Consider the following 57,671-nt stretch of genomic DNA (forward strand, 5'->3'; position numbering starts at 1 on the left):
GAGGTGCTTATGTTGGTCTTCAGATTTTAGAAAGAGAAAAACAAATTTTCCTGGAAAATCCTAATATTCAGCCTGATCTGGAAGGAAAAGATTATATTATTGAAAGACAGTTAAAACCTGAAGGAAGAAGGGATATTGTTGATTTGCTTGCGCAGATGAAGATTGTTCCGACTGCAATGATTGATATCTCTGATGGTTTAGCTTCTGATATTATGCATATCTGCAAGCAATCTGAAAAGGGATGTACACTGTATGAAGATAAGTTTCCAATTGATCCGATGACTTATGAAACTGCAAGGGAACTTGGGCTTGATCCAACTGTTTGCGCGTTAAATGGCGGAGAAGATTATGAATTGTTATTTACCATTAAACAGGAAGATTATACAAAATTAAAACATGATGTGGATATCACTGTGATCGGGCATATCACGGATAAACCATCAGGTTGCAAAATGATCTCTAAATCGAATGTGGTTCATGAGCTTAAAGCTCAGGGATGGAACGCATTTAAATTATAAGATTTCGTCGTCTATTAAAGCTGGGTCTAAAAATTTACGATCAATCTGTTTCGTTGTTTTTGCACCCAGTTTTTTTATTTTGTCTGCGGTAACAGCCAGGTTTCCAGTTCCGGAAGATAGCTTTCCAAGCGCTTTATCATAAGCGTCCTGGCTTTGACGGATGTTTCGTCCAATACTTTCCATATCAGTCACAAAACCTACAAATTTATCGTACATACTACCACTTAAACGGGCTATTTCCAATACATTTCTGTTTTGTCTTTCTTGTTTCCAGATGCTGGAAATGGTTCGCAGGGTGGCCAGTAATGTGGAAGGGCTTACGATGACTACTTTTCTTTCCCATGCATAATTAAAAAGTTCCGCATCTTTTTGAACAGCAATTCCGAAAGAAGATTCTATAGGAATGAAAAGTAATACAAAATCAGGTGAGTTAATTTGATAAAGGGCCTGGTAATTCTTTCCTGATAAATCCTGAATATGATTTTTTAAAGAAAGCAGATGCTGTTTAACGAATATTTCTCTTTCTTCTTCTGTTTCGGCAGTAACGTATTTTTCATAGGCTATCAGTGATACTTTAGAATCGACTACGATGTGTTTATCGTCCGGCAGATCGATAATTACATCTGGTTGGACCCTGTTGCCTGTCGAAGTACTGAAACTCGATTGTATGCGATATTCCTGGTCTTTAACCAGCCCTGAGCGTTCCAGTACACGCTCTAAAATAACCTCGCCCCAATTCCCCTGTTTTTTATTATCCCCTTTCAGTGCTTTGGTCAGATTGTTTGCATCTTCCTGTATTTGTCTGCTCTGATCCATGAGCTGTGAAATGACGCCTTTGAGTATATTCCGCTCGTCTGACTCTGCTTTGTATACACGGTCGACCTTTTCTTCAAATGCTTTTATATTTTCCTTTAGAGGGCTTAAAATGAGATCCATGTTAGCCTTGTTATTTGCAGTAAATTTTGATGTTTTTTCTTCCAGAATCTTATTGGCTATATGTTCAAATTCCATTTTGAATTTTTGCTGCAATTCTGCAATATATTTTTCCTGCTCTGATTGTTTGTCTAACTGGGCTTTAAGCATTTCTTCTGCTTTGACTGCACGACTTCTTTCGTCCATAAAACCAGTACGTAAATCAATGATTTCGTCTTCCAGATTTTGTTTTTCCTGTTTGTAATAGGATAAAATCTTTTCATGTTCAGCTTCTTTGAGACTTAAAAGATCAGTTTGGTTGCTGGCTGCGGCTGGTTTTTTTAAGAGTATAAAAAAAAGGGCAATCAGGACAACAACAAGCAATATTATAATCAGGATATTCATTTGCTAATATTTTTATCAAAAATCTATATTATAAACCATTTTAACAAGTATTTTAGTATTATTCAGTTTAATAACTTCATAATTTATGAAGTTTTTAGAAGACATAATTGTTTTTGTAAAAAATAAATTGATTATTTTTTGAGCTAAATGTGATAATTAATTTACTTATTGATAATAAATTAATTATTATGACTGTGTTTTAATTAAAAAAGCATGTTTAAATTTATAATAGAGATTTAATTGAAGAATAGTCCGGATTGAAGAATTATAGGAACAATTTTTGATTTAACAATTGTGTAAAATGAGAAATTAAGAGATGGGAACCTATTTATTTTTTATAATTCCGATGCTGATTCTGAGCATGTTCGTACAATGGAAGTTCAGAAATAAATTTTCCAGATACGCTGAAATGCAGTTGAATTCGGGATTTTCAGGACATGAAGTTGCCGAAAAAATGCTGCATGATAATGGTATATACGATGTGAGGGTAATGAACGCAGACGGTCAATTAACAGATCATTATAATCCAGCCGATAAAACGGTTAATCTAAGCACGGATGTTTATTATGGCAGAAGTGTTGCCGCAGCAGCTGTCGCCGCACATGAGTGCGGGCATGCGGTGCAGCATGCTAAATCTTATCACTGGCTGCAATTCAGAACGAATATGGTCCCTGTAGTCAGTATATCGTCTAATCTTTTACAATGGGTGCTGATTATAGGTATTCTGCTGATTGGTTTTACAGGAAACCCTTTTGTATTGGGGATTGGTGTTGCAGGACTTTTATTAATAACTATTTTTAGTTTTATCACGCTCCCTGTTGAATTGGATGCCAGTAAAAGGGCTTTAATATGGCTTAAAAACAATCAGGTTGTGATGCACAGCAAAGAAGAGAATGCTCAGGCTAAGGATGCTTTATGGTGGGCAGCAATGACCTATGTAGTAGCTGCCCTTGGTGCATTGGCTAATTTGTTATATTATGCATCCATGTTATTCGGAAGAAACAAAAACTAATTTAAACGGTAAGGTACAATCAGTTGAAATTCAGGGATATCTACTGTAAAATCGCTGTCGTCAACTATACGGTGCATCAGGTAATTTCCTGACATTGATCCCATATCTGTAGTCAGGTTACAACCAGAAACATAAGAATAACTTTCCCCTGGTTCTATAACAGGCTGGATACCTACAACTCCTTCTCCTTCTACTTCACGTTGTGTGCCATTGGAATCAAAGATGAACCATTGACGACGCATTAATTGTATAGCGTAATCTGACAGATTTTCTACAGAAATCTGGTATGCAAACATAAAATGTTCTTTTTCAGGATTAGAATATTCTTCCTGATACACCGTATCTACCGAAATCTTAACGCCTTGTGTAATCGCTGTGACCATTATAATCTAAATTCTAATTATGTAGTGGTTTTCAAAAATCAAGCCATTTCTCCTTCCAGGAGCATGTGATGATATTTATCTGCCACTTCGTCTAAAATAGCATGAATTATTTCAATATTATCTTCTTTTACCAATAACATTCTATAATTCTTGAAATCAGGTAATCCTTTGAAATAATTTGCATAATGACGTCTCATCTCAAATATACCCACTTTTGGACCTTTCCAGGCAATGGATTTGTCTAAATGTACCCTGCAAACAGCAACTCTTTCAGCAACTGTAGGCCCGGCAAGTTTTTCCCCGGTTTTAAAGAAATGGGCAATTTCTCTGAAAATCCATGGGTAACCAATAGCAGCTCTGCCGATCATAATTCCATCAACTTCAAATTCTCTGCGCCAGTCTAATGCTTTTTGCGGACTGTCTACATCTCCATTACCAAAAACAGGTATCTTGATCCTTGGATTTCTTTTAATATCCCGGATCATCCGCCAGTCGGCTTCTCCTTTATACATTTGTGATCTTGTCCTGCCGTGAATGGTCAGTGCCTGAATACCTATATCCTGTAACCTTTCAGCAACTTCGTCCACGTTTTTAGTATTGTCATCCCAGCCTAAGCGGGTTTTAACAGTAACGGGTAAATGAGTTGCTTTTACAACTGCTTCAGTCATTTTGACCATTTTATCTATATCCTGCAAGAGGGCAGAACCAGCACCTTTACAAGCTACCTGTTTAACAGGGCAGCCATAATTGATATCAATCAGGTCTGGTTTGGCAAGTGTAGCAATTTCTGTAGCTTCGTGCATGGTAGAAATTTCACTTCCAAAAATCTGTATACCAATTGGTCTTTCATATTCGAAAATGTCCAGTTTCTGCCTGCTTTTTGCCGCATCACGTATCAGTCCTTCGGAAGAAATGAACTCTGTGTACATCATATCCACTCCACTTTGTTTACATACAAAACGAAAAGGCGGATCGCTTACATCTTCCATTGGTGCAAGCAATAAAGGGAACTCTCCCAAGTCAATATTTCCTATCTTTACAGACATTTTTCTATCTTCAATCCAAAATTAAAAGACAAAGGTACAAACTATTCCCAATAATGAATTCCATTTACAACGAGGCAGAAGAAAAGGATGCTTATATACAGCTACTTATGATTCTCTGTTATACTATACTAGGTTTAGTTATTGGCTCTGTTCTGAGTATAGGTGCGATTGTGGGCGTTTATGGAACAGATGGTCTTGGAAATGCTGCTGTTTTGAGCAGTGGTGACCCGGTTTCTGCGGCTGTACTTAAAATTTCGCAAGTACTTACAACGGGCTGTATGTTCATTTTACCGCCTTTAATGCTTGCCTGGACAGAAAAAATTAAAATTGGTAATTTTTATGGCTTTATTAAACCAAAAGCTTCACTTCTTTTGCTGGTCTTTCTGATTATGGTCTGTTCGATGCCTTTAATGGAATCGATTGGTTTGGCGAATCAGAAAATGACACTGCCTGAGTTTTTAAAACCAGTAGAAAACTGGATGCGAAATAAAGAGGATGAAGCCATGAAAATGACAATTTTATTATTAAAAACCAGGAATGGTTTTGATTTTTTCATCAATATTCTGGTTATTGCATTGCTGCCGGCGATTGGAGAAGAACTCATGTTCAGAGGCGGGGTACAAAGATCTTTTACCAGGATGTTTAAGAATCCGCATGTTGCGATCTGGATTTCTGCATTTATTTTCAGTGCTATACACCTCCAGTTTTTTGGTTTTTTTCCAAGACTCTTTTTAGGTGCGGCATTTGGTTATATTTATCTGTGGACAGGAAGTTTATGGTATGCCATGCTGGCCCATTTTATGAACAATGCTTATGCGGTTAGTGTAGCCTGGTATTTGCAAAAACATAATATTCCATTAGCCGAAGCAGATAATTCTTCAAATTTTCCATGGTATGGATATGTTATTAGTTTAATTTTGAGCATCTTTTTATTTAAGTATTTAAAAAACAAAACCACGGCGAACCATGGAGAACAATTGGGTTAAGGTTTATACCACAGAAAATCCTGTTACAGCAGAGATTATTAAACAGGGATTAATTGAAAATGATATTGCAGCGGTAATTATGAATAAAAAAGATTCGTCTTACCAGACTTTCGGTATCATTGAAGTATTAGTCAATCAAAAAGATTTCGACGCTGCGGATGCTTATATAAAATCTACAGAAACGGAATGAAAACCAGAGCAATAACAGCATTCTTTTTTACAATTGTAATGTTAGGTTCTATCTTTCTCGGAGCTTATACTTTTACTTTTTTTTACCTGCTTTTAAGTGTTTTTTCACTGGCAGAATTTTATAAACTTATTCAGACCTCAGGGATCAGGCCTCATCGTAATATTGGTTTGGTTGTGAGTGCAATGATATTTTTAATGACAGCAGGCTATCATATGTATCAATTTGAAACTAAATATTTACTGTTACTCATTCCAATGGTATCAGCAGTATTTCTGGGTGAATTATACAAGAAAGACAAGATTCCTTTTGGTAATATTGCCTATACTTTTGTTGGTTTTGTCTATGTAACTGTTCCTTTCTGTTTTTTCTATTCTTTAGCTTTTATACAAGACTGGACTACGCATAATTATCATTTACCCCTGGCTTTTTTGTTGTTGCTGTGGGGCAGTGATACCGGCGCTTATCTGTTTGGCAGAAAACTGGGGAGTCATAAATTATTTGAACGTCATTCCCCTAAAAAAACATGGGAAGGGTTCTTTGGGGGAATGTTTACCAGTCTTTTGGTTTCATTTATCATCTCTTTGTTTTTCAAAGAAATATCTATGCTGGTCTGGGCTGGTATGGCAGTTTTAATTGTGAGTTTCGGAACATTGGGTGATTTGGTAGAATCTATGCTGAAAAGAAGTCTGGACGCGAAAGATTCCGGCACACTTTTACCAGGCCATGGTGGTTTGCTTGACAGATTTGATGGCTTATTAATAGCTGCCCCAGTTGTTTTTGCTTATTTATACCTGGTTTTAAACTAATATCTGATGAATAAATCAGTTTATTTTATTTTACTGTTTGTAGCATTTTTTGTTTCCTGCAGCCCGGACTCCGGATCGGGCAAAAATAGTGCTGATTCTGCTATGGATCAGACACAGCGGGATCAGCATGATGATGCGGGTAAAAAGAAATTAATCATTGCTGAGCTAAAACAAATGCAGCAGGCATTTGCCGATAAAGATGTCAGCAGGATTGAGAAATATTTCAGTTTTCCACTTGCAGATACCACCTTATCCCTGTATGAAATTAATGAGGATTTTGATCTGGCAAGAAAAGCTAATGATGGTCATATCAGCAAAGAACTCTTTGTCAAAAACTTTAATGACATCTATGATTATTTTCAGATGGGTGGTTTCAGCGATTTGTTTAAAGCTGTTGATCTGTCTGAATTAAAAGGCAAACAGGAACTTGCAAGTGAACATCATATAAAGGATGAAGGCTGCTATACTTTTTACCGGATCAGTATTGAAGGAGATACTGTAAACTTACAATACGGTACAAATTCAGATCAGACTTATAGAGAAGCACATCCTGATGAGGAGGAAGTTTGCGGAGAGTCTGCATTCAACTGGGTGTTCAGGCTGGAAGGTAATAAACTGCGTTTTGTCAGAGAAATGACTGCCGGATAGCATCCTGACAGTCATTCCGTTTATCTTGTTTTCAGTGGTTTTAACAAATATTCCAGGCCATTTAACCTGATTTCGTACATCGTACCGATCAGTTCCCCCAGTTTGCCGGGAGGAAGGCCCTGGTTATTAAACCAGATCAGGTATGATTCTGGCAGATCACAGATCTTTTTGTCTTTGTATTTACCAAAAGGCATTTTAAAGGTAACCAGGTCGTTTAATAATTGCGGATTCATGTGGTTTTGATTTATTGTGGAACCATTTCCAGCATCTGAATTGCTTCATCCACGGTTTTCAGGTCTTCAAAAGCGATACGTAAAGTGTTTTTTACTTCTTTCAGGTTACACATCCGGGGATGCTGCTGGGCGAAGTTTAATATTTTATGAAACATTGGGGAATCAAAGAAATTGGATTGTTTATCGGCAATAAAATAACCTCTTAATACGCCCTTTTTAAAGCTTAATTTTTCAAATCCAAGCTTTTTAGCCGCCCATTGTAACCTCAATACATTTAACATCGTCTTTACAGGCTTCGGGACAGTACCAAAGCGGTCTTTTAAAGACGTTTCAAACGTGGTTAGCTGTAATTCGTCATCCAGCTTAGAAAGTTCGGTATAGAGGTTGTAACGCTCTGTAATATTCGTTACATAATCATCTGGTATATATAATTCCAGATCGGTATCTATTTGTGTAAAGGTAACAAAAGGACGTTCTTTATCATCCTTGAACAATTCTTTGAATTCATCAGATTTTAATTCCTGTATCGCCTCGTCCAGTATTTTATGATACATTTCAAAACCTATTTCAGCAATAAACCCGCTTTGTTCAGCACCTAAAAGGTTTCCACTACCGCGTATATCTAAATCGCGCATGGCTATGTTAAAGCCGCTGCCCAGATCAGAAAACTCTTCAATGGCACTCAGACGTTTTCTTGCTTCGGAGGTCAGTGTGGATAATGGCGGGCTCAACAGATAACAGAAGGCTTTTTTGTTAGATCTTCCTACACGTCCGCGCATTTGGTGCAAATCACTCAGACCAAACATATGTGCATGGTTAATGATGATTGTATTGGCATTAGGAATATCCAGGCCGGCTTCGATAATCGTGGTTGCTACTAAAACATCTTTTTCTCCATTGATAAAATCAAGCATGACATCTTCCAGTGCATCACCGTCTAATTGTCCGTGTGCAATACCAATACGTGCTTTTGGAACCAGTGTTTGTATCAGTCCGCCGAGCTGCGGCAAATCATTTACCCTGTTATGGATAAAGAATACCTGTCCGCCACGATCCAGTTCAAATTGTACGGCTTCCTGTATCAATTTATCATTAAATACATGAAGTTCTGTATTTACAGATTGCCTGTTTGGCGGTGGGGTGCTCATAATGGATAAATCCCTTGCGCCCATCAGTGAAAAATGAAGTGTTCTTGGTATCGGGGTTGCAGTAAGCGTAAGAGTGTCTACATTGACTCTGAGTGCTCTGAGTTTTTCTTTAGCGGAAACACCGAATTTCTGTTCTTCATCGATAATCATAATACCGAGAGATTTAAACTTCACGTCTTTACTTAACAGACGGTGGGTCCCGATAATGATATCAACTTTACCTTCTTCTACTTTAGCCAGGGTTTCCTTGATCTGTTTATTCGTTTTAAAACGATTGATATAATCTACTTTGCAGGGAAAATCTTTTAGCCTTCCTGAAAATGTTTTGAAATGCTGCAGGGCAAGAATAGTTGTAGGGACTAATACCGCAGCCTGTTTTCCGTTTGCTACGGCTTTAAATGCAGCTCTGATAGCTATTTCTGTTTTTCCGAAACCTACATCACCACAAACTAGCCTGTCCATTGGATGCGGGGCTTCCATATCTTTTTTAACATCATTGGTAGCTTTCATCTGATCTGGGGTGTCTTCATAAATAAATGAAGCTTCCAGTTCAGTTTCCAGATAACCATCAGGATCGAAAGCAGTTCCTACCTGCGATTTTCTCAGGGCATAGAGCTTGATCAGGTCCCGGGCGATGTCTTTAACTTTTTTTTTTGTGGTCTTTTTGAGTTTATCCCAGGCTTCTGTACCCAGTTTATTCATTTTTGGCGGTGTACCGTCTTTTCCACTGTATTTTGCGATACGGTTCAGCGAGTTGATATTGACATATAACAGGTCATTATCAGCATAAACCAACCGGATCATTTCTTGCGTTTTGCCGTTTACTTCTACTTTTTCCAGACCTGCATATTTTCCAATTCCGTGATCGATATGGGTAACGAAATCTCCTGGTTTCAGATCTCTCAGGTCTTTCATGGTTATCGCCTGACTGCGCTGATAACCGCGTTTGAGTTTGTATTTATAAAACCTGTCAAAGATCTGGTGATCGGTATAAAAAGCAATGGATTGCTGCGGATCAATAAATCCTTCTCTTAACTGAATATTGACAGGGACGAATTTCGCTGTTTTATCAATATCATCCAGTATCGCATACAAACGCTCAGTTTGTTTAGGAGAAGAGCTGGAGATAAAGTTGTGAATGCCGTTTTTCTCGTTTTCTTTCAGATTGTGGATCAGCAGATTGAAATCTTTGTTGAAAGAAGGCTGTGGTTTGGTGTCAAACAGAAATACATGGTCTGTTTTATAGAAAAATTGCTTTCCAAATTCTATCAGAGAGAAATCATGGAGAATATCGCCGATCATTCTTTCGTCTGAGAAAGCAAACTTAGGATCTATCCAGTCCAGGTTTTCCTGTTTTTCTTTTGCAGGAAGTGCTTTCCATAATTCTACTGCTTTTTTATAGCCTGTTTTGATGATATCGAGGGTGAACTCTACGTCTTTAAACCAGAGCTGAGTATCATTTTCGATGTAATCGAGTAGATTTATATTACTTTCTGTAAGGTATTTGGACTGTACGTTAGGGATAATAGTAAAGGTCTTCACGTCCTCGACAGAAAGCTGGCTTTCAATTTCGAATGTTCTGATGCTCTCTACTTCATCGCCAAAAAACTCAATTCTGTAAGGTAAATCATGGGAGAAAGAGAATATATCTACAATCCCACCGCGAATAGAGAACTGACCTGGTTCATAAACAAATTCTGTCCGGTTAAAATCATAATCAACCAGGAATTCATTAATGAAGTCTATGCATAATTTTACGCCCAGACTAATCTCAAGTGTGTTTTTCTCCAGAATATCTCTGTTGATTACCTTTTCGGCCAGTGCTTCAGGATAGGTAACTACTATTTTTCCAAAAGAGGAATTATGGTTTAGTTCATTGAGTACTTCTGCTCTTGCAAGCACATTGGCGGTATCTACCTGGGTAAAGTCAAAGGCTTTACGGAAAGATGAAGGGAAAAGTAATACTTCTTTTTCAATTATACTTTCCAGATCGGCCATAAAATAAGCGGCCTCTTCTCTGTCCGGAAGGATAAATAATTGTGGTTTATGCAACAGGAAATAGGTAGTTACTGCAATTACGGCATCAGCAGAGCCAACTAAACCTTTTAATTGAAGTTTATTACCTTTACCCGAGTTGAGGGTCTTTGCAAGCGCTTCGATGCGCTCATCAGTTTTATATCTATTGATCAGGTCACGGATGTTCACTTCACAAAGATAATATTTATGATTTGCTAATATGTAACAATGCAGCCATTTATGACTCTAAAATTCAAAAGTGTGATGCTTAGCCGGTTAGGCCGTATACCATGGGAGCTGATTTTCTGGGTTATGGGTTTATTCCTGCTGGCCATAGCTGAACCACAGGGACATGGCCAGGTGCAGCATTTTACTTTTTGCCCTCTGGCAAACCTTGGTCTGGACTGGTGCCCGGGCTGCGGATTGGGAAGAGCTGTTACGCAGCTGTTTCATGGTCATCTGAAAGAGAGCTTTCATCAGCACTGGCTTGGTTTGCCTGCGGTAGTGATTATAGGACTGAGAATAATAAAACTTGGTCAAGATGAGTGGAAAAAGAATAGAATAAATTAAATATAAGGAGAAAGATTATGTACAACTCACCATTTATGATGCTTCCGGGCATCACGCCTCAAGAGTTTTCTTACTTGCAGTCTATGACAGCGGGTTTTAATGAGCAGCAATTGAATGGGTTTCTAATGATTTATAATAGTAAAAGAAGAAACCCTGATGATATGGTACTGTATTGTGTGCTGGGATTTTTTGTACCTGGATTATCCAGGTTTTTAGTGAACCAGATCGGGATGGGAATCCTTTATTTTTTCACTTATGGGTTATGTATGATTGGTACAATTATAGACCTGGTGAATTATAAAAACCTTGCTTTTGAATACAATCAGAAAGTAGCTTTTGAGAGTCTGCAAATGGCAAAAATGGGAGCAATATCTCAATAAAATTCTAAAGGGCTCTAAACCTTATTGTATCTTTACGCATTATGAGATTAGCTGTAATTACGAAACATCTGGAGGCTTATGCACCATTGAACTATCAGGAAGACTATGATAATTCTGGTTTGCTGACGGGTGATATAAATCAGGAAATTACTGGAGCTTTAGTCGCTCTTGATTGTACTGAAGATGTTGTTGATGAGGCGATTGCGAATAACTGTAATTTGATCATTACGCATCACCCTATTGTTTTTAAGGGATTGAAAAAGTTTACGGGAAAGAATTATGTAGAACGTGTTATTGTTAAAGCAATTCAGAATAATATCGCTTTGTATGCGATCCATACCAATCTTGACAGTGTGCATAATGGTGTAAATGGAGTAATTTGCAGACGTTTGGGTTTAAAACAAGCGAAGATCCTTGCGCCAAAAGATGGTGTTCTGAAAAAACTGGTTACTTTTTGCCCTACAGCACAGGTGGGCAGATTAAGAGAAGCTCTTTTTGCTGCTGGTGCAGGTAATATTGCCAATTATAGTGAGTGCAGTTTTAATGCAGAGGGGGTGGGTACGTTTAAAGCTTCGGCTGGTACACAACCTTTTGTTGGACAGCATGGGATACAACATCAGGAACCGGAAACGAGGATTGAAACGGTATTTTTAATTCAGGATGAAAGAAAAGTATTGCTTGCTTTGTTAGAAAATCATCCCTATGAAGAGGTGGCCTATGATATTTATCCGCTTGAAAATAAGTTAAATACTGTGGGGGCTGGTATGGTTGGCTGGCTGGAAGAGGAGATGGATACGGCAGACTTTTTGAGATTTGTAAAATCAAGAATGAATGTTACCCTGATCAGGCATACTAAAGATACTGGAAGGAAAATTAAAAAAGTAGCGGTTTGCGGCGGTTCAGGTAGTTTTCTGCTGGGTAATGCAATTGCAGCTGGCGCGGATGCTTTTATTACAGCAGATTTTAAGTATCATGAGTTTTTTGATGCGGACGGAAAACTGATTATCGCTGATATCGGGCATTTTGAGAGTGAACAGTTCACTTCGAACTTACTGGCGGATATTCTGGAGCAGAAATTTCCTGAAATGAGGGTCCGTTTAACGGAAGTGAACACGAATCCTATAAATTATTTTTATTAATACTTATTGCCCTCAGACGGGCTAACTATATTTTAATTGAAAAGGGGGCAATTATACATTGCCCCCTTTTTTTATTTTTTGGTTTCTTCGGTCTGCGCATCGTAGTCAGCGATTGCTACCTCAACTCCTTCTGTTTTCCAATGGGCTTCAATCAACTTCATGGTATTCTTGAAATAGGTATAGTCTTTACGGGATAAATCAGTCCATCCTACTTCTGCATAAGCTGCCAGACGTGGATATATTTTACGCTGCATATCTGCTACTTCAGGAATAAATTCACTCCACATCTGACAACCCAGGCCTAATACATGTTTATCATATTTAGGATCAAGTCCTTCTGGTATAGGATTAAAATCGTATGCTTTTCTGATCGGTATTTCTTTATAATCGTAATCCAGATAAGTGTAAATATGATAAGAATTAACCAGGTCATATCCTTTTGAGGCTGCACTGGTGATCATATCTGTGGTGCCTCTCCAAAAATGAACTATAGTTCCCTGATCCAGCTTTTCTTTAACGATCGTCTCTTTTTCATCTGTAAATTCATGTACTTTACCACCCATAATTTCATTCCATCCCATCATACGGCGGCCTTTTGAGGCAATGAATTTAGAAATCTTATTGGTAAACCAGATTTGTACATCCGCAGGTGATTTTAAGTTTTCTCTGACCATTAAAGCCTGTATCTGAGGAGAACTTTTCCACTGGTCATATAAAACCTCGTCTCCGCCAATATGAATTACTTTTGAAGGGAATAAAGCCATAACTTCAGTCAGGACATCTTCTAAGAAAGTATAGACTTTAGGATCTGCCACGTTGTAGGTGTCTTTGAACTTTCCAAAAGTCACCGGAACTTCTACTTTTTCTCCTGTAGTACCTAACCAGGGGTAAGCTGCAATTGCCGCGGTGGCATGACCCGGCATTTCGATTTCAGGTACAACGGTAATATGTCTTTCGGCCGCATAACGCACCACTTCTTTGATTTGTTCTTGTGTATAGAAGCCTTCATGTGGTTTCCCGGAGCGTTTATCGCTTCTCCAGGCTAATTGTGAATCTTTACGTTTAGAGCCGATTCTGGTTAGTTCAGGATATTTTTTGATCTCTATCCTCCATCCCTGATCGTCTGTTAAATGCCAGTGAAATACATTCATTTTCAGCATAGCCATATCGTCCAGGAGTTGTTTTACTACTTTTTCTCCTTTGAAATGACGGCCTTCATCAAGCATCATGGCCCGCCAGCTAAAACGTGGTTTATCTTTAATGGTTACAAAGGGAACTGTCGCCAGCCGGCCTTTCTTCTCTACACTGATTAATTGAATCAATGTTTGAATACCATAAAACAAACCTGCTTTATCGGTTGCAGCTATTTTTATTCCTTTCGCATTGACAACCAGTTCGTAGCCTTCTTTGCCAAAATCGGTTGATTTACTTTCATCCAGTTGCAGCAGAATATTGTTTTGACTGGCTTTTGGTGTAATGGTTACAGGAATATTCAACCCTGTGGAAACAGAGAGCTTGTCTTTTAAATAAAGGGCTTCTGTGGGTAAACCACGAACAATAATTTTTGTTGCTGCACTAAGTTTCAGGTTTCCTTTTGCAGTTTCCAGGGTTAAAGGGCGCGGAGAAATAAGAGGCTCTGTTTGTGCAGAGACTTTTTGGTTACTCACCAGTAAGCAGAGTACTGCAAACGGGACTAAAAGCTTTTTCATAATGGTTTTGGTTAAGTTGGGGAATTCTTAATATATTAATTTTTAATGAAATAGCTTATTTATAGGTTTGCCATCAATGGGTCCGTAAAACTTTCTCTGGAATGTTCTACATGGCCGGCAAAAGTTTGGCTAAACGCAGAATTACCCTGTACTTTAATGGTAAAATCATACCAGGAATGACTGTTTTTAAGATCAATGGGCACAAGTTTTTCGGTTTCTTTTGCACCAATTAAGATATCAGTTATTTGGGTATGGTAAGCATTATCTGTCAGTGTTAATTGAAGAGGGATGCCTTTTTTAAGACGTTTAATTTGTAGCAGTACATTGCCGTTTAATTTATCAATTTTCCCTTTTTCATTTTGATAAAGCAGGGAGATCATAATTTCCGGGTCATTAGCATTGCCTGTAAAATGTCTGAAAAAGCCATTTACACTGTATACTTTCAAATCGTAATGCTGGTTCTCAAAAGTATCTAAAGGCCAGGTATAATTGAGTGTATCTCCCGCAGCTGCTGTAAATGACCAGTTTTTAGCTTTGGCGTAGATATTAAACCCTGCTCCGCTTGCCTGTTTGCCAAAATATTTATTACCTGCTGTAAGTGCTATTTGAAATTGATTTTTAGCTGGATTTAATGCGCCCTGTGTATAGATTTCATAAGGAATGGCATTAGCAGGTTTAATTCCTTTTTCCTGCTCAGGAAGATGTGCAGAACCTTTACTTTGTTTAACTACCGCAGCAATTTCATGTGCTGCTAATTTTTTAAAGTTATCAGGAAGTTTGGCGAACTGAGCTTTATGGATTCCTTCTATAAAGGGCTTTCTTTCTATAGTTTCGGGCATTGGTATTTTCTCGCCATTGTAAGGCCTGAAAACAGATGTGAGGTCTCCGCAAAGACTTCTGCGCCACGAAGTAAGGTTTTCTTCGTGTATCTTCTGCCCTGTTTTATGACTTAAAAAGTGTTCGAGAAACTGAATGGATGAGGTATGGTCGAAAACCTGTGAATTCACATAACCTCCCCTTGACCAGGGAGAAACAATAACCATTGGGACTCTAAAGCCTAAACCTACGGGGCTCTCTCTTTTACTCTGGCCTTTTTGTACAAACTCGGCATCTGTATCGAGGCTTTTGGAGACAATACCTGTGGAAGGATCTTTAGGATTTGGCGCTGTAAATGGAGGGACGTGATCAAAATACCCATCATTTTCATCATAGGTAAGAACAAAAATTGTCTTTTTCCAGACCTCTGGGTTTTTTGTTAAAATATCTATGGCTTCTGATAAATACCAGGCGCCATACCATGGGGCGCCTGGATGATCAGAAAAATTGCAGGGGGCAACCAACCAGGAAACGGCTGGTAATTTTCCACTGTCAACATCAGACCGAAACTGATGTAGTACGTCTCCCTTTGGAATTTCTGTAGTCCGTTCTTTCCCCTGATCATTGTAACTGATGGTTTCCAGCTTATGAAAGTCAGGATCGTTTCTGTTTGTTGTAAAGGCTCTTTTATGCAATTCCTGTTGTTCGGGGCTTAAAGATTCAAGCGGATTCTTTTCCAGAAAATCCAAATCTTTCTGATACCGTTCCAATGTTTTCTGAAGTTTAGGATCTGGCTTTTCTTTCAGTTTGGCGGCCAGATCTGCTGTCGCTTTTTTTAGCCATATGATATGTTCAGGATGTCTTTTAACGTGATATTGCTTGAAAAATTCAATTGGATTGTCTGTAAAGTTACCGAGCCAGTCATCCTGTTCTCCTTCAAAACCTACACCTGCACTGAGTTCATTCTGATATATTTTCCAGTCCACGCCATGTGCAGATAACCGCTCTGGAAATGTTCCCCACGAAAGACGTTCTGATCCGTCAATATCTCCATTATCCAGGTGGGCTTTAGCTGTTCCGTTTTGTTCTTCTCTGATTTTCCCTGTCCAGAAGAAGGTACGGTTCGGGCTTGTACCAGTCAGTGAAGAACAGAAACTATGGTCACAAACGGTGAATGCATCGGCCAGCGCATAATAAAAAGGGATATCTTCTCTGTTATAATAACCCATGGTCAGGGGCATATCAGCATAAGCTTTATTACCGGATCTTTTAGCTTCCAGCCAACCGTTGAAGTCTCCATGATTTCGGGCGTCAACCTGATTTTCCCACGAATGTGGTAAGGAATTCATCCAGGTTGCCCGGGTATCTTTAAGGTCTAATCTGAAAGGGGCATAGGTTTCTCCTTTTTTGTTGCTCTGCAACCAGACAGGATAATTATTAGGTAAACGGATAGCTCTGGGATCATTAAATCCGCGGACTCCTTTGAGTGAACCGAAAGCATGATCAAAAGATCTGTTTTCCTGCATCAGGAATACAATATGCTCTGCATCTAAAAATGTGGTTCCTAAATCAGGATCTATGGCCAATGCCCTTTGTATTGATCCTGGTAAAATTGTTGAAAGACTTAAAGCTCCGGTTAATAAGGAAGCTTTCTTTATAAAATCTCTTCTGTTTTCCATGTACTATAAAAATCTAAAAATTATTTTAACTGACAAGCTTATAAGTGATTTAATATTGTTTTAAATCATATCGTTACCCGGACCTCAGTTTTGAATCGTTCTAAATTATCTTACCTTTGGCGATTAAATCGTAAGGATCGTGTCTGAACAGTCTACTGATAAATTAACAAGTCAGCTTAAAATTGATGAAGTATCTTTCTTTCATCTTTATGAACGCTATTGGAAAAAGCTATATCAGCTGGGATATAAATATCTTGGTGATGTTTACCGCGCTGAAGGTGTAGTACAGGAAGTTTTTACCTCTATATGGCAACGCAAAGATACTTTATTGCTGAGTGAAGATACGATTGAAAATTATCTGGTCCGTGCAGTGCGTTTCCGCATCAGCCGTATTTACAGTGATGAAGTCCGTAAAACAAAAAAGATGGATGAATTGCTGCAAAGGCAAACAATTGGGGATAATAACCATACGGAACAGGAAGTTCTTTACCGTTTTTTAAGAGAAGATATTGATAAATTGGTGGATTGTCTGCCTGAACGCTGCAAGGCTGTATATGTGTTAAGCAGGGAAAAGGGATTAAACAATCAGGAAATCGCAGGGAATCTGCTGATCTCTGAAAAAACGGTTGAAAATCAATTGACAAAAGCACTGAAATTTATCCGTAAAGGACTTGAAAAATATCCTTTATCTTAAAAAAAACAGTCTTTATCTGCTCAGGCATAGGGGATAAAGGTGGGTTGTGATAATTATAATCAGCAGGCCAATATATGAATCCGGAATTATTAAAAAAATGTTTATCGGGCAATGCTTCTGCCGAAGAACTGGAAATCTATGAAAAATGGATGGAGGGGGAAGCTGATGATTTTGATGCTGAAGAATTGACTGCCGGGGATATTCCTTCACAAGCTGAAGCCTGGTCTAAGATCAGTGCCCTGAATTTGAAACATGATTATTCACAGCTTTATAAGAACCGGATACTTAAAATGACTGTTGCGGCAAGTTTGGTGGCTATATTTTGCTTTTTCGCTTTTCAGAACAAGGGTAATACTAATCAATTGATGGTTTTCCGTTATGATCATTCTAAACCGGCAATGGAAAGAGAATTTGGCGGTTTGCGGATCAGACTGGGGCATAATGGGATGGTAAAACTGGCGCAGCAGTCAAATGATACGCTTGATCTCAGCTTTTCTGGAAATATGATGTTAAGCAATACTACTTCTGCTGATAAGGAAATCATTGTGTTATCTAAAAATAATGAGGGGCAGGTATTGTCTAAGAAGCTTTTTTTGCGCAAAGGCCGTTCTTATCTCCTTGCACATTATCTTTTTAAAGCAGATGAACTGGTTATGGTCGAAAACCGCAATCTCATGGATATGCCGCCCGTCCTGGCGATCAATATGAAGAGAGATTTTGGCCTCTAAAAGATTTAAATGAACCGATATTTATCTACTGATTTCCGGCTTCTGAATCGTATCAGATTTTTATTTATTTTTCTTCTTTTTGCTTCCTGTGAGGGAAATAAGAAAAAAGAGGATTTTAAATATGGACTGATAGTCTATGATCAGGTGAAAGATGCAAATCGCTTTGTGCCTGTTTATGCTATGGATAAAGGAATAGCTGAATATAAAGGGGTAAATGTGCCGGGTACGACTATCGCAATTTATGATAAATGCTATTTTTTAATGGATGGTTCCGATCATAGCTTCCTTAAATATCGTGCAACGGCTGAGGGGCTGGTACTGGAACAAACTATTGATATGAAAGCGATTCCCTGGGAACCTTATTCAAGTTGGGTGAACCGGATAGATGCACATACTATTTTAATGGGAAGTGTTGTAGAGGAGCAGTTCAGATTTACAGTCATAGATCTGAAAGAGATGAAAATATTAAGGCATGGTTTATTGGCTGTTCCACCAGCACCAAAGGGCGTAAATTATACGGGAATGTCTGCGCAGTTTGTTAAAGACAGGCTTTTTGTGTTTTATACTTTTCAAAAGGGATTGATGAGGGAGCATGTCACCCCACCCGATGATGCTGTGTATACGGCTATATTTAAATACCCTTCACTGGAACTGGAAAAAACTTTTTCTGATCAGCGGACTACCTGGCCGGGAAGTTATAATATCTGGAGTTCAAATTCGCTGGTCTTAAATGATACGGTTTATGTATTGGGACAGCCTGGTGGAAGGACTGGTAACCATCCTACTGCCCCTTCAGCCATTTTAAGGCTGAATAAGGGCGATAAAAGCTTTGATCCGGGCTATATGTTCAAATTGGGGAATCATGGCGGACAAGAAGCATATACGCTTTATAATCTTGGGCATGGACTGGCCATTACAAAAGTCGTGGAGTCTGCAGAGATTATTCAGTTTGATGATTATATGATGAAAAGAATTTCGCATTATGAGTTAGTTGATCTGCGCAGACAGAAAAAAATTAAACTGGTTATGCCCCCGGTTCTTCTTGATTTTCTGATGAATGTAACTGCTGATGAAAATTATGCTTACCTGTCTGTATATCAGGAAAATGATAAAAGTCAAATCTGGATTTACAATCTCCGCTCGGGGATACTTAAGCGTGGTGCAACTGTAAATGGACAAATAATCCGTATAGATAAGCTAGCGGATTAAAATCTTTATCCCATTTTATTTAAAATTATTCTAAATAGCCGTAGGGGTAATACCCGACTTATGATAATAGTATAAGTAGAAGCAGGGAAACCGGCGGTTAATTATGTAGAAAAGAATAAAAAAGAGCCATACAGTTCGTACCTGTATGACTCATCCCCAAATGGGGTTTACCTCTAAATCGTTATCATTTAAAAGCAATGCAAATTAAGAAAATTTTTCTGACGGGTATTTTGTGCGCCCTGATATTTTTTGTTCAGGCCCAGAGCGGCAAGAACGGCACGATTAAAGGAACTGTATTTAATGACCAGTCGGAAGCCATTCCAGGCGCTCATATTCAGCTATTACCCCTCAATAAAACAACTGTTAGTGATGGAAAAGGTGAATTCAGTTTTACTGGTTTGGCCGCGGGAACTTATAAAGTTAAAATTCATGCGCTTGGTCATGTTAAAACTGAAAGAGACCTGGTGGTCACTGATCAAAAAGTGCTGACAGTTAGTTTTAAGATTAAACAGGAAGCAAGAGAGATTGATGAGGTTGCTATTCTTGGTTTCAGCAAGAATCAGAAGACGAACAGACAGGCTTATAATGTGATCTCCATTGATGCAAAAATGCTTCATAATACCACAATGGATCTTGGACAGGTGATGAACAGGGTTTCTGGTGCCCGTGTACGTGAATCTGGTGGTGTGGGATCGGATATGACATTTAGTTTGAATGGATTTTCTGGTAACCAGGTGAAATTCTTTCTGGACGGCATACCAATGGAGAATTTTGGATCTTCTTTTCAGCTGAATAATATCCCGGTAAATTTTGCTGACCGGATAGAAGTTTATAAAGGCGTTGTTCCTGTATGGCTTGGCGGAGATGCATTGGGGGGCGCTGTAAATATTGTGACCAATACAGATCCAAGGACTTATGTCGATGCATCTTATTCATATGGTTCTTTCAACACGCATAAAAGCTCTGTTAATGCTGGTTATACAGCCAAATCTGGTTTTACAGTACAATTAAATGCTTTCCAGAACTACTCCGACAATAATTATTGGGTAACCGGAAATGTAACAGACAGTATAACCGGAGTAAATACGCTAAAAAGAGTACGCAGATTTCATGATCAGTATCATAATGAAACCGTAATTGCTAATGTTGGCGTGTCTGGAAAAAAATATGCTGACCAGTTTTTGATTGGTATTACTCTGGGACAAAATAAGGCAGATATACAAGTCGGAAACAGGATGGAAGATGTATTTGGCGCAAGATGGAAGTCTGGAAATACAATACAGCCTACCCTGAAATATGTGAAGAAAGATTTGTTTGTCAAAGGATTGGATTTAAGGGTAAACGGAAATTTTAACTTTGGAGAAGGACGTAATGTAGACACTGTTCCAAGAACATTTACCTGGGATGGAACTTCACAACCCCGATACCGTGGTAAACCTGACGCTGTTGACGGAGAAGTTAAACTGGCCGATTTTAAATTTAAAGATCATAGTGGTTTAGCTAATGCAGGACTGAATTACAACTTGAATGAACAGCATTCTTTTTCTCTTAATGAACAATTTTCCACCTTCAGCAGAAAAGGACTGAATCGTTTTGACCCGGAAAATCTCCAGGATAAACAGCCTCAAATTTCCCGGAAGAACATTTTGGGATTGGGTTATCGCTTCAACCTGAATGAAAAATTGAATTTTACAGCATTTACCAAAAAATATGATCAGTACATCGCCAGTAATGACGTGGTTAGCGGCCTTGACAAAGAGACTAAAGAAAAGGTATATACTATACTTTCAAGAAACAGTGATTTATCTAAACTAGGGTATGGGTTTGCCGGATCTTATTTCTTAACAGAAAGCATTCAGCTTAAAGCTTCGTATGAAAAATCTTATCGTTTGCCAAATAATGAAGAGGTTTTTGGAAATGTGTATACCACTGTTGCAAATCTTGAACTCATGCCTGAGCGTAGTGATAATGTTAACATTGGAGCCACTTATACTGCGGAAATAGATAAAATACATTTCTTTCAGATACAGGCTAATTATATTTTCCGTAATGCGAATGATTATATCCGGGCCAGGGTGTTGCCCGGAGGGAGTAACGGAACCTATCTGAGCGTATTTGAGAATATAGGGAAAGTAACTAATCGTGGGATTGACGCAGAAATTCGCTATGCTTATAAACAGTTATTTACGTTGAATACCAATTTCACTTATCAGAATTTAAGGAATGATAATGAATTCGAAAAATTGAAGAATGGCGAATTTTCAAAAATAAGAAGTGTCCTTTACAGAGATAGAATTCCTAATACCCCCTATCTTTTTGGGAATGCAAACGCCAGCCTTTATTTCAGTAATGTACTGGAAAAGGGTAATCAGCTTACTTTAGGTTATAACCTGTTGTATGTCAATAAGTTCTATCTGTACTGGCCAGGCCAGGGAGAGAAAGGTGGTAAAATGGATGTGCCAACGCAATGGTCCCATGATGTCAATATGATTTATTCAATGAGCGGGGGAAAATATAATATCGCAGTAGAATGTCTGAATTTAACGGATTCTAATGTGTTTGATAATTATGCTCTACAAAAGCCCAGCCGGTCTTTTAACATTAAACTCCGCTATTATTTTTCTAAAAAAAGAGGCTCCTGATCAGGTATGTCCTTTTGAATCAGATTTTTTAACCAGCTTTTAATAATTAAACAAATAAAACAATGAAGAAAACTACTAATTTTTTAATAACAGGCATGTTAGGAATGGCTGTATTATTAGGTGCTTGCAGCAAGAATAATACTTCAGATACGCCGGGAACTGTAGGTCCTGTAGACCCGGAGAAACCAGTTCGTTCAAAATATGTATTTGTTTATACCGGAAAGGGCGATGCTGCAGCAACATATATTGTAAGTGCAGATGATATTACCAAAGGAGGAGTTTCGTCCACTAATAATGGTGTCGAAGTAGACGCCTGGTCTTTTATCGTTCAAAATAATACAGTGTTTGCTCAGGCTTATAATGAACAGGGACTTGTAAGGCCATTCCGTATTAATGACCAGGGTAAAATAATTGAGGCCGGAAGGTCAGTAACTACTTTCCGTACAGGTGTATCTGGTAAAGTGGGTAATGATTTCTGGGTAGGCGGTGGTGACCCGCGTTCAAGTGGTATAGGTGAGTTATATCGTTTTGACGCTGTTAATCTTCAGCTTGCCGGAAGAAGTACAACCGATTTGAAAAAAATAACCGGAACGGGCTTTAATGCTGTATGGACTGGTTTATTTGAAGTAGATAATAAAATGTATCTTCCTTACTATAAGTTTAAACATACGCCGGGTGGCAGAGTTTACGAAGGTGAATATGGTAGTTTAGACAGTACATGGGTGGCTGTTTTCAGTTATCCTGAGATGAAATACGAAAAAACAATCGGGGATGACCGTACCGGTTTTATCGGAGACTGGAGCAGTCAGCAAGGACTTAAGCAAATCGAGAACGGAGACACTTATGCATGGTCCGGCGCATCGGGTGACGGAGATAAAAGAATGTCAACAAAACCATCAGGTATTGTCCGTATCAAAAAAGGAGCAGGACAATTCGATAAATCATATTTCTTTAATATTGAGGCTGCTGCAGGATCAAAAATCTGCAGGGGTGAATATATTGGTAAAGGTAAATTCCTGATGGCGGTTTACACCAGCGCCGGGGTAACCGGAGGAAAAATCAAGATGATTATTGCCGATGTATTTAATAATACGGTTACACCTGTTACAGGAGTTCCTGCACATGAATTTGGTGGTTTTAAATTGATTGTTTATCCTGAAACTGACGGTAAAACAATCAATTATGTAATGGAAGACGATGCAGGTGAATACTATGCCTACATTATTAATGCAGAGAATGGAACGGCAAAAAGAGGAATTCATATTGAAGGCGCAGCCAGCGTAACCGCTTTTTCGAAATTAACATATTAAAATATAGTGTTTTGTTGGGCCGCATTACCAGGTGTAAGCGGCCCTTTTTTTTTAAACTGTTCTTTAGATGTTCAAAAAAATCAATGCCTGGCTCCATTTGTGGCTGGGGCTTGCTTCAGGTATTATTGTCGTTATTGTCAGCCTTACCGGCTGTATATTAGTATTTGAACAGGAAATAAATAATTTGCTTTTCCCCTATCTGACTGTAAAACCAGAAGCGGAAAGTAAATATCTCCCTCCTTCTGAGATTTATAACAGTATAGCGAAATCACTGCCGGGTAAAAAAGCAGTGAGTATCTGGTATCATGGACTGGATAAATCTGCTCATGTGACCATTAATTCTGATTCTACAGCTTATGTAAACCCTTTTACCGGCGAAGTGCTTGCTGTTGCTGACCATGATGCTTTTTTTCATTTCATAGATGAAGGTCACCGCAACCTGTGGATGGGCAGAAAAATTGGTAAAGCTGTTGTTGGCTGGGGAACTTTTATTTTCTTCTTACTGCTGATCAGCGGGCTCATTTTATGGTATCCGAAAAAATGGAGTAAAACGAATATCAACAGAAGTTTTAAAATCAAATGGGATGCTAAGTTCAAAAGACTCAATTATGATCTTCATAATGTACTGGGATTTTATTCTCTTTTAATTGCCGTTATACTGGCTTGTACGGGGCTAATTATGAGCTTTTCCTGGTTTTCAAAAAGTATTTACTGGTTAAGTGGTGGTGACAGTATGCCTAAAAGGCAGAAACAGACGGAAGTTAAATTAATGCCGGCACCAAATCCTATTGTCTACAGTTCAGATAAGGTCTGGTATAAAGTGAGAAAGGAAATGGCAGTGCATGAAAAGAATGCCATTATTGTTTCTATTCCTGATCATGATGATGAGGCTATTTATGCCTGTACAGATATGCATAATGGCAGCTGGAGAGATCTTTATTTTAATCCAACTACAATTGAGCCTATGCCCTATTCAGGCAAACGTCTCTCGGATCTTGCTTTTGCAGACTGGCTCCGGAAATCAAATTATGCTATACATGTTGGGGCTATTGGAGGCCTTTTTACAAAAATCATTGCTTTTATCACTAGCCTGATCTGTGCCAGTTTACCGGTTACAGGGTTTTACGTCTGGTGGGGTAAAAGAAAAAAAACGAATAAAAAACAAAAATTAACGGTATGAAAGTTATCCTGACCTTATTAAGTTTCTTCCTATGTGCTCAAATAAATGCCCAGACACACCAGGTAAGAGGTCGTTTGACTGATGAGCAGCAGAAACCTGTTGGGTATGCTGGCATATTTTTACTCAGGGCTTCGGACTCTACGAAAGTAAAGGCTGTAGTGAGTGATTCGACAGGCTACTTTAATCTTTCTGATGTTCCAAAAGGTAAATATTTTGTCAGGATCAGCTATATCGGGTATCAGCATTATAATAGCGAACCTCTTGAATTGAATGGTTCAAGTCTGATTTCTAATCTTGGAAGTATCAGTATGCTTTCAGATCAGATGGCATTGAATACAGTAGAGATTAAAGCAAATAAAGCAGCTATTGTACAACAACTCGACCGGATGGTCATGAATGTTGAGAATAGCATCATGGCCGAAGGAGGGACTGCACTGGAATTGTTAAATAAGGCACCAGGCGTGACCGTAAGTGAAAGCGGCGAGCTGAGTTTAAAGGGCAGACCGGGCACGATGGTGATGATTAATGGTAAGCCTACTTATTTATCCGGAAACCAATTGGCAAATCTGTTAAGGGGGACAGCCTCAAATACGATTTCCAGAATTGAAATTATGGCAAACCCGTCTTCAAAATTTGATGCTGCGGGTAATGGAGGTATTGTTAATATTATTTTGAAAAAGAGTGTTAAAACAGGTTTGAATGGGACTGTTTCTGCGAATGGCGGCGCCGGAAGGGCTGCTCGTTTTGGAGGAGGAACGAGTCTTAATTATAGAGCAGAAAAGGTAAGTCTTTTTGGAAATTACAACTATTTCTATCAGGATTTAGAAGGCTCAAATGAAGTGAAACGGGATTTTTACCGTGATGGAATGGCTGCGGGAAAAAGTCCGTATAACAGCTCGTTTCAGCAGATGGATGAAAAAGCAAAGTTGCGCTCTCAAAATTTTCAGGTTGGAATGGACCTGTTTCTGAATGAAAAAAATACTCTGGGATTTCTTGTGAATGGCGGGGTTGGTAAATATCCGACAATTCAATCTACGGGCAATCGTTTGTCTGATCGGGAAACCGGCGGATTGTTATGGGATGCACATACTAGTACAACGGGAAAAGAGCGCTGGACGGATATGCTTTATAATATGAATTATAAGCATCTTTTTAATGATAAGGGTCATGAACTGAGTGTAGATCTGGACTATGTTTCCCATTTTTCTAAAATGGATCAGCAGTTGGATACGAGGTTTAGTGTGTATCCCGGAGGAGTTTTGCCCGCTAAAAAATCACGCATAGGTGATCTTCCTTCTGACAATGATATTTATGTAGCGAAGATAGATTATACTTTACCCGTTGAAAATCTTGGCAAACTGGAAGCTGGCTGGAAAGGAAGTATGGTTCGTATGGTTAACAATTTAAAATATGATACCTTACAAAACGGTGTTTATGTGCCTGATTATTCTACAAGTAATGATTTTATTTACCGGGAGCAAATTCAGGCAGGTTATATCAATCTGAAAAAAGATTTTGGGAAGTTGAGTATACAGGCAGGTCTGCGGGGAGAATATACCTATACAAAAGGGCATCAGCTCACGACGGATTCTTTAGTGAAGAGAAGTTATTTTAAATTATTTCCAAGTGTATTTCTGACGCAGGAGATCAATGATCAAAACAGATTGCAATTAAGCTATAGCAGGCGTATTGAGCGGCCTGGTTATTGGGATATGAACCCCTTCAGGGTCTATACAGACCCTTTTTCTTACGAAGAGGGAAATCCTTATTTACGTCCTTCGATTGTGAATGCATTTGAATTTGGTTATGGCTTCCGTTCCCGTTATTATACGACGCTGACTTATAATTCAAGTACAGATGTAATCAGCAGCCTTTTAGGGGGAAATAGTGAGCTGGCATTTCAGCGTCCTGAAAATCTGGCTACTTTCAAAAATTATGGGATTAGTTTTACTGCTACAGTAGATTTTACGAAGTGGTGGACAGGCACACAGTTTGTCAATCTTTTCAGGAATAACTTCTCAATTGCAGGTCAAAAAGAGGAAGAAAGTATTAAAGGGACAAGTTTTACATTTGATTCGCAGCATACTTTTAAACTGGGAAATGGCTGGAAAGCGGAGCTTAGCGGATTGTATAAGACTAAAGTAATTTCGGGCGTGTTTACTACGCAATCCTATTACATGGTTTCGGCAGGTGGACAAAAGGATATATTGAAGGATAAAGCAAGTTTAAAGCTTTTGGTGAATGATATTTTCCAGAGCAGACAGATTAAACAGTCTGCGGCTTATGGAAATATTGCTACCTATAGCCATAGCAGGCCCGACAGCCGTGCGATAGTTTTATCTTTCAGTTATCGCTTTGGTGGAGACGGAGCTGGTGGTAAACAACGCAGTACAGCGAGTGAAGACTTAAAAGGGAGGTTAAAATAAGGCAGATCAGCTCAAATACAGGGGATAAAATATTTAATTAAAAGCCAATCAGCAGATTAATAGCAAATTGTATGGCTGAAAGAAAATATAATACTTATCTTTGCAAGCTTTAGCAATAGACTATATGATAATTAATTCCAATAATTTAGGATATTAAGTGTCATTTTGAATCTGTGCAAAAGCTAAGAAACAGTTAAATAACTGACATTTAGTCAAATATAATTATACCCATACCCATAAATTATTTCATTTAATGGAACAAACTGTAGAGCAAAAGCTGAAAGCTTTATACGAATTACAAACCCTTCATACAAAAATTGATAAAATACGTCAGATTCGTGGTGAATTGCCAATGGAAGTGGCTGATTTAGAAGATGAGGTAGCGGGATTGGAAACGCGTATACAAAAATTCAAAGCTGAATTGGATGAAACCGAAGATGCTATTGTAACACGTAAAAATATGATCAAAGAAGCTCAGGCTTTGATTAAAAAATATGATACTCAGTTAAAAGAAGTAAAAAATAATCGTGAGTATGATGCTTTAACAAAAGAAGTAGAGATCCAATCTCTTGAAATTCAGGTTTGTGAAAAGAAAATCAGAGAATACGGATTTGATATCTCTACAAAAACTGAAGTTTATGAGAAAGCTTTATCTGATCTTGAATCAAGAAAAAATGATTTAGAGATTAAAAGAGGTGAACTTCAAACAATTACTTCTGAAACTGAGAAAGACGAACAAGGTTTAAATAAAAAAGCTGAGAAAGCTGAAGGTGTAATTGAAGAAAGATTATTAATTGCTTACAGAAGATTAAGAGGAAACGCGAACAACGGTCTTGCTGTTGTAACTATTGACCGTGATTCTTGCTCAGGATGTTTCAATCAGATCCCGCCTCAGCGTCAGTTGGATATTCGTCAGCGTAAAAAAATCATCGTATGTGAGCATTGCGGAAGGATTTTAGTTGATGAAGCATTAACATTAGAAAATGTACCTGCATAATTAGATAAAATTATTGCGAAGCATAAAAAAAACGGTCAGATTGTAATCTGACCGTTTTTTTTATGCAGAAAATTCCTGAATTTAAAACAATAACATACCATTTGTCGTTTTTATGGATTCACCATATAGAAATATTTAATATGCCTGCCAAAAGGAAACTGACCCTCCTGTTTAGATATTGCCTCTTCCCTTTGTTTTTAGTCCTTCCCGGTACGGTACACGCAAATTTCGATTTTAATGCAAATTGTTTAAAAGCTTATCAATTGATTTTTGAGCTTAAGATCAATGCGGCCAAACAATTGATCGCTGCAGAAAAGAATGTACACCCTAAAAACGCTATAGTGCCTCTGCTGGAAAACTATGCGGATTATTTTTATCTGATCACCGTAGAAAGCAAGCAGGAATTTGACAGATTGAAAGATGAAAAATCCAGGAGATTAAGTCAGCTGGAGGATGATGACGAAAAGTCTCCATATTACTTATATGCACAGGCAGAGATTAATTTGCAATGGGCTTTATTGAGAAGCCGCTATGGCGAGTATTTTACTGCTGCTAGGGAAATCAAGAAGGCTAACAGTCTGTTGCAGGAGAATAGTAAGAAATTTCCGGGATTCCATTTGAACGGTAAAGGCCTTGGGCTGATTAACGTTTTTTTAGGAAACCTGCCGGATGGCATGCTGAAAAGTACACTTTCGACTTTTGGGGTAAAAGGAGATGTACAAAAGGGACTGGTTATGCTGGATAAGCTTGCACAAAACCTGCCCCGCTCTGCATTTGAGCCATTTTATGAAGAAGTCGTATTTTATTATTCTTATGTTTTATCGGATGTAATCCATTCACCTGATGCATATGCTAAAACTATGAAATATACAGCCAGGATAACTGACAACAGCTTGTTAAAGGCCTATTTACAAGCTTATGTTTGTGCCCGCAATGGTCACAATGAGGAAGCGATTGCTATTTTAGCGAAAAGACCTGCAGGAGAAGGTTATCAGCCATTCCCTTATCTGGAGCTTTTAATGGGTACGGCAAAGCTGAATAAACTTGATTATTCAGCCTCAAATAATTTCAAGAGATTCCTGGCTTTGAATAAAGGCGTCAATTACATTAAAGATGCGAACCTGCACTTGTCATGGGTAGCGCTGTTAAATGGCGATACAGGGGCTTATAGAGGTTATATTGCTAAAGTTAAGAGTAGTGGCTATACGTATGCCGAGAAAGATAAACAGGCTGTAAATGAAGCAGGCGCTCCGGCCCCTGAGGCGGGCCTGTTAAAAGCGAGGTTATTATTTGATGGTGGATATTATGCTAAAGCTTTAGAGGTGTTAGCAGGTGAGAGTGCTTCAGGTTATCAGTCTGTAAAAGATAAAGTGGAATATTACTATCGTATGGGGCGGATCTATGACGCGCTCGATAAAGATGAAAATGCCTTGCAGTATTATCAGAATGCAATAAATTTCGGGAAGAATTTAAAGTATTATTATGCGGCTACTTCGGCCCTGAATATGGGGAAGATATATGCAAAGAAAAATAATGATGCCAGGGCTAAAGCTTGCTTTAACCAGGCAATCAATATGAAAAATCATGAATATGAGAACAGTATTGAAACCCAGGCCAAAGATGGCCTGAGAAAACTGGGCAATTAAAATCTATATACGAAGGCGTTAATATGCATTCCTGCACCTACAGAAGCAAAGACTGCGTATTCGCCGGTTTTTATTTTATAACCTGCAACCTTCTCTTTTAAAACAAGATCCAGTAAGGTAGGGATAGTTGCAACAGAGCTATTACCTAACCAGGAAATGGTCATTGGAACAAGGTTTTCAGGAACAGAATCTTTATGGTATAATTTGAACAGTCTTTTCATAATGGCATTATCCATTTTGCCGTTTGCCTGGTGTATGAAGACAGTTTTAATATCTTCAATACTCAATCCTGCTTTATCTATAGCCATTTTTACGACATGAGGAACATTGACAACAGCAAACTCATAAAGCTTGCGCCCGTTCATTTTCATATAAGTATTGCCATCTGTTGCTGTTGGATTACAACTTTTAGCCATGTATAACAGAGAAGCGAAATTTCCAGCAAATGTTTGCGTTTTATGCGCAATAATACCAATCGGCTGATCATCTTCAACGGCTTCGAAAACCACTGCTCCCGCTCCATCCGAAAATATCATGCTATCACGGTCATGCGGATCTATAATTCTGGATAATGTTTCTGAGCCGATAACCAGAACACGTTTGGCATCGCCGCTCTGGATCAGGTAATTGGCCTGTATTGCACCTTGTACCCATCCCGGACATCCAAATATAATATCGTAGGAAACGCAATCAGGATTGACGATCTCCAGCTGCTGTTTAACTTTAGCAGCAAGTGAAGGTAAAATATCCATACGGTTACTTCCATGATGAATATCGCCGAAATTATGACAGACTATAATATGATCTAATGTTTCTTTATCAATTTTAGCATCATCCAAAGCCCTTTGTGCGGCAATTGCAGCGATGTTGCTGTTTAGCAGGTTATCATCGATATAACGACGCTCTATGATCTCAGTAATTTCAGAGAATTTACTGATAATATCTGCGTTGTCTTTTTCAAGAATGAGCCCGTTTTCGTAAAAAGTTGAGTTCAGGAATGAATCGCCTGAAACTATTTTCTCCGGAATGTAACTTCCTGTGCCTGCAATTACTGAAGATATATGCTTTCTATTACCCATTCTGAACCGTATACTGTTTTAGTATTTAGTATAAAACTAGGATTAATTTATTGAAAACAAAAATTTAAGAGAAATCATCAATTAAAAAAACAAATAATTCTTTTGGGCCATGTGCACCAAGGACAAGTGTCTTTTCAATATCAGCTGTTCTGCTGGGACCTGTAATTGTACTGATCATAGATGGAAGCTGTGATCCATATTTGTTTTTGATGAGCTGAAAGCCATCTTTAAGATCCATTACCATCTGCCCGGTTCTGGCAATGACGATATGGTGATGCGGAAAAATGCTTAGCCTTCTCCCTGCTTCATTTTGATTGCTGAGTAATATAGAGCCGTTTCTGGCAATTAAAGCCTCGCACATGGTAATACCTACTTCGGCCATTTCAAAGTCCTTGTCGGTCTTATAAAAAGGAAATTCGTAAGTAGAAAGTAAATTCTGAAGCTCAGTTTCCCAGCAATAGATTTTTCTCCATTTAAACTTATCAGCCAGTTCCAGGATGTTTTCAATAAATTCAACACCATCTTCGCAATAAATAAAATTGCCGGATACAGCAGTGAGCTGTTCGGCAAATAAAATTTCCGGAATCTCTGTATTAGCTTTATAAAGCGGGGTTTCTTCTAAATTAGGATAAGGGTTATCTCTTTTTTCAAGCAGAGCTTTCCTTATCTTTTTTAGCATCAACTCCTTTGAGGAAATATTCTCTTGCATAAAAAAAATGGATTTGCTGTCACCAGTATACCTGGTGACAGCTCCATAAAGTTAATTATTAAGATTCAGAATTTAAAGGCGATATTAAAGGAGCAGACGGATCTGTTGTTTCTCCAACACCTTCGTGAAGTAAACCTTCAGCAGCAGGCTTTTGATCGCCGGTGCCATTCACGAATTCATCATATGTAGTACGGTTGTCAAAAGGACGTTTACCTAAGATTTCTTCCAGATCTGCCTGGAAAAGAATTTCTTTTTCCAATAGCTTTTCTGCCAGTTTCTCTAATCCATCTCTTTTGTCAACTAATAACTGCATTGTTCTGACATAAACCTCATTGATCAGTTTACGTACTTCAATATCGATCAGTTCAGAAGTTTTCTCTGAATATGGTTTATTGAAGTTGTATTCATTTTGAGGGTCATGGAAAGAAACGTTACCAATGGTGCTGTTCATTCCATAAATAGTTACCATTGCATAAGACAATTTAGTAATTCTCTCCAGGTCATTCTGTGCACCAGTAGATATTTTACCAAAAACAAGATCTTCTGCAACACGGCCTCCCATAGTCATACACATACCGTCAGTCAGCTGTTCTGTAGTATACAGGAACTGTTCTTTTGGTAAATATTGTGCATAGCCTAAAGCAGCAACACCGCGCGGTACAATAGATACTTTAACCAATGGATCTGCGTGTTCAAGGAACCAGCCAGCGATAGCGTGTCCGGCTTCATGGTAAGCAACTATGCGCTTCTCTTCAGGAGAAATGATTTTGTTTTTCTTTTCTAAACCACCAATAACGCGGTCAATTGCATCCTGGAAATCCTGCATATCAACAGATTCTTTGTTTCTTCTGGCAGCAATTAATGCAGCTTCATTACAAACGTTTGCAATTTCAGCACCAGCGAAACCAGGTGTTTGTGCAGAAAGTTTTTTAGCATCTACAACGACATCAGTTTTGATAGGTTTCAAGTGAACTTTAAAGATCTGCTCTCTGCCTACTAAATCTGGTTTGTCAATAGAAATCTGTCTGTCAAACCTTCCCGGACGAAGTAAAGCGCTATCTAATACATCAGGACGGTTAGTTGCAGCAAGAATAATAATTCCTGAATCTGTACCAAATCCATCCATTTCTACTAATAACTGGTTCAAAGTGTTTTCACGCTCATCGTTACCACCCATCATGCTGTTTTTACCACGGGCACGGCCAATCGCATCCACCTCATCAATAAAGATGATACATGGCGCTTTATCTTTAGCCTGTTTAAACAAGTCGCGGACACGTGATGCACCAACTCCAACAAACATCTCTACGAAGTCAGAACCTGACAGGGAGAAAAATGGGACCTGAGCTTCACCTGCAACTGCTTTAGCCAATAAGGTTTTACCTGTACCAGGAGAACCGACAAGCAATGCTCCTTTTGGTATCTTACCACCAAGGTTGGTATATTTCTTAGGGTTTTTAAGGAAATCTACAATTTCCATAACCTCTTGTTTGGCTTCTTCAAGACCTGCAACATCATTAAAAGTTACGTTTACCTGGCTTTCTTTGTCAAAAAGAGTTGCTTTAGATTTTCCAATATTGAAAATCTGTCCGCCGCCACCGCCGGCACCACCACCCATTTTACGCATAATAAAGATCCAGAATCCGATGAATAACAACACAGGAATAATTACTGTGAAGAACCATGAATTGAATGTACTTTGTCTGGTTTCTTTATCAGCCTGAATCTGAGCATCAGGCGGAAGAGTTTTTTGGGATTCTGATAATTGCTTATCTAATGCATCCATTGATCCGGCAGTAAAAGATACTGTAGGGCCTCCGGTTGATCCGAAATTGTTTTTAGTCTGGTATTTTTTGTATTTCTCCTGATTCAGACGGTCTGGTTTGATAAATACATCAGCCCTGACCAGGTCTTCATATTTGTAGGCAACAATCTTCTGAACATCTCCCGGAGCAAGCATGTCCTTTTCAAATTCCTTGTACGTTATTGTTTTATTGGTATCATTGGTAAATAAAACGGAAACCAGGACAAGGCCTAAAATGATAGCAGCGTAAACCCAGAATATGTTAAAACTAGAACCTTTTTGAGGCTTTTTGGGAATGTTCGGTATTCTCTTTATTAATTTGGGCTTAGTATTTTCTTTCTCTTTCATCGTTGATTCAAAAAAATGTATAAGGTTGTAACTGGTTATGCGCTTTGATAAGAAGTGGTCTGAGCATCGCCCCATAAATCTTCGATCCCGTAAAAATCTCTTTTTTCAGTTCTGAAGATATGAACAACAACGTCAAAATAATCCAGGATTATCCATTCTGCGTTCTCTAATCCTTCTTTTCTCCACGGCGTGGCTTCTGTGTTTTTGTAAATTTCGTCTTCTACACTATCAGCGATAGCTTTAACCTGTGTAGATGAGTCTGCGTTGCAAACTATAAAATAATCTGATACGGAGCTGTTTAATTCTCTTAAGTCCAGACGGACTATATCGTGGCCCTTTTTTTCCTGCATGCCTTGAACGGCTATTTCTGAAAGGTAGGTAGAAAGGTTTACTAATTTCTTTTTTACCATTAAAATGTTTTATTTTTGATAAATAACAACTATAAAATCAACTATTGCAAAATAACACTTTTTCAACACTATTTGTTGGTCAAAATCTTATCAAATTATTAGCAGTTGATTCTACCAATAATTTTTTGAAAAGGATGGTGTCAAATTCCGAGCCATTACCCGAAGGAACTGTTATTATGGCAGAGAATCAATATGAGGGCAGAGGGCAGGTAGGAAACAAATGGCATGCAGAACCGGGCAAAAACCTGACTTTTAGCATTCTTCTGCATCCTTCTTTTCTTTCGCTTAGCGAGCAATTTAACCTGAATATGACTATCAGTATAGCAATTCAGAAAGCCCTTTCAGGTATTACGGGTACTGGTTTAACTGTCAAATGGCCAAATGATATCTACTTTGGCGATAAAAAGATAGGAGGAATGCTATTAGAGAATATCGTGTCTGGAAGCCGTATTAAGGCCTGTATAGTCGGAATTGGGATTAATGTTAATCAAGAGGTTTTTGAAGCTGAGTTACAATGGCGTGCAGGATCTATCTTTCAAATTTTACAAAGGCATGTTGATTTAACAGCGCTTTTAGCAGAAATTTGTAGTCATATAGAAGAGGAATATTTGAAACTGAAAGCCGGAAGCTGCACAAATCTGCGTAATGAATACCTTAATTCTCTGTATCGGTTTAATGTAAAGGCCAATTACAGACAAAATGGCGAGATAATTGAGGGAATAATCACAGATGTAAGCGAGAGCGGGCTGTTAAGTTTAGAGACTAGTAATGGGGTAAAGACCTATAATTTTAAAGAAATTGAATTTATTCAATCATAAACACCAATTATCATTTCATAAACACCAATATAATTTATAAACATGAAAAGAATAACCTTAGTATTTGCATTGTTATTGTTTACCGTTCTTGGGGCATCAGCTCAAATTGAAACTCCGGTAACCTGGTCTTATGCACAAAAGAAGATCAGTAATACAGAAGCAATTGTTTATCTTAAAGCAACCATTCAGGACGGATGGCATATCTATTCTCAAACGGTAAAACCGGGTGGGCCAGTTAAAACAACGATCAAGTTTAACCCATCAAAGGATTTTACTAAAGTAGGAACTACAATTGAACCTAAAGCCCTTTCTAAATTTGAAAAGGTTTTTGATATGAATGTAGGCTATTTTGAAAATCAGGTTGTATTTCAACAGAAAATTAAATTGAATAAACCAGCTACTGTTGTCACAGGGACAATAGAATTTATGGTTTGTGATGCTACAAAATGTCTTCCTCCGGATGAGGTGAAGTTTTCTGTACAAGTCAAATAGATTAATCATAACTAGTAAAGAGTGTCAGAAATCCTGACGCTCTTTTTTTTTGCCATTCCCTTCCGAATATCGAAGTACAGTAAAATATTGGCGATCCGTCAACTCTATACTTTTTAAACAAGAAATTATAAGTAATTTCACAGCCTTATAGAATAGGGTAATACCCGATCAGGTTAAATAAACACAAGAATGAAAAAGTTAATTTTAATGCTTGGCTTGGTACTTTCGATGCTTATTCTGCAATCCAGTCAGAGTTTTGCAGGGATACAAAGCAAGGATTCTACAGCGGTAAGTGACGATATTCAGTTTACCGAGATTGGTTCTGCAGCGGATAGTGCTGCTAATGCTGTTGTTAAAGACAGCATTAAAAAAGACACTGTTAAAGCGGTGGCGGCAGCTGTTAAGCCTGCACCGGTCATACAACAGACAGAGCAGGAAAAAACATTATGGCAAACCTTTATACAGGGGTTAATCGGAGGGTTTATCGCTTTCCTAATGCCTTGTATTTTCCCAATGGTGCCTCTTACTGTAAGTTATTTTACTAAAAAAGCAGGGAGCAGAAAAAAAGGAATTGGCCAGGCTATAATCTATGGTATATCTATTATCATTATTTATGTGGCTTTTGGCTTATTGATTACACTGCTTTTTGGTTCTGCAAAATTAAATGAGCTGAGTAGCAGCGGATGGTTTAATTTTACATTTTTTATCCTGCTGATTGTTTTCGCCATCTCATTTTTTGGTGCTTTTGAAATTACGCTGCCTAGTTCTTTCGTGAATAAGATTGATCAGAAAGCGGATGATACCAAAGGTTTAGGTGGTATATTTTTTATGGCGGCTTCACTGGCGCTTGTTTCCTTTTCCTGCACCGGCCCTATTATTGGAACTCTTTTGGTGCAAGCGAGCTCTAAAGGTGAAATTCTTGCCCCTGCAATAGGAATGTTTGGTTTTGCGCTTGCTTTAGCGCTCCCTTTTACTTTATCAGCAATATTTCCGGGTTTCCTGAGCAGTATGCCTAAATCGGGTGGCTGGTTAAACAGTGTAAAGGTTTGTCTGGGATTTTTAGAGCTTGCTTTAGCGCTTAAATTCTTATCGGCTGCTGACCTGGTATGGCATTGGGAATGGTTTGACAGAGAGATATTCCTTGTCCTCTGGATTGTAATTTTCTTCCTGATGGGAATCTATATTCTTGGTAAAATTAAGTTCTCACATGATAGTGATGTGCCTTATGTTTCTGTTCCAAGACTGTTTTTTGCTATACTCTCTTTCTCATTTGCAATGTACCTTGTTCCCGGACTTTGGGGGGCTCCTGTAAATATTTTAAGTGGTATTGCACCTCCTTTAAATACGCAGGACTTTATTTTGGGTGGAAGCAGTAGTGGAAACTCACAGGGATCATCAGATTTTCCTGCAACAGTTAAATATAATGACGTATTACATCCTCCTCACGGTTTCAATGCTTTTTTTGACCTCGACGAAGGATTGGCTTATGCAAAAAAAGTGAATAAACCTGTTCTCATAGATTTTACAGGTCATGCTTGTGTGAATTGCCGGAAAATGGAAGATAAAGTATGGATAGATCCACAGGTAGGGCACTTGATTAAAGATGAATATGTGCTGATACAATTATATGTAGATGAGCGCTCGGTAAAGATGCCACCGGAAAAAGTTCATTACTCTAAAATTTTAAGGACTACAACAGACGACCTTGGCCGTTGGAACGGAGATTTCCAGGCTACGACTTATAATTCTAACTCACAACCGTTTTATGTTCTGGGAGGACATGATCTGGTCCCTTTAGTTGCACCTCAGGGAGCAATTTTTGACGCCAAAGAATACGCTGCTTATTTGCAAAGCGGTCTTGATAAATTTAAAGCATCCAAGAAATAATGACTAAAATTAAAAACATAGCTGTATTAACATCAGGGGGAGACGCACCCGGAATGAATGCTGCCATAAGGGCAGTAGTCAGAGCGGGTATATATTATGATTTAAATGTTTCAGGAGTACTTAGAGGATATGAAGGATTAATAAATGGTGATTTTATTCCCATGGACCGGAAATCCGTAGCAAATATTATCCAGCGTGGAGGAACTATCCTTAAAACTGCGCGGAGCGATGATTTCAGAACTAAAGAAGGAAGACAAAAAGCATATGATCAATTAAAGAAGCATGAGATTGATGCGATGGTTGTGATTGGCGGAGATGGTACTTTTACGGGAGCGGACTTATTTACCCGTGAATTTGATTTTCCGGTAATCGGACTTCCCGGGACTATCGATAATGATCTGGCAGGAACTGATTTTACTATAGGTTATGATACGGCAATCAATACCGTAGTTAATGCTATTGATAAGATCAGAGACACAGCGGAGTCACATGACAGACTTTTCATTGTAGAAGTTATGGGCAGAGACTCTGGCTTAATCGCTTTAAGAAGCGGAATTGGTGTCGGTGCAGAAGCTATTATGATTCCTGAAGCCAATATGGGTGTAGAAGGTTTGATTAAAAGATTGGAATACGGCAGAAAAGATAAAGCCTCAAAAATTATTATAGTTGCTGAAGGTGATGAAGTAGGTGGTGCCTTTAACGTCGGAGAAGTACTGAAAGAGAATTTCCCTAATTATGATATCCGGGTGTCTGTTTTAGGACATATTCAGCGCGGTGGCAAGCCTAGTTGCATGGATAGGGTATTGGCCAGCCGTTTTGGTGTTGCTGCTGTGGAAGGGCTTCTGGAAGGAAGATCTGGTGGTATGGTTGGGCAAATCAATAAAGAGATTTTATTTACTCCATTTGATCATGCTATCAAGCATATTGATGCAGAAGAAGTAAGTCCTGTCTGGTTAAAACTGGTTGAGATCCTCTCTTTATAGAAATTAATCGGTGCTGCCAGTTGGCAAAACATATTAATTTTATGGCATCTTGCTTATCATTAGTATTTTACTTACTTTTGCATCCCCGCTAGCATGAAGCTCCGGGAACTATGTTGAATACATAAACTTATAAAGAAATGGCAACTAAAATCAGATTGCAAAGATTCGGTAAAAAGAGCAAACCTTTTTTCCACGTAGTGGTAGCGGATTCACGCGCACCGAGAGATGGTAAATTCATTGAGCGTTTAGGTTCATATAACCCAAACACCAATCCTGCAACCATCGAAATTAACTTCGAAAAAGCATTAGACTGGGTAAACAAAGGTGCTGAGCCTACGGATACCTGCCGTACTATTTTATCTCACAAAGGTATCCTGTACAAAAAACACTTACAGGGTGGTGTTAAAAAAGGCGCTTTAACTACAGAACAGGCAGATGCTAAATTTGCAGAATGGTTAGTAGCTAAAGACAGTAAAATCGAAGGCAAAAAAGACAGTCTGACTAAATCTAAAGATGAAGTTAAGAAAGCTGCTCTTGCTGCTGAAGCTAAGAAAAATGCAGACCGTGGTGCTGCTATCGCATTGAAAAATGCACCAGTAGTAGAAGAAGTTGTAGCTGAAGAAGCAGCAGAGGAAACTCCTGTAGCTGAAACTGCAACTGAAGAAGCTCCTGCAACAGAAGAAAGCAAAGAAGAAGAAGCATAGTATTTTGTAATTCTTGATTATAGCGAAGAATCCTTCATCAGAAGGTTTTCTTCGCTATTTTTATTTAATATATAATTGATTTAGATTTTAATGACGCACGAAGAGGCATTTTATATAGGGTATTTTACCAAAACCAAAGGATTGAAAGGCGAAATTCAGCTATACTTCGAATATGATGAACCAGGTCTGCTGGATCTGGATGTTATATTCGCGGACATCAATGGCAAAATGGTCCCTTTTTTCGTATCTGTTTGTAAAATGCAGCCTAACAGCACGGGAAATATCTATCTGGATGATATCGATCATATCGATAAAGCTCAGCCTTTACTGAAGAAAAAAGTTTATTTGCCACTCAGCAAAATGCCTGACCGTGATGATGAGGATTTTCACTATACTGATCTAAAGGGATTTATTGTTTCTGATGAAACTCACGGAGAGCTTGGTGAGATTCTGGAAGTCAATGAATATCCTCAGCAATTTGTGGCTACAGTTTCCTATAAGGAGAAAGAAATTCTGTTTCCTTTGAATGATGATATGATTGTTGAGATTGATGAGGATGAAGGTACGCTTCTTGTTAATCTGCCAGAAGGTCTGCTTGATATTTATCTGTCTAACTAAAATTTGTTCCTATGCGTTTTGATATCATAACAGTTTTACCTGATCTGCTTCAAAGTCCTTTTGCTCACTCTATCCTGCAGCGGGCACAAAGTAAAGGAATTGCTGAAATAGTAGTACACAGTCTGAGAGATTACTCCACTAATAAACAGCGCAGTGTTGATGACTATCCATATGGCGGTGGCAGTGGTATGATTATGTCAATAGAACCTTTTGCACGTTGTATTGACGCGTTAAAAGAGCAAAGAACCTATGATGAGATTATTTTCATGACCCCCGATGGCGCGACATTGAATCAATCCATGGCCAATGAGCTCTCGGGAAAAGGAAATGTAATTATTTTATGCGGGCATTATAAAGGAATTGATCAGCGGATCAGGGATATTTATGTAACACGTGAAATCTCGATTGGTGATTATGTTTTATCTGGCGGGGAATTACCTGCAGCTGTTCTTGTTGATGCTATAGTCAGGTTAATACCCGGTGTGCTTAATGATGAAACATCGGCTTTAAGCGATAGTTTCCAGGGGGGATTGCTGGATGCTCCATTATATACCCGTCCTGCCGATTATAAGGGGCACCACGTACCTGAAATCCTGTTGAGCGGACATGAGCTGAAGATTAACAATTGGAGGCATGAGCAGGCTTTAGCGCGTACACAGCGTTTGCGCCCGGATTTGCTGGAAGATTAGTCGTTTTGTTAACTTATTATTCTCTGGAAACTGTTCATATTCTTTAATAAATAATTTATTTGCCATATTATTTATTTGCAAATGAAATTGTTTATATATTTACGAAATAATATTTGTAGCCTGTTCAGAAGGTGCTTGTAAAATTTGTAAATAAATCCAATAAGAATGAGCGAAAGAATAGATAAATATAAGATCAATTATTTTTTAGACAAGCTTACAGTTAAAGAATATAAGTTTGCAATGAAGACGATTCCGAAGATGTTGAATATTTCTATGAACACATTTCATAATTATCGCAGGATAAAAATTGGGGAGTCCCAGGATATTCCGTATGAAAAAGTTAAACTTATGGAAATTTTATTTGACACGGAAAGCGGGGCGTTGGAAAACGCAAAAATGAATGGAAAAAGCCTTATACAACTACTTAAAGGCCAATGACAAGGGGATTATAATTTCCATTCGCAAATAAAATAAAAGAGAATTATTGTGGATTTCGTAAAGAATGTTGAAAAAAAACAAGAATCACTTTTTTTTATTAAATAAAATTCCTAATATTGCAGTCCGATTTTAAACAACAAAAAGTCGGCTTAATAGCTTAAAATCATGGATTTAGTAAAATTTGTTGAAGAGCAGGTAATCGCAAAGAACGAGTTTCCTGCATTCAAATCAGGAGATACAGTGAGTGTTCACTATAAAATTCGCGAAGGTAATAAAGAACGTGTTCAAATTTACCAAGGTGTAGTCTTACAACGTAACAGCGTAGGTGCTAATGAGACGTTTACTGTTCGTAAAATGTCTAATGGTGTTGGTGTAGAGCGTATCTTCCCAATCAATTCGCCAAACATCGCTAAAATTGAAGTTAACAGTCACGGTAAAGTGCGTAGAGCTAAGTTGTTCTATCTTCGTGAATTGACTGGTAAAGCAGCTCGTATCAAGTCTAAGAGAGTTTAATTTCTCTACAAAATATATAGGCCTTCCCGATAATATCGGGGAGGTTTTTTTGTTTGTACCTACCCTATTGCATTTGCTAGGGATCAAGTCATAAACTTGTGGAGCAGGCTCTTTTTTAAGTATAAATTTTGGCACGCTAAACAGAAAGTCTTTGATGTCACGGATGCTCTTATGGCTCTGGAAGTTGCGCAGAAAGCTTTCAATTTGCATGGGAATGACTCAAAGCCGAAACAAGGCCGTGCTGTTAGTAAATAGATTCAAAATAGCTAAATAATCAATCTATACCGGCCGGGTACTGCCTGAGTACTGTCCGGGTACTCGTTAGGGTAAGAGCAGTGTTAAAGTAACGTAAGAGCATGGCAAGTCCAAGTAAAAACAACTAGTTGAAATGACTTAGAGTTCCTATGCTTAAAGGCTGTTTACAACGTGGTGTCACCCCGATCTCTATTCAGGCACAACCAAATCATAACCGGATGAAGATTAATGAAATTATAATTTTCCCTTTGACTAACGCACGGACAAAGCGGACATTTTTTACTCATCAGGATAATCTATAACGCGAATAGCTTACATTAGTGGAAAGGTATAAAGCTATGGAAGAGATGATTGAATCGGGTAAAAATAAAAGCGGGTTAATCACATGTATTTGCACATGCGATTAACCCGCTTTTATTTTTTATGAAGTGGCTGGTATTTAAGCTAATTCGCCTAGAACAGTGATACCACCTTTAACCACCTGGTTTAGTTCCAGGTTAACTTTTGTACCAACAGGAAGGAATATATCTACTCTGGATCCGAATTTAATAAAGCCAAACTCTTTACTCTGCTCTACAACATCACCTTCTTTAACATACCATACAATCCTTCTGGCAAGCGCTCCGGCAATTTGCCTGAATAGTACAGGTGTTCCATTTGCGTGCTCTACAACAACTGTAGTACGCTCATTCTCTGTAGAAGATTTAGGGTTCCAGGCAGCAAGATATTTTCCAGGGTGATATTTGAAAAATTTAACCACACCAGCAATTGGATTTCTGTTTATATGTACGTTTACAGGAGACATAAATATAGATACCTGTAATCTTTTGTCTTTGAAATATTCATTTTCCTGTGTCTCTTCAATTACTACGACTTTACCATCAGCAGGACAGATAATCAGGTTATTACCAGTGACGAAAGGTCTCGATGGATTTCTGAAAAACTGGAGAACAGTAACAAATAAGGCGAATGAAGCAATATATACGGCCCATCTTAACCAGGTGACATCCGCAAATCTATAGTCAATGATAGCATTCAGGACGAAGATAAAAAGGAGTGAGAGTGCGATGGTTGTATAACCTTCTTTATGTATTGTCATTTAAATATAGATATGTTTAATGCAAAATTGTGAAAAATTTACGGGAATCAAGCTAAAGAATCACAATCAGGAAACTGTGCGGTAAATATGTTTAAGATTTCTGCCCAGTTCATCATAATCAAGGCCGTAGCCTACAACAAATTCATTTGGGATCTCAAAGCCTATATATTCTAATTCTTTAATAGGAGAAAGAATCGCTTCTGGTTTAAAAAGAAGACTGCAAACACGAACAGATGCGGGTTCCTGTAAATAAACTTTTTCTAATATATACTTTAATGTAAAGCCAGTATCCACGATATCTTCCACTAAAACCAGGTGGCGGTCTTTAAGATTATCCGGCAGACCAAATATCTCTTTCATTTCTCCAGTACTGGTTAAGCCACCTTTATAGCTGGAAACCTTCATAAAAGCTACTTCGCATGGAATTTCTGTTTCCTTAAGCAAATCTGCCATAAATAAAAAGCTGCCATTCAATACCCCAATAAAAATCGGGCGTTTATCTTTATAATCAGCGTTAATCTGTGCTGCAATTAATTTTGTGCGCTCATTAATGCGTTCGTTCGTGATTGATATCTCGAACTTTCTATCTCCAACTTCTATCGTATTCATCATTTCTCTATAGCGAAGTTAATTTGTTTCTTTTTCAAGACGGCGTTTTTCCCGTCTCTCTCTTCGCAATTCTTTTCTTGTTTTTTTTACGGTGTCCTGTACTGTTAATTGTTTTGTTGTGGTATCCTTTTTAGACCTTCCAAATAGCCTGTCAAAAAGGTTTTTTGATTCGTCCTGCATTTTAACAGGCGCATCAGTATCTGTGTCAAAGGCAGCAGTATCAACTTTTGCCGAATCAGGCAGCAGATAACGGCGTAAACCTTCTCTTAGTCTTACATTATAAAAGCCATACCCACTCGTATCAGCAGGCGTTAAACCCCGCTTGGCCATAATTCTGCCCATATACCTGAAATAGGGCAGCATATAGTCTTTCAGTCCACCGTCACCACGGAACTTGAACATCGCGATTTTAGGACGCGGAACAATATTCGCTAAAAATATACCTTCTCCTATGCTCAGGTCTGCCGGGCTTTTTCCAAAATACTGTCTGGATGCTTCACCAATTCCATAAATATTTTTACCCATTTCAATGATATTGAAATAGACCTCAAGCATCCTTTGTTTGCTGATGAGGCGATTGTTTTCAATTAACCAGACAATCAGAATTTCCTCTGCTTTACGGGCAAGTGTTTTTTGTCTGCTTAAGAATACGTTTTTTACCAGCTGCATTGAAATCGTACTTCCACCCCTGACAAATTTTTTCTCCTTGAAATTAATCACGAAAGATTTACGGATAGATTCCTCTACAAAACCTTTGTGTGTGTAAAAAGAAGGGTCTTCGGAAGTTAACAGCGCATTTTTGAAATTACTGGAAATCTGAGCCAGTGGTGTGTAGTTCGGGTTAGCAGGCCCAATGGTGATATCACGCATAGGTTTCCCGTATTCGTAAGGGGTGTATATGAAAGTCTCATTGATTTTCTGCAGGTTCAATTTACCCCATTTAACTATTTTAAAATTGTATGGGGTTAGGGAAGAATTAAATTTCAGACTGTCAGGTGTGCTGCTGTCCAGGTAGAAATTGAGATCATACTTAATTTTCCCTTTAACCTGTAATCCATCCAGCGACTCAAATAATCCTTCCGGAAAGGCATTGAGAACAGCCTGCGCATCCTGTTCATCAGCATGCAGTTTTACTTCGTATATTTTATGAGGAGATAAAGTGTACTTTAAGTAAGGATGGATAGCCGCATCTTTTAAAAACACAGTTGATGTACTGTCAAGCGCAACAAAGTTTGGTCCGATCAGCATGTCTGCATCAATCTTTGCATTCTTTACTATAATATCGTTTGAAGCGATCTTAGGATGATTGATCAATAGGTTTTTTACAGACCAGGAACCTGTAATCTTAAAATTATCACCGCTGTATTCTGCGCTTTTCATTTCAGTTCTGACTGTATCAAAACTAAGTTTAGCATGCAATTTATTCTCCAGATAAGGCAATTCTACCTTTTGACCATCGGCGAAGAAAATGACGTCCATTTGCTTTTTTCCTGGTTTTAATTTACCATCAATATGCCAGGTCGCCTCATGATCATTCACCAGAATAGTTGATTTTAAGTCTCCGCCATCAATTGTGGCAGTTGTAGTCATTAAATTCAGTTTTGCGGTATCGTTGTCATTCAGTGTAAACAGCAGGTTTTTCATCTCCATATCATCGGGGATCTTATTTAATACCTGGTTAAGCACATCATGTGCAATTTCGCTCAGATCAATTTTGGCTTTATTGTCTTTTTTGTCTTTCTTTTTTCTTTTAAGGATAAAATCCAGGTTGGTAAGACTATCCTTTAAAACCACATTTACTTTTCCCGTATTTAAAACAACTTCCGCCAGTTTAACATCTCCAAAAAGTAAAGGGAAGAGCTTAACACCTACAGTCAGATCATTCACAGTAGATAAAGTGTCTCTGTCTTTTGGTACGACAGAAATATTTTTCATATGCACGGTACTTAGTCCGTTAAAACCGGCATCACCTATTTTAATGGCTAACCCATAATCAGTATCTGCTTTTTTTATAGCCTTAGCTATCATTTGTTTAAGTAAAGCCTCTCTTTTGCTATAAGCAATAGAACCCAGGATGATGATTAACACAAGAAATACCCCTAGAACCCATGCACCTGCTTTGATGTATTTTTTAGGGATGTTTATTTTTGGAAGACGCATGCTGTAAAATAGATGTTTAATTGCTTAACGCTAAATGCAAATGTTTATTTCGTGTTAAAATTACACTTAAAAAGCCTAAAATCAATTAATTGTAAGGTCCTTTTGTTAATTTTGGGCAATGAATATTAGCAACGAACAGGTTTTAGCTGCTTTAAGAAATGTCGAAGACCCTGATCTTAAAAAAGATCTGGTGACATTGAACATGATTAAAGAGCTGAGCATCGAAGATAAAAAAATAAGTTTCACTCTAGAACTCACCACTCCTGCGTGTCCAATGAAGGATATGCTTAAGAATGCATGCTTCAATGCGATCAGGCATTTCGTAGACAAGGAAGCGGAAATAAATATTAAAATTACCTCAAGGGTAACAAAACCAAACGACACTACCCAGTTGAAAGATATTAAAAATATCATTTTAGTCTCTTCAGGTAAAGGTGGAGTTGGAAAATCGACAGTGGCCAGTAACCTTGCTGTTACTTTAGCAGCAGATGGAGCTAAAGTTGGTTTAATTGACGCAGATATTTACGGGCCATCAGTACCTACTATGTTTGGTCTTGCTGGTGCTAAACCAAGTGCAAGAGAAACAGCAGATGGAAAAACACTGATCCTGCCGATAGAAAAATATGGAATTAAGCTGTTATCATTAGGTTTCTTTGCAGACCCGGATCAGCCAGTACCATGGCGCGGCCCAATGGCTTCTAATGCAATTAAACAGTTATTTAATGATGCAGACTGGGGAGAACTGGATTACCTGATTGTGGATCTTCCTCCGGGCACGGGAGATATTCATATTACGATTACCCAAAGTTTCCCAATTGCAGGGGCTGTAATTGTAACTACACCGCAACAGGTTGCTTTAGCAGATACCAGAAAGGGACTTGCGATGTTCAGAATGCCGGGAATAAATATTCCTGTATTAGGAGTAATTGAAAATATGGCTTACTTTACGCCAGAAGAATTACCTGAAAACAAGTATTATATTTTCGGTAAAGATGGTGGAAAGGCTTTGGCAGCTTCTTTTGACGTTCCGTTTTTAGGTGAAATACCTTTAGTACAGGGAATTACAGAAGGCGGAGATAGTGGTACGCCAATTGCAATGGATAAAGAGAGTCAAACCGCTATTGCATTCTCTGAAATGGCAGGAAAGATTGCACAACAGATTGCAATTAATAATGCATTGCGGACAGAGTGCTAAAAAATTAGTAAATTTATATTTTAAAATATATCATGGATTTAAAAGAACAAGTAGAGCTGGCATTAGAGACTATCCGTCCTTATCTTAAGGCAGATGGCGGAGATGTTGCGATAGAAGAAATTACGCCGGATAATGTTGTTAAGTTGAAGTTATTGGGGAACTGCGGATCTTGTAAAATGAGCTTTATGACTATGAAAGCAGGCATTGAGCAGGCTATTATGAAAGCTGTACCACAAATTACTGCGGTTGAAGCGATTAACCTGACTGAATCAGTTTAGCATTTAACAAAATTTAACTAGTCACTGTAAGAATTACAGTTATTTTTGTACGATGAAATACATTTTTGCCGTCGTTTTGATTTTTTTTACTGGGGCGCTGTTTGCACAACAAACGCCTTCAGGGAAGAAATTGATCCAATTTTCTGGTATTATAACAGACAGGGACAGTGGTTTTGTTGTCCCTTACGTGACTATAACGAATAAAACTAACCAGGATCAGCGTTATGGCGCTAATTATAAAGGTTACTTTTCATTCGTAGCCCATCCGGGAGATACTTTAATATACAATGCGATTGGATATACTGATAAAGTCGTTCTGATTCCACCGGATATTAAAGATTCGAAGTATACAGCGATGGTAAAAATGAAATCGGAAATTATTTACCTGCCGGCAGTCCGTGTTTATCCCTGGGCCACTGTCGAAGAATTTACAAAAGACTTTCTGGCGATGAAGGTTGCTGATGATGATATGGAAATCGCGAGGAAAAATATGTCCTCACATTCTATTAATGGGAAGATTCAATATCTCCCCAGGGATGCTGGAGAGATATCTTCTACGAATTTCCGTATAGATCAGGAAAGGGCATTGAATAAAAATATGGTGCAGAGTAATCCTTTATTGAATCCTTTTGCCTGGGGTAAATTAATGCAGCAGATTTTTAGTGGTGATAAAAGCAGGCAAAACAACAATTAACGTTTTTTATTACGCTGTTGTGGAAATTTCATCCTGTAGTCTGCGTGAACATCTCCCTTTGAAATTGAATCCAGCTTAGATTTAAGCATTCTTTTACGCAATAAACTTAGCGTATCTGTAAATAGCTTTCCTTCAATATGGTCATATTCATGCTGCACAACACGTGCTGGCATACCTGACAAAGCTTCTTCATGTAGTTTCCAATTCTCATCATAGTATTGAACCCTTACATTAGGTTTGCGGAATACATCTTCTCTGATTTCCGGGATACTCAGGCAGCCTTCAGTAAAAGCCCATGGCTCACCTGTTTCTTCCAGAATAACAGCATTAATAAACACTCTTTTGAAACCTTCCTGGCCATCCTCGTCTGCACCTGTATCAACGATGAATAATCTGATTGGCAGTCCAACCTGGGGCGCAGCCAGACCAACACCACTTGCTGCGTACATGGTGTCAAACATATTACTGATCAGTTTTTGTAAATCCGGAAAGTTTTCATCAATGCTTTGGCATACTTTCCTTAAAACCGGATCTCCATAAGCTACAATTGGTAATTTCATCTATATAATATTTTTTGATCTGTTTAATACATACAATTTGTATGCTATTCTGTTGGCGATCATTTGCTGTAAACAGAATAGTATACAAAAGTACGAATATTAGAGCCTGTTTAAAATTTATCTTTCAGGCTGTCCCTTACCCTAATGGGTAAAAGGTTAGGACACTAAGATTTTTTTCATCCAGAATTTCGTCTGCAATCTGTGCCATATCGGCTGTATTTACAGCCTCTATTTTCTCAAAAACTGTTTCCAGGCTATCAATTTTATTATAATCAATCAGACTTTTTGCCATAGAGACAATTAAACCAATCCTGTTTTCTTCTCCAAGCGCAATCTGTCCGATAAACTTATTTTTTGCTTTCTGGAGTTGTACTTCAGTTAAAGGGTTCTCCCTGATTTTTTTAAATTCTTTATAGATAAGTGATTGTGCCCTGTTCACTTTTTCTTTATCGGTACCAAAATATAAGGTGAAAATACCAGTATCACTTAAAGGGCTGTATCCTGATTCTATACTATAGGCAATCCCATGTTTTTCTCTGATCTGTAAATTCAGAATTGAACTCATTCCAGTACCGCATAATAAATTATTCAGTAATAAAAGGCCGGTTTTGAAAGGATGATGCAAAGAATAAGCCGTAGAACCAATCATTGTATGTGCCTGCATGATCGGTTTTTGATCAATACGTGTAATTACTGCTGATGTGGCAGGTGCTTTTCTGTTCTCCAGCTGGATGTTTTCAGGAATTGCTTCATAATATTTAGTAAAGATTTTAACGGCTTTAGGGAGGCTGTAATTCCCTAAAACGGCAATAACAATCTTATCTGTGCTATAATTGGCTGCAATAAAATCTTTGATATCCTGCTGAGAGAGCTTATTCACACTTTCTGTTGTTCCCAGGATATTCCTGCCTAATGAATGGTCAGCAAATACCATATCTTCAAAATCATCGTAGATAGCTTCTTCAGGCTGGTCGAGATAAGAAGCGATCTCATCTAAGATAACCCCTTTTTCTTTTTCCATTTCCTCTTCAGGAAAAGTAGAATGGAATACAATATCATTGAAAAGCTCCAGTGTCCTGTCTAAATAGGGATGAAGAAAGGAAGCATGGATACAAGTATATTCTTTTGTCGTATAGGCATTTAAATCTGCTCCAACACTTTCTAACCTGTTCAGTATCTGGTTTGTATTGCGTTTTTCTGTACGTTTAAAGATTAAATGCTCAATAAAATGGGCAAGCCCGGCCTGACTTTCAGTTTCATCGCGTGAACCACTGTTCACTATAATACAAGCGTGAGAAATTGCTGATGCAGAAGGCACGTGAAGAAGACGAATGCCATTAGGCAGTGTGTGTACATTATATTCCATTCTTTGCAAAGATACAGAAGAACATTGCTAACCTATTGTAATATTCTTTCCTAAAAAGAGGAAGACGAACCACCTCCGCCAAAGTCACCACCGCCAAACCTGTCTGCTGTTCCCTGGGGAGTATCCAGCTGGGTACTGGCAATGATCAGTGACTCCACATTGATCCCGCCAGCGATAGTATCTTCCTGTAATCCTTCAGAAGTAAATCCATATTTCGGTGTTTTAAGATACTTTATAGCCCAATAAGAACCTCCAAGTATAATCAGCCCAAATAAAACCAGCGTACTTTCAATAGGTAATACATGATAGTAATTTTTAAAAGTAACCGCAGCAATAGCAATTAAAACCAGGCCGGTACGCAGTAGAATTACATTTTTTTTATAAAGACCAAAACCAACGTATATAAACGGAACAAGAATCGTCCATGGCCAGAAAAAAACAGGATAAGGGACTTTGTATGGCCCTATAGAAGTATAGCCGTACAATTTATTTCCTAAATGCTCAACCACGTAGTAATTTCCCGCAAGATATAACATAAGTAAACTTCCTGCCTGCAGCATAAGCAGACAATGCAGGTAATTAATAAATTTCGGACTGCCGCTTTTCGATAAGGAAAAATAATAGACAATCGCAGAAAGCACGATTACTAAAAAAGGAATGATTGCAATACCAAAAGAAAGATTAAAGACAGCTAATACGACGGCAAGTACCAACGTGGATAGAAAGCAGAATAAAGCCATTAGGCTATCTGCGAACCTTAAGGTAAGGTACAAGCTCAGTATAAGGACAAAGCTAACTATAGGTGCCGGGGGCAGCATGTCAGTATAATTGTGATGATACCAGTTGTACTTCACTGTAATCCAGGTAAAAGCAACAGAAAATAAACCTCCGGAAATCCAGATCAGTGCATCATCTGTACCTGATCTGAAATGATTTTTGTTTTTAACCACAAGTTCAAGTGCTGTATAGCTGATTAATCCTAAAAAGAATATCCAGCCACCGCTGTCTACTATACCTGAGTCCCAGAACATATAACTCAGTAAACAACCACCAAAAAGGGCTATAACACAGGTTAGAATAAATAATCCTGTTCTCACGAATATATTTGGAGAATAAAAACCAACCGGATAAGCCTTCTCTATATTTTTAAACTCTTCTTTACTTAGATCCCCTGTAGCTAAGGGCACATTTATTTGATCCTGTATAAGCAGGTTCCTTAGCCATGTTTTGTTATAGATGATCATATTTCTTTAATTTTTTTATTCAGATGAATCAGGGCGATAATCAAACCGATTGCCGATCCAATAAAATAAAGTAACCCAATTACGAAAGCAAGTTCTGAATCCATGCTGAACAGAACCCTTACAATCAATGTGCTGATCGCTACATAAGTGTAGAGAGTGATCAGTAAAAGGAAATAAAAAGATTTGCTCCTGAATGCATCTTTATATAAAACATATCCCAGAATCAGCACTGTAATTAACCATAGAAAGCTTAAAGAGTTCTCGTAAAAGCTGAAATAGCCGGTCAAAAGAGCAAGAAATGATATATTCAGCCCAAAATTATGATAGGTGAACTTAAAGTGCTTTTTGAAATTATACCTTTCTGAAAGATAAGCTGCAGCCAATAAAAGCATTCCTAAAAAAAGATAAGGAATAATTAAAGGATCACTGCTGTTGAATCCATTTGAAAGCATGGTATAAGGAGTTATTGTGGCACCGAGCCAAATAGCCAGATTGGTAATCGCCATGCTCAATACGCCTATATGATCAAATTCATAGGCCACGTAGAATAAAATAAGCATCGGAATAAAGGTCGCCAGTCCATAATTATTACCAAAGACCTGATACTGGACCTGAAGGTATCCTAAAAAGCTTAAAAGGCTCAGACAGCCTAATAACAGGATATAATCATAAAAAGAACTGGGCGATTTAACTTTTCCCCTGCTAAAGGGATTTCTTTTTTTCACACAATAGACGAAGCAGCCGGCACAGATACCCGCGATGAAAAGTAAGATAAACTGGTGGCCGATCGTATCGATGTTTTTATAAATCAGAACGCCCAAACCGGTACTTAAAAGTGTCACACCAAGATATAACAGGGTTTTAAGCTCCCAGTGCAAAGAGAATAAAGGATTCTTATGTTTTTCAGCGATCTTTTCGAGTGTTTCGTCACTAATGAGCCCCTCGTGATGCAGCTTTTTATAGAGGTCAGTATCCATGTAATCAGGTAAAGATTTAATTTCTATTGTAAGCTTACGAAAATTTAATTGTTTAAGAGACAGTTTAATATTTATCTATTCATTTTTTTTAGTTTAATATACTGTCAATTTGACAACTAAAATCAAATTGGAACATCCCTTGATAAAGCCGTTATGTACTTAAAAATGAGTTAACATATGAGCATAGAAGAAAAAGGGAGTATTTCCATACATACCGAAAACATTTTTCCTATTATTAAGAAATTCCTGTACTCAGACAATGAGATATTCCTGCGCGAGCTGGTTTCAAATGCAGTTGATGCGGTACAAAAAATCAAACGTTTAGCTGCATTAGGACAATACAACGGTGAGTTGGGTAATCCTTTAGTAGAAGTTGCACTGGATGTGGAAAAAAAGACGATCACGATCAGTGATAACGGCTTGGGAATGACTGCTGAAGAGATAAAAAAATATATCAATCAGGTTGCTTTTTCAGGTGCAAGTGAATTTGTAGAGAAATTCAAGGACGCTAAAGATGCAAATGAGATTATCGGTAAATTTGGTTTAGGTTTCTATTCTGCATTTATGGTAGCTGATCTGGTTGAAATACAGACTTTATCTTACCAGGATGGCGCAGAGCCTGCACGTTGGGTTTGTGACGGAAGTACTTCTTATGAAATTACTGAAGGTTCACGTACTACACGCGGAACAGAAATTATTCTTCACATCAATGAAGAATCAGCTGAATTCCTTAGCCAGCATAAATTAGAGGAGATTTTAGATAAATATGGTAAGTTTTTACCTGTGCCGATTAAATTTGGTACAAAAACACAGCAGGTTCCTGATGGCGAAGATGAAGAAGGAAAACCAAAAACGGTAGCTGTAGAAACTGATAATATCATCAATACAACTGATCCGATCTGGACTAAAGCACCTGCAGATTTGTCAGACCAGGATTATCTGGACTTCTACAAACAATTATATCCTTTTGGTGAAGATCCTTTATTCTGGATTCACCTGAATGTAGACTATCCATTCAACTTAACCGGGGTTTTATATTTCCCTAAAGTGAAGAATGATTTTGATATGCAACGTAACAAAATCAAGTTATTCAGCCGCCAGGTATTTATTACTGATGAAGTAAAAGATATCGTTCCTGAATTCCTGATGTTATTGCATGGTGTAATTGATTCTCCTGATATTCCATTGAACGTTTCCAGAAGTTTCCTTCAGGCTGATAGCAATGTGAAAAAAATTAACAGTTACATCACTAAGAAAGTGGCTGATAAATTAGGTGAGCTCTTCAATAAAGACCGTAAGGCTTATGAAGAAAAATGGAGCGACATTGGCCTTTTTGTGAAATACGGAATGGTAAGCGAAGAAAAGTTCTATGATAAAGCAAAAGATTTCGCTTTAGTAACTAACACTAAAAATGAAAACTATACACTTGATGAATACCGTGATAAAGTAAAAGATATCCAGACTGACAAAAATGGTCAGGTTGTATACATCTATACAAATGATCCTGCTAAACAGGATGGTTTTATCCAGTCTGCAAACAAAAAAGATTATGATGTATTGTTGATGAACTCGGCAATTGATAATCACTTTGTGACTTCTTTAGAGCAAAAGTTAGAAAAAACACTGTTAAAACGTGTTGATTCTAGTGTAGCGAGCAAACTGATCGAAAAAGATGAGGTTGTAGAGTCTGTATTGACTGAAGAGCAGTCTGCGAAAGTGAAAGATGTTTTTGAGAAAGCAATTGTTAAACCAGGTTTCCAGGTTGAAATTGTTGGCTTACATCCGGAAGAATTCCCTGTAACGGTAACTATGGACGAATTTATGAGAAGAATGAAAGACATGGCTCAAATGGGTGGTGGAATGAGCTTCTATGGTAATATGCCTGATAGTTATAAAGTTGCAATTAATGGTAACCATAAACTTGTAGGTAAAATTTTACAAACTGAGAATGGTGAAGAGCAAAGCGCGCTGGCTAAACAGGCCGTTGATTTGGCTTTACTTTCTCAAGGAATGCTTACTGGTGCTGAATTAACAGCGTTCGTGAACAGAAGTGTTGAATTGATCTAATCAGCAAGGGAGCTTGCTGCTCCTTTCTGAAAAATAACCCTGTTTTCTGTAAAAATCCTATCAAAGGAGATACAGAAAACAGGGTTTTTCGTTATTTACTGATATTCTCCAGGCTTAGCAGGAAGGCATAGTTCAGTGCAATCTCTTTGAGATAATCGAATCTTCCGGAAGCACCACCGTGACCAAAATCCATATCTGTTTTTAAGAGCAGGATGTTTTCTCCGGTTTTTGTAGCACGAAGTTTGGCTACCCACTTAGCAGGTTCGAAATATTGAACCTGACTATCATGCAGACCAGTAGTTACGAGCATGTTGGGATAATCTTTGGCTTCGATATTTTCATAAGGGGAATAACTCTTCATATAATGATAAGCGTCCGCATGCTTAGGGTTTCCCCATTCATCAAACTCATTTGTAGTAAGCGGAATACTCTCGTCAAGCATCGTATTTACTACATCTACAAATGGGACCTGTGCTATGATACCATGCCATAAGGCAGGTTCAAGATTAATGATAGCGCCCATTAAAAGCCCACCTGCGCTACCACCCTGAGCATACAAATGAGCAGGGCTTGTAAATTTCTGCTCAATCAGATAATGGCCGCAATCAATAAAGTCGGTGAAGGTATTCATCTTTTTCATCAGCTTACCGTCTTCGTACCAATGACGGCCCATTTCCTGTCCTCCGCGGATATGAGCGATAGCATAGACAAAACCTCTGTTGAGCAAACTCAGGTTGCTGGTAGAGAAAGAGGCATCTATACTATGACCATAAGAGCCATAGGCGTAGAGCAGAAGAGGAGCAGTGCCATCCCTTTTCAGACCATTTTTGTAGACTAATGAGATGGGTATTTGGGTACCGTCTTTTGCAATGGCATAGAGGCGTTCTGTTGTGTAATCTGCTTTATTGTAGCCACCTACAACTTCCTGCTGTTTCCGGAGTTGTTTTTCTTTCGTGTCCATCTGGTAATCATAGATGGAGGCCGGCGTGGTCATCGACGTGTATATATACCGGAGCGTTGTACTGTTATATTCGGGATTATTGCCTACTGAGGCATTATAGGTAGGTTCTTCGAAATCAATATAGTGCTCAGTGCCGTCCAGTTTACGGATCTGTAGTTGAGCAAGACCATTTTGACGTTCAGAGATCACAATAAAATCTCTGAAACCTTCTACATCTTCCAGCAGTACGTCTTTACGGTGAGGGATTACTTCTTTCCAATTTTCTCTTTCGGTCTGATCAAGAGGACATTCCATTAAACGGAAGTTCTGCGCATCCCAGTTCGTGAGAATCAGAAATTTATCAGCAAGCGCTACGACGTTATATATGACATCCTTAATCCTGGGCTGGAATACTTTAAATTCAGCATCAGGCTGATCTGCAGGGATTAACCATTCTTCGGCAGACAAGGTAGCAGAAGAATAAATGAAAATATATTTACCGGATTTTGATTTACCTACACCAATATAATTAGACTTATCCTTTTCATGGTAAACTACCGGATCTTTGGCTGCACTAGTCCCTAGTTTATGTTTCTTGATTTTTTCACTTAATAAGGTTTTCGGGTTTTTTGAGGTATAAAAAAGGGTTTTATTATCTGCTGACCAGACAGGGTCCCCTTCGGTATTGGGAATACTATCTTTTAATAACTCCCCGGTCTCCAGATTCTTGATCAAAATAGTGTATTGGCGTCTGGAAACCTTATCGACCCCATAAGCAAGTAATTTATTGTCAGGACTTACGCTATAGCCTGTTGCGGCATAGTAAGGGAGATCTTTTGCCAGTTCATCAATATCAAGAAGAATCTCTTCGGGGGCTTCCAGTGTACCTTTCTTCCGGCAGAATTTATTGTATTGTTTACCTTCTTCAGTCCTGGAATAATAAAAATACCCATTTTTGAATACAGGAACTGATTCGTCTTTTTCCTTAATCCGGTCCTTCAGCTCTTTAAATAAGTTGGCTTGTAAGGTTTTTGTGCCACTCATCATGGTGTCGAGATAGGCATTCTCAGCATTTAGATAATCGATCGTTGCTGTACTGTCGGGACCCTTTTTAAAATAGTCGATCATCCAGTAATAGTCGTCAGTTACTGTATCTCCATGCAGAATTCGTTGTTTCGGCTTGATTTCAGCTATTGGTGCTTTTGCTGCGGGCCATTTATAAGTTTCCATTTTTGTATCTTTGTTTGTGCAGACCAGGTTAGACTGAGCTTATCATAAACAGAATAACTGATGTATGATGTTTATGTTATTTAATTTATCAGTACCGTGGTTAATGCAAAATAGGGATTAATTTTATAAACTATATATCATTATGGGTAAGATTTTTAACCGGAGTAATATTATCAATGGAGTACTGATTCTATTATTCCTGGTATTGATATTTGTTCCTCCTGCAAAAGCTCTTGTACTGGAAGGACTCATGAAGATTGGCTTTTTCAGACCTGATACTGCTGTAGTAGAAAAACAGGTGAATGCAGCAGGTGATCTTTCCGGGATTAAATTTAAAGATGTCGATGGGAAGCTTGTTGATCTTGGAGAATTGAAAGGTAAAGTCGTTTTTCTTAATTTCTGGGCAACATGGTGCCCCCCTTGCCTGGCTGAGATGCCAAGTGTAAATGCGTTGCATGAAAAATTTAAAAATGATAAAGATGTAATCTTTATTTTGGTAGATGCCGATAGCCAGCTGCCTAAGGCGCAGAAATTTATGGATAAAAAAGGCTATCAATTACCGGTGTATGCAGTAGCCAGTGATATTCCGGAAGTGCTTTTTAAAGGGTCATTACCTACCACAGTTGTTTTTGATAAAGAAGGAAGGATTTCATACAATGAATCTGGTGCTGCGAATTATGCAGACTCAAAATTTATTGATTTTATCAATAAGCTAAAAACAACCAATTAATAATTATCAATTTATAAACCCGTCTTAAAGGGATTTTTAAGAGAATAATCATGCAAGAACCATTTGATATTACCATAGGAGAAATTGACTACGCTATATTTCCCGAAGGAAACGATACTTACGTAGTTTTTAAAGACGGAAAAGAATACCGTCATATCCTTAAAGATACAGAGTCACAATGGCTGACATTGGATCCTGATACTGCATTGCCGCTGTTTGGAGAAGACGAAGAGGTTAATGCCATAGGAAGAGAAATTACAGCTTATGTCCCTGAAGAAGAAGATGAGGACGAAGAAACTGATGAGGAAGAAGAGGAATTATAAATTATAAAAAGATAGACAGGCTCTTTAAGAGCTTGTCTATCTTTTTATAATTTTAATCTTTTTCAGCATATTTCCATTTCTGGTAATTGTACCAATATATAATCCGGTAGATAAAGCAGAAAGGTCAAACTGAAACAACCCATTTGCCTCTTTGAGGTAAATCTTTTGGCCTGAAAGGTTATAAAGAGATAGCGTATAAGGCTCAAAGTCACCGCTAAGGATAGATAAGAAATCTATTACTGGATTTGGATAAGCCACAAAGTCATTTTCTTTCAGAAAATTAAGAGGTAAAATATCCGAAGGGATCTTGATCCCGTCATTGGTCTCCAAAGTCACCCTGTAGAACTGTATTCCCCGAACCAGGTTCTGGTCTGTCAGACTGTAACTCAGTAAACCGGAAGTAACAGCAGTTTCTGCCATTTGTGCAAACATACCAGGAGAAGTCTGTTTCTCCCAAATGATACGTTTCAGGTTATAGGTGGTACCGATCACCAGATCTAACTTACCAGCATCATTCACAATATTGGCCTGGAAAGTTCTTACATAACAGACTACACCCTGTGTCGTGTAATTCTTAGTCTCACTTTTTATTCCGGTAAAATCTGCACCATTTGCAGCAACAGTAAAGTATGGCGTTGCTATTTCAGACTTGTTAATGATCACAACAGTATCAGTAAGCTGTCTGATTGCCTTTAAAACATTATCCTTTAAATTGTAAAGTGTATAACCGGTAGCTGATGGCTGCGGTGACCAGTGAAACAAGACTTTATCTGCACAATTATAACCAACTTTGATGTCTTCGGGCGGGGAGACCACAAAAGATTCAGTAATAAACTCTTTTCCTCCCGTTTCCATCTTCAGCAGAGCCCTGGTGAATAGATTTGGGACAGTCCATTTAAAGAAAGAAGATGTGAAATTAATATTACTATTCAAAATAGTCCAGTTAACACCATTATCGTAGCTCACAGAGAGTTTTCCTGTCTGACCTGATAAAGTACTGCTCCACCTCACATAATTGTCCTGA

53 protein-coding genes (2 of these 53 cut by a window edge) are annotated in these 57,671 nt (G+C 38.2%); 33 read left to right on the forward strand and 20 right to left on the reverse strand.

Annotated features, from left to right (window positions below):
- Positions 1 to 518, forward strand: partial view of a thiamine-phosphate kinase gene (gene thiL / locus HDE68_RS06780; RefSeq protein WP_183880286.1) — the 3' end only. Its footprint begins 523 nt before the window's first position; only the last 518 of its 1,041 coding nucleotides appear in the window; its start codon lies off the left edge, out of view; the stop codon is at positions 516 to 518.
- On the opposite strand, the gene HDE68_RS06785 is transcribed toward thiL, so the two are convergent.
- Positions 513 to 1,835: a DNA recombination protein RmuC gene (locus HDE68_RS06785; protein ID WP_183880288.1), complete on the reverse strand. Its 1,323-nt coding sequence runs from the start codon at positions 1,833 to 1,835 to the stop codon at positions 513 to 515. The two genes, thiL and HDE68_RS06785, sit on opposite strands and share 6 nt — an antisense overlap.
- 316 nt (positions 1,836 to 2,151) lie before the next feature.
- Between HDE68_RS06785 and HDE68_RS06790 the strand changes: the two genes are divergently transcribed.
- Positions 2,152 to 2,847 carry a zinc metallopeptidase gene (locus HDE68_RS06790; RefSeq protein ID WP_183880291.1) on the forward strand — a complete coding sequence of 232 codons (696 nt, stop codon included), beginning with the start codon at positions 2,152 to 2,154 and terminating at the stop codon, positions 2,845 to 2,847.
- On the opposite strand, the gene apaG is transcribed toward HDE68_RS06790, so the two are convergent.
- Both apaG and dusB read right to left on the reverse strand, forming a co-directional pair.
- Positions 2,844 to 3,230 (reverse strand): Co2+/Mg2+ efflux protein ApaG, encoded by a 387-nt coding sequence (gene apaG / locus HDE68_RS06795; RefSeq protein WP_183880293.1) that lies wholly within the window; start codon positions 3,228 to 3,230, stop codon positions 2,844 to 2,846. The two genes, HDE68_RS06790 and apaG, sit on opposite strands and share 4 nt — an antisense overlap.
- 38 nt (positions 3,231 to 3,268) lie before the next feature.
- Positions 3,269 to 4,276, reverse strand: a complete 1,008-nt coding sequence (gene dusB / locus HDE68_RS06800) for a tRNA dihydrouridine synthase DusB (protein ID WP_183880295.1) — start codon at positions 4,274 to 4,276, stop codon at positions 3,269 to 3,271.
- Between the two features lie 53 nt (positions 4,277 to 4,329).
- On the opposite strand from dusB, the gene HDE68_RS06805 reads away from it, so the two are divergent.
- Genes HDE68_RS06805 through HDE68_RS06820 form a run of 4 tightly spaced genes read left to right on the forward strand, consistent with a single transcriptional unit; the run spans position 4,330 to position 6,906 of the window.
- On the forward strand, positions 4,330 to 5,262 hold the full coding sequence (locus HDE68_RS06805) for a CPBP family intramembrane glutamic endopeptidase (RefSeq protein WP_183880296.1): 933 nt from the start codon (positions 4,330 to 4,332) through the stop codon (positions 5,260 to 5,262).
- Positions 5,243 to 5,452: a DUF2007 domain-containing protein gene (locus HDE68_RS06810; RefSeq protein ID WP_183880299.1), complete on the forward strand. Its 210-nt coding sequence runs from the start codon at positions 5,243 to 5,245 to the stop codon at positions 5,450 to 5,452. Before HDE68_RS06805 ends, HDE68_RS06810 begins: the two co-directional genes overlap by 20 nt.
- Complete coding sequence (locus HDE68_RS06815) at positions 5,449 to 6,258, forward strand: phosphatidate cytidylyltransferase (protein WP_183880301.1); 810 nt, start codon at positions 5,449 to 5,451, stop codon at positions 6,256 to 6,258. The genes HDE68_RS06810 and HDE68_RS06815 overlap by 4 nt, the downstream gene beginning before the upstream one ends.
- Positions 6,259 to 6,264: 6 nt before the next feature.
- Positions 6,265 to 6,906, forward strand: a complete 642-nt coding sequence (locus tag HDE68_RS06820; protein ID WP_183880303.1) for a hypothetical protein — start codon at positions 6,265 to 6,267, stop codon at positions 6,904 to 6,906.
- 20 nt (positions 6,907 to 6,926) lie between these two features.
- Here HDE68_RS06820 and HDE68_RS06825 read toward each other — a convergent pair whose 3' ends face one another.
- Both HDE68_RS06825 and mfd read right to left on the reverse strand, forming a co-directional pair.
- Positions 6,927 to 7,139 (reverse strand): DUF3820 family protein, encoded by a 213-nt coding sequence (locus tag HDE68_RS06825; RefSeq protein ID WP_183880305.1) that lies wholly within the window; start codon positions 7,137 to 7,139, stop codon positions 6,927 to 6,929.
- A gap of 11 nt (positions 7,140 to 7,150) precedes the next feature.
- Positions 7,151 to 10,492, reverse strand: a complete 3,342-nt coding sequence (gene mfd / locus HDE68_RS06830; RefSeq protein ID WP_183880307.1) for a transcription-repair coupling factor — start codon at positions 10,490 to 10,492, stop codon at positions 7,151 to 7,153.
- A gap of 51 nt (positions 10,493 to 10,543) precedes the next feature.
- On the opposite strand from mfd, the gene HDE68_RS06835 reads away from it, so the two are divergent.
- From HDE68_RS06835 to HDE68_RS06845, 3 genes are read left to right on the forward strand one after another with little or no spacing between them, the layout of a single operon-like run.
- Positions 10,544 to 10,873: a DUF2752 domain-containing protein gene (locus HDE68_RS06835; protein ID WP_260171668.1), complete on the forward strand. Its 330-nt coding sequence runs from the start codon at positions 10,544 to 10,546 to the stop codon at positions 10,871 to 10,873.
- Between the two features lie 17 nt (positions 10,874 to 10,890).
- Entirely contained in the window at positions 10,891 to 11,253 is a 363-nt protein-coding gene (locus tag HDE68_RS06840) for a TM2 domain-containing protein (RefSeq protein WP_183880309.1), read from the forward strand.
- Between the two features lie 41 nt (positions 11,254 to 11,294).
- Positions 11,295 to 12,392 (forward strand): Nif3-like dinuclear metal center hexameric protein, encoded by a 1,098-nt coding sequence (locus HDE68_RS06845; protein ID WP_183880311.1) that lies wholly within the window; start codon positions 11,295 to 11,297, stop codon positions 12,390 to 12,392.
- Positions 12,393 to 12,463: 71 nt separating this feature from the next.
- Here HDE68_RS06845 and HDE68_RS06850 read toward each other — a convergent pair whose 3' ends face one another.
- Positions 12,464 to 14,101, reverse strand: a complete 1,638-nt coding sequence (locus HDE68_RS06850; protein ID WP_183880312.1) for a beta-N-acetylhexosaminidase — start codon at positions 14,099 to 14,101, stop codon at positions 12,464 to 12,466.
- A 59-nt stretch (positions 14,102 to 14,160) separates the two neighbouring features.
- The gene (locus HDE68_RS06855; RefSeq protein WP_183880314.1) at positions 14,161 to 16,596 is read right to left on the reverse strand and encodes a phosphocholine-specific phospholipase C; all 2,436 of its coding nucleotides are present in this window, start codon (positions 16,594 to 16,596) and stop codon (positions 14,161 to 14,163) included.
- Between the two features lie 139 nt (positions 16,597 to 16,735).
- On the opposite strand from HDE68_RS06855, the gene HDE68_RS06860 reads away from it, so the two are divergent.
- The 9 genes from HDE68_RS06860 (at position 16,736) to HDE68_RS06900 (ending at position 29,428) form a co-directional block, all read left to right on the forward strand.
- Positions 16,736 to 17,290 (forward strand): RNA polymerase sigma-70 factor, encoded by a 555-nt coding sequence (locus HDE68_RS06860; protein ID WP_183880316.1) that lies wholly within the window; start codon positions 16,736 to 16,738, stop codon positions 17,288 to 17,290.
- Between the two features lie 74 nt (positions 17,291 to 17,364).
- Entirely contained in the window at positions 17,365 to 18,018 is a 654-nt protein-coding gene (locus HDE68_RS06865) for a hypothetical protein (RefSeq protein WP_183880318.1), read from the forward strand.
- A 9-nt stretch (positions 18,019 to 18,027) separates the two neighbouring features.
- Entirely contained in the window at positions 18,028 to 19,227 is a 1,200-nt protein-coding gene (locus HDE68_RS06870; RefSeq protein WP_183880320.1) for a hypothetical protein, read from the forward strand.
- Positions 19,228 to 19,424: 197 nt separating this feature from the next.
- Positions 19,425 to 21,869, forward strand: coding sequence for a TonB-dependent receptor (locus HDE68_RS06875; protein ID WP_183880322.1), 2,445 nt, complete (start codon positions 19,425 to 19,427; stop codon positions 21,867 to 21,869).
- Positions 21,870 to 21,931: 62 nt separating this feature from the next.
- Positions 21,932 to 23,179 carry a DUF4374 domain-containing protein gene (locus HDE68_RS06880; protein ID WP_183880324.1) on the forward strand — a complete coding sequence of 416 codons (1,248 nt, stop codon included), beginning with the start codon at positions 21,932 to 21,934 and terminating at the stop codon, positions 23,177 to 23,179.
- A 67-nt stretch (positions 23,180 to 23,246) separates the two neighbouring features.
- Positions 23,247 to 24,359 (forward strand): PepSY-associated TM helix domain-containing protein, encoded by a 1,113-nt coding sequence (locus HDE68_RS06885; protein WP_183880326.1) that lies wholly within the window; start codon positions 23,247 to 23,249, stop codon positions 24,357 to 24,359.
- Complete coding sequence (locus tag HDE68_RS06890; RefSeq protein WP_183880328.1) at positions 24,356 to 26,785, forward strand: outer membrane beta-barrel family protein; 2,430 nt, start codon at positions 24,356 to 24,358, stop codon at positions 26,783 to 26,785. The genes HDE68_RS06885 and HDE68_RS06890 overlap by 4 nt, the downstream gene beginning before the upstream one ends.
- A gap of 253 nt (positions 26,786 to 27,038) precedes the next feature.
- Entirely contained in the window at positions 27,039 to 27,782 is a 744-nt protein-coding gene (locus HDE68_RS06895) for a zinc ribbon domain-containing protein (protein ID WP_183880330.1), read from the forward strand.
- A 140-nt stretch (positions 27,783 to 27,922) separates the two neighbouring features.
- Entirely contained in the window at positions 27,923 to 29,428 is a 1,506-nt protein-coding gene (locus HDE68_RS06900) for a tetratricopeptide repeat protein (protein WP_183880332.1), read from the forward strand.
- On the opposite strand, the gene HDE68_RS06905 is transcribed toward HDE68_RS06900, so the two are convergent.
- From HDE68_RS06905 to rsfS, 4 genes are all read right to left on the reverse strand, one after another.
- Complete coding sequence (locus HDE68_RS06905) at positions 29,425 to 30,507, reverse strand: 3-oxoacyl-ACP synthase III family protein (protein WP_183880334.1); 1,083 nt, start codon at positions 30,505 to 30,507, stop codon at positions 29,425 to 29,427. The two genes, HDE68_RS06900 and HDE68_RS06905, sit on opposite strands and share 4 nt — an antisense overlap.
- 64 nt (positions 30,508 to 30,571) lie before the next feature.
- Positions 30,572 to 31,216: a lactate utilization protein C gene (locus HDE68_RS06910; protein WP_183880336.1), complete on the reverse strand. Its 645-nt coding sequence runs from the start codon at positions 31,214 to 31,216 to the stop codon at positions 30,572 to 30,574.
- Between the two features lie 58 nt (positions 31,217 to 31,274).
- A complete protein-coding gene (gene ftsH / locus HDE68_RS06915) occupies positions 31,275 to 33,368 on the reverse strand; it encodes an ATP-dependent zinc metalloprotease FtsH (RefSeq protein WP_183880338.1) in 2,094 nt (697 codons plus the stop codon).
- Between the two features lie 35 nt (positions 33,369 to 33,403).
- Positions 33,404 to 33,778 (reverse strand): ribosome silencing factor, encoded by a 375-nt coding sequence (gene rsfS, locus HDE68_RS06920; RefSeq protein WP_183880340.1) that lies wholly within the window; start codon positions 33,776 to 33,778, stop codon positions 33,404 to 33,406.
- A 44-nt stretch (positions 33,779 to 33,822) separates the two neighbouring features.
- Here rsfS and HDE68_RS06925 point away from each other — a divergent pair, with 44 nt between their 5' ends.
- From HDE68_RS06925 to rplS, 9 genes are all read left to right on the forward strand, one after another.
- Positions 33,823 to 34,596: a biotin--[acetyl-CoA-carboxylase] ligase gene (locus HDE68_RS06925; protein ID WP_183880342.1), complete on the forward strand. Its 774-nt coding sequence runs from the start codon at positions 33,823 to 33,825 to the stop codon at positions 34,594 to 34,596.
- Between the two features lie 42 nt (positions 34,597 to 34,638).
- Positions 34,639 to 35,088, forward strand: coding sequence for a protein-disulfide reductase DsbD domain-containing protein (locus HDE68_RS06930; protein WP_183880344.1), 450 nt, complete (start codon positions 34,639 to 34,641; stop codon positions 35,086 to 35,088).
- Between the two features lie 189 nt (positions 35,089 to 35,277).
- Positions 35,278 to 36,975, forward strand: coding sequence for a protein-disulfide reductase DsbD family protein (locus tag HDE68_RS06935; protein WP_183880346.1), 1,698 nt, complete (start codon positions 35,278 to 35,280; stop codon positions 36,973 to 36,975).
- Positions 36,975 to 37,958 (forward strand): 6-phosphofructokinase, encoded by a 984-nt coding sequence (gene pfkA / locus HDE68_RS06940; protein ID WP_183880348.1) that lies wholly within the window; start codon positions 36,975 to 36,977, stop codon positions 37,956 to 37,958. Before HDE68_RS06935 ends, pfkA begins: the two co-directional genes overlap by 1 nt.
- Positions 37,959 to 38,095: 137 nt before the next feature.
- A complete protein-coding gene (locus HDE68_RS06945; protein WP_183880351.1) occupies positions 38,096 to 38,662 on the forward strand; it encodes a 30S ribosomal protein S16 in 567 nt (188 codons plus the stop codon).
- Between the two features lie 90 nt (positions 38,663 to 38,752).
- The gene (gene rimM, locus HDE68_RS06950) at positions 38,753 to 39,280 is read left to right on the forward strand and encodes a ribosome maturation factor RimM (RefSeq protein ID WP_183880353.1); all 528 of its coding nucleotides are present in this window, start codon (positions 38,753 to 38,755) and stop codon (positions 39,278 to 39,280) included.
- An 11-nt stretch (positions 39,281 to 39,291) separates the two neighbouring features.
- On the forward strand, positions 39,292 to 39,969 hold the full coding sequence (trmD, locus tag HDE68_RS06955; protein ID WP_183880355.1) for a tRNA (guanosine(37)-N1)-methyltransferase TrmD: 678 nt from the start codon (positions 39,292 to 39,294) through the stop codon (positions 39,967 to 39,969).
- A gap of 165 nt (positions 39,970 to 40,134) precedes the next feature.
- Positions 40,135 to 40,407 carry a hypothetical protein gene (locus tag HDE68_RS06960; protein WP_183880357.1) on the forward strand — a complete coding sequence of 91 codons (273 nt, stop codon included), beginning with the start codon at positions 40,135 to 40,137 and terminating at the stop codon, positions 40,405 to 40,407.
- 165 nt (positions 40,408 to 40,572) lie between these two features.
- Positions 40,573 to 40,920 (forward strand): 50S ribosomal protein L19, encoded by a 348-nt coding sequence (gene rplS, locus HDE68_RS06965; protein ID WP_041883657.1) that lies wholly within the window; start codon positions 40,573 to 40,575, stop codon positions 40,918 to 40,920.
- A 694-nt stretch (positions 40,921 to 41,614) separates the two neighbouring features.
- Here the strand turns inward: rplS and HDE68_RS06970 are convergent.
- The 3 genes from HDE68_RS06970 to HDE68_RS06980 form a co-directional block, all read right to left on the reverse strand.
- Positions 41,615 to 42,274: a phosphatidylserine decarboxylase family protein gene (locus tag HDE68_RS06970; protein ID WP_183880360.1), complete on the reverse strand. Its 660-nt coding sequence runs from the start codon at positions 42,272 to 42,274 to the stop codon at positions 41,615 to 41,617.
- Between the two features lie 66 nt (positions 42,275 to 42,340).
- On the reverse strand, positions 42,341 to 42,886 hold the full coding sequence (hpt, locus tag HDE68_RS06975; RefSeq protein ID WP_317617689.1) for a hypoxanthine phosphoribosyltransferase: 546 nt from the start codon (positions 42,884 to 42,886) through the stop codon (positions 42,341 to 42,343).
- A gap of 15 nt (positions 42,887 to 42,901) precedes the next feature.
- Complete coding sequence (locus HDE68_RS06980) at positions 42,902 to 45,043, reverse strand: transglycosylase domain-containing protein (protein WP_183880362.1); 2,142 nt, start codon at positions 45,041 to 45,043, stop codon at positions 42,902 to 42,904.
- Positions 45,044 to 45,161: 118 nt separating this feature from the next.
- Between HDE68_RS06980 and HDE68_RS06985 the strand changes: the two genes are divergently transcribed.
- Genes HDE68_RS06985 through HDE68_RS06995 form a run of 3 tightly spaced genes read left to right on the forward strand, consistent with a single transcriptional unit; the run spans position 45,162 to position 47,210 of the window.
- Positions 45,162 to 46,238 carry an Mrp/NBP35 family ATP-binding protein gene (locus tag HDE68_RS06985; RefSeq protein WP_183880364.1) on the forward strand — a complete coding sequence of 359 codons (1,077 nt, stop codon included), beginning with the start codon at positions 45,162 to 45,164 and terminating at the stop codon, positions 46,236 to 46,238.
- Positions 46,239 to 46,270: 32 nt separating this feature from the next.
- Positions 46,271 to 46,516 carry a NifU family protein gene (locus tag HDE68_RS06990; protein ID WP_183880366.1) on the forward strand — a complete coding sequence of 82 codons (246 nt, stop codon included), beginning with the start codon at positions 46,271 to 46,273 and terminating at the stop codon, positions 46,514 to 46,516.
- Positions 46,517 to 46,568: 52 nt separating this feature from the next.
- Complete coding sequence (locus HDE68_RS06995; RefSeq protein WP_183880368.1) at positions 46,569 to 47,210, forward strand: hypothetical protein; 642 nt, start codon at positions 46,569 to 46,571, stop codon at positions 47,208 to 47,210.
- Here HDE68_RS06995 and def read toward each other — a convergent pair.
- The 4 genes from def to HDE68_RS07015 form a co-directional block, all read right to left on the reverse strand.
- Positions 47,207 to 47,770, reverse strand: coding sequence for a peptide deformylase (gene def / locus HDE68_RS07000; protein WP_183880370.1), 564 nt, complete (start codon positions 47,768 to 47,770; stop codon positions 47,207 to 47,209). The two genes, HDE68_RS06995 and def, sit on opposite strands and share 4 nt — an antisense overlap.
- Positions 47,771 to 47,906: 136 nt before the next feature.
- The gene (locus tag HDE68_RS07005) at positions 47,907 to 49,136 is read right to left on the reverse strand and encodes a M16 family metallopeptidase (RefSeq protein ID WP_183880372.1); all 1,230 of its coding nucleotides are present in this window, start codon (positions 49,134 to 49,136) and stop codon (positions 47,907 to 47,909) included.
- 50 nt (positions 49,137 to 49,186) lie between these two features.
- Positions 49,187 to 50,380 (reverse strand): hypothetical protein, encoded by a 1,194-nt coding sequence (locus HDE68_RS07010; protein ID WP_183880374.1) that lies wholly within the window; start codon positions 50,378 to 50,380, stop codon positions 49,187 to 49,189.
- On the reverse strand, positions 50,377 to 51,357 hold the full coding sequence (locus HDE68_RS07015) for a DUF2157 domain-containing protein (RefSeq protein WP_183880376.1): 981 nt from the start codon (positions 51,355 to 51,357) through the stop codon (positions 50,377 to 50,379). Before HDE68_RS07015 ends, HDE68_RS07010 begins: the two co-directional genes overlap by 4 nt.
- Before the next feature lie 177 nt (positions 51,358 to 51,534).
- Between HDE68_RS07015 and htpG the strand changes: the two genes are divergently transcribed.
- Positions 51,535 to 53,424: a molecular chaperone HtpG gene (gene htpG / locus HDE68_RS07020; RefSeq protein WP_221300691.1), complete on the forward strand. Its 1,890-nt coding sequence runs from the start codon at positions 51,535 to 51,537 to the stop codon at positions 53,422 to 53,424.
- Between the two features lie 91 nt (positions 53,425 to 53,515).
- Here htpG and HDE68_RS07025 read toward each other — a convergent pair whose 3' ends face one another.
- Complete coding sequence (locus HDE68_RS07025; protein ID WP_183880378.1) at positions 53,516 to 55,594, reverse strand: S9 family peptidase; 2,079 nt, start codon at positions 55,592 to 55,594, stop codon at positions 53,516 to 53,518.
- A 142-nt stretch (positions 55,595 to 55,736) separates the two neighbouring features.
- Between HDE68_RS07025 and HDE68_RS07030 the strand changes: the two genes are divergently transcribed.
- The gene (locus HDE68_RS07030) at positions 55,737 to 56,324 is read left to right on the forward strand and encodes a TlpA family protein disulfide reductase (RefSeq protein WP_183880379.1); all 588 of its coding nucleotides are present in this window, start codon (positions 55,737 to 55,739) and stop codon (positions 56,322 to 56,324) included.
- Between the two features lie 50 nt (positions 56,325 to 56,374).
- The gene (locus HDE68_RS07035) at positions 56,375 to 56,647 is read left to right on the forward strand and encodes a hypothetical protein (protein WP_183880381.1); all 273 of its coding nucleotides are present in this window, start codon (positions 56,375 to 56,377) and stop codon (positions 56,645 to 56,647) included.
- 36 nt (positions 56,648 to 56,683) lie between these two features.
- Here the strand turns inward: HDE68_RS07035 and HDE68_RS07040 are convergent, their stop codons facing one another.
- A protein-coding gene (locus HDE68_RS07040) for a S8 family peptidase (RefSeq protein ID WP_183880383.1) crosses the window boundary here: on the reverse strand, positions 56,684 to 57,671 show its final stretch. The gene runs 1,850 nt beyond the window's last position; 988 of the gene's 2,838 nt are visible here — the last part of the coding sequence; its start codon lies off the right edge, out of view; it ends in the stop codon at positions 56,684 to 56,686.

It is taken from the genome of Pedobacter cryoconitis, from assembly GCF_014200605.1.
Taxonomy (GTDB): domain Bacteria; phylum Bacteroidota; class Bacteroidia; order Sphingobacteriales; family Sphingobacteriaceae; genus Pedobacter; species Pedobacter cryoconitis_B.

Coding starts and splice junctions, on each gene's coding strand:
- HDE68_RS06910 (WP_183880336.1), bottom strand. CDS start 31,216: ATGCAAGAGAATATTTCCTCAAAGGAGTTGATGCTAAAAAAGATAAGG.
- HDE68_RS06805 (WP_183880296.1), top strand. CDS start 4,330: ATGAATTCCATTTACAACGAGGCAGAAGAAAAGGATGCTTATATACAG.
- HDE68_RS06835 (WP_260171668.1), top strand. CDS start 10,544: ATGACTCTAAAATTCAAAAGTGTGATGCTTAGCCGGTTAGGCCGTATA.
- HDE68_RS06825 (WP_183880305.1), bottom strand. CDS start 7,139: ATGAATCCGCAATTATTAAACGACCTGGTTACCTTTAAAATGCCTTTT.
- HDE68_RS06875 (WP_183880322.1), top strand. CDS start 19,425: ATGCAAATTAAGAAAATTTTTCTGACGGGTATTTTGTGCGCCCTGATA.
- HDE68_RS06845 (WP_183880311.1), top strand. CDS start 11,295: ATGAGATTAGCTGTAATTACGAAACATCTGGAGGCTTATGCACCATTG.
- HDE68_RS06855 (WP_183880314.1), bottom strand. CDS start 16,596: ATGGAAAACAGAAGAGATTTTATAAAGAAAGCTTCCTTATTAACCGGA.
- HDE68_RS06960 (WP_183880357.1), top strand. CDS start 40,135: ATGAGCGAAAGAATAGATAAATATAAGATCAATTATTTTTTAGACAAG.
- htpG (WP_221300691.1), top strand. CDS start 51,535: ATGAGCATAGAAGAAAAAGGGAGTATTTCCATACATACCGAAAACATT.
- HDE68_RS06935 (WP_183880346.1), top strand. CDS start 35,278: ATGAAAAAGTTAATTTTAATGCTTGGCTTGGTACTTTCGATGCTTATT.
- HDE68_RS06905 (WP_183880334.1), bottom strand. CDS start 30,507: ATGGGTAATAGAAAGCATATATCTTCAGTAATTGCAGGCACAGGAAGT.
- HDE68_RS06815 (WP_183880301.1), top strand. CDS start 5,449: ATGAAAACCAGAGCAATAACAGCATTCTTTTTTACAATTGTAATGTTA.
- HDE68_RS07010 (WP_183880374.1), bottom strand. CDS start 50,380: ATGATCATCTATAACAAAACATGGCTAAGGAACCTGCTTATACAGGAT.
- hpt (WP_317617689.1), bottom strand. CDS start 42,886: ATGATGAATACGATAGAAGTTGGAGATAGAAAGTTCGAGATATCAATC.
- apaG (WP_183880293.1), bottom strand. CDS start 3,230: ATGGTCACAGCGATTACACAAGGCGTTAAGATTTCGGTAGATACGGTG.
- ftsH (WP_183880338.1), bottom strand. CDS start 33,368: ATGAAAGAGAAAGAAAATACTAAGCCCAAATTAATAAAGAGAATACCG.
- HDE68_RS06880 (WP_183880324.1), top strand. CDS start 21,932: ATGAAGAAAACTACTAATTTTTTAATAACAGGCATGTTAGGAATGGCT.
- HDE68_RS07030 (WP_183880379.1), top strand. CDS start 55,737: ATGGGTAAGATTTTTAACCGGAGTAATATTATCAATGGAGTACTGATT.
- HDE68_RS06995 (WP_183880368.1), top strand. CDS start 46,569: ATGAAATACATTTTTGCCGTCGTTTTGATTTTTTTTACTGGGGCGCTG.
- HDE68_RS06980 (WP_183880362.1), bottom strand. CDS start 45,043: ATGCGTCTTCCAAAAATAAACATCCCTAAAAAATACATCAAAGCAGGT.
- HDE68_RS06785 (WP_183880288.1), bottom strand. CDS start 1,835: ATGAATATCCTGATTATAATATTGCTTGTTGTTGTCCTGATTGCCCTT.
- HDE68_RS07025 (WP_183880378.1), bottom strand. CDS start 55,594: ATGGAAACTTATAAATGGCCCGCAGCAAAAGCACCAATAGCTGAAATC.
- rimM (WP_183880353.1), top strand. CDS start 38,753: ATGACGCACGAAGAGGCATTTTATATAGGGTATTTTACCAAAACCAAA.
- HDE68_RS07035 (WP_183880381.1), top strand. CDS start 56,375: ATGCAAGAACCATTTGATATTACCATAGGAGAAATTGACTACGCTATA.
- HDE68_RS06970 (WP_183880360.1), bottom strand. CDS start 42,274: ATGACAATACATAAAGAAGGTTATACAACCATCGCACTCTCACTCCTT.
- HDE68_RS06890 (WP_183880328.1), top strand. CDS start 24,356: ATGAAAGTTATCCTGACCTTATTAAGTTTCTTCCTATGTGCTCAAATA.
- HDE68_RS06810 (WP_183880299.1), top strand. CDS start 5,243: ATGGAGAACAATTGGGTTAAGGTTTATACCACAGAAAATCCTGTTACA.
- HDE68_RS06895 (WP_183880330.1), top strand. CDS start 27,039: ATGGAACAAACTGTAGAGCAAAAGCTGAAAGCTTTATACGAATTACAA.
- HDE68_RS06990 (WP_183880366.1), top strand. CDS start 46,271: ATGGATTTAAAAGAACAAGTAGAGCTGGCATTAGAGACTATCCGTCCT.
- HDE68_RS06865 (WP_183880318.1), top strand. CDS start 17,365: ATGAATCCGGAATTATTAAAAAAATGTTTATCGGGCAATGCTTCTGCC.
- def (WP_183880370.1), bottom strand. CDS start 47,770: ATGAAATTACCAATTGTAGCTTATGGAGATCCGGTTTTAAGGAAAGTA.
- HDE68_RS06985 (WP_183880364.1), top strand. CDS start 45,162: ATGAATATTAGCAACGAACAGGTTTTAGCTGCTTTAAGAAATGTCGAA.
- HDE68_RS07005 (WP_183880372.1), bottom strand. CDS start 49,136: ATGGAATATAATGTACACACACTGCCTAATGGCATTCGTCTTCTTCAC.
- HDE68_RS06945 (WP_183880351.1), top strand. CDS start 38,096: ATGGCAACTAAAATCAGATTGCAAAGATTCGGTAAAAAGAGCAAACCT.
- HDE68_RS06870 (WP_183880320.1), top strand. CDS start 18,028: ATGAACCGATATTTATCTACTGATTTCCGGCTTCTGAATCGTATCAGA.
- rsfS (WP_183880340.1), bottom strand. CDS start 33,778: ATGGTAAAAAAGAAATTAGTAAACCTTTCTACCTACCTTTCAGAAATA.
- HDE68_RS06790 (WP_183880291.1), top strand. CDS start 2,152: ATGGGAACCTATTTATTTTTTATAATTCCGATGCTGATTCTGAGCATG.
- HDE68_RS06900 (WP_183880332.1), top strand. CDS start 27,923: ATGCCTGCCAAAAGGAAACTGACCCTCCTGTTTAGATATTGCCTCTTC.
- HDE68_RS06885 (WP_183880326.1), top strand. CDS start 23,247: ATGTTCAAAAAAATCAATGCCTGGCTCCATTTGTGGCTGGGGCTTGCT.
- HDE68_RS07015 (WP_183880376.1), bottom strand. CDS start 51,357: ATGGATACTGACCTCTATAAAAAGCTGCATCACGAGGGGCTCATTAGT.
- HDE68_RS06820 (WP_183880303.1), top strand. CDS start 6,265: ATGAATAAATCAGTTTATTTTATTTTACTGTTTGTAGCATTTTTTGTT.
- trmD (WP_183880355.1), top strand. CDS start 39,292: ATGCGTTTTGATATCATAACAGTTTTACCTGATCTGCTTCAAAGTCCT.
- rplS (WP_041883657.1), top strand. CDS start 40,573: ATGGATTTAGTAAAATTTGTTGAAGAGCAGGTAATCGCAAAGAACGAG.
- dusB (WP_183880295.1), bottom strand. CDS start 4,276: ATGTCTGTAAAGATAGGAAATATTGACTTGGGAGAGTTCCCTTTATTG.
- HDE68_RS06840 (WP_183880309.1), top strand. CDS start 10,891: ATGTACAACTCACCATTTATGATGCTTCCGGGCATCACGCCTCAAGAG.
- pfkA (WP_183880348.1), top strand. CDS start 36,975: ATGACTAAAATTAAAAACATAGCTGTATTAACATCAGGGGGAGACGCA.
- HDE68_RS06850 (WP_183880312.1), bottom strand. CDS start 14,101: ATGAAAAAGCTTTTAGTCCCGTTTGCAGTACTCTGCTTACTGGTGAGT.
- HDE68_RS06930 (WP_183880344.1), top strand. CDS start 34,639: ATGAAAAGAATAACCTTAGTATTTGCATTGTTATTGTTTACCGTTCTT.